The 57,671-nt window shown below is 62.0% G+C and carries 49 protein-coding genes and 1 pseudogene (2 of these 50 running past the window's edge); 17 read left to right on the top strand and 33 right to left on the bottom strand.

Features of this window, described 5'->3' with window-relative positions; genetic code table 11:
* A protein-coding gene (locus AC0Z8Z_RS12805; protein WP_485619357.1) for a PI-PLC domain-containing protein crosses the window boundary here: on the top strand, positions 1-627 show its 3' portion. 312 nt of this gene lie to the left of the window's left edge; only the last 627 of its 939 coding nucleotides appear in the window; the start codon falls outside the window, past its left edge; its stop codon occupies positions 625-627.
* Here AC0Z8Z_RS12805 and AC0Z8Z_RS12810 read toward each other — a convergent pair.
* The 3 genes from AC0Z8Z_RS12810 to AC0Z8Z_RS12820 all read right to left on the bottom strand — a co-directional run bounded on the left by AC0Z8Z_RS12810 (position 614) and on the right by AC0Z8Z_RS12820 (position 3,161).
* Positions 614-931, bottom strand: a complete 318-nt coding sequence (locus AC0Z8Z_RS12810; protein WP_122538480.1) for a class I SAM-dependent methyltransferase — start codon at positions 929-931, stop codon at positions 614-616. The two genes, AC0Z8Z_RS12805 and AC0Z8Z_RS12810, sit on opposite strands and share 14 nt — an antisense overlap.
* A gap of 284 nt (positions 932-1,215) precedes the next feature.
* Entirely contained in the window at positions 1,216-1,653 is a 438-nt protein-coding gene (locus AC0Z8Z_RS12815) for a DoxX family protein (protein WP_485619358.1), read from the bottom strand.
* A 104-nt stretch (positions 1,654-1,757) separates the two neighbouring features.
* On the bottom strand, positions 1,758-3,161 hold the full coding sequence (locus AC0Z8Z_RS12820) for an MltF family protein (protein WP_122538476.1): 1,404 nt from the start codon (positions 3,159-3,161) through the stop codon (positions 1,758-1,760).
* Between the two features lie 197 nt (positions 3,162-3,358).
* On the opposite strand from AC0Z8Z_RS12820, the gene AC0Z8Z_RS12825 reads away from it, so the two are divergent.
* Complete coding sequence (locus tag AC0Z8Z_RS12825) at positions 3,359-4,183, top strand: TatD family hydrolase (protein ID WP_485619359.1); 825 nt, start codon at positions 3,359-3,361, stop codon at positions 4,181-4,183.
* Between the two features lie 201 nt (positions 4,184-4,384).
* Positions 4,385-4,606 (top strand): hypothetical protein, encoded by a 222-nt coding sequence (locus AC0Z8Z_RS12830; protein WP_205483049.1) that lies wholly within the window; start codon positions 4,385-4,387, stop codon positions 4,604-4,606.
* A 65-nt stretch (positions 4,607-4,671) separates the two neighbouring features.
* Here AC0Z8Z_RS12830 and AC0Z8Z_RS12835 read toward each other — a convergent pair whose 3' ends face one another.
* The 6 genes from AC0Z8Z_RS12835 to AC0Z8Z_RS12860 form a co-directional block, all read right to left on the bottom strand.
* Positions 4,672-5,466 carry an acyl-CoA thioesterase gene (locus tag AC0Z8Z_RS12835; protein ID WP_485619360.1) on the bottom strand — a complete coding sequence of 265 codons (795 nt, stop codon included), beginning with the start codon at positions 5,464-5,466 and terminating at the stop codon, positions 4,672-4,674.
* A gap of 135 nt (positions 5,467-5,601) precedes the next feature.
* Positions 5,602-6,372: a CHAD domain-containing protein gene (locus AC0Z8Z_RS12840; protein WP_485619455.1), complete on the bottom strand. Its 771-nt coding sequence runs from the start codon at positions 6,370-6,372 to the stop codon at positions 5,602-5,604.
* Between the two features lie 45 nt (positions 6,373-6,417).
* Entirely contained in the window at positions 6,418-8,418 is a 2,001-nt protein-coding gene (locus AC0Z8Z_RS12845) for a transglutaminase TgpA family protein (RefSeq protein ID WP_485619361.1), read from the bottom strand.
* A 13-nt stretch (positions 8,419-8,431) separates the two neighbouring features.
* The gene (locus AC0Z8Z_RS12850; RefSeq protein ID WP_485619362.1) at positions 8,432-9,415 is read right to left on the bottom strand and encodes a DUF58 domain-containing protein; all 984 of its coding nucleotides are present in this window, start codon (positions 9,413-9,415) and stop codon (positions 8,432-8,434) included.
* Positions 9,385-10,302: an AAA family ATPase gene (locus AC0Z8Z_RS12855; protein WP_485619363.1), complete on the bottom strand. Its 918-nt coding sequence runs from the start codon at positions 10,300-10,302 to the stop codon at positions 9,385-9,387. The genes AC0Z8Z_RS12850 and AC0Z8Z_RS12855 overlap by 31 nt, the downstream gene beginning before the upstream one ends.
* A 263-nt stretch (positions 10,303-10,565) precedes the next feature.
* A complete protein-coding gene (locus AC0Z8Z_RS12860; protein ID WP_062381160.1) occupies positions 10,566-10,844 on the bottom strand; it encodes a hypothetical protein in 279 nt (92 codons plus the stop codon).
* 160 nt (positions 10,845-11,004) lie between these two features.
* On the opposite strand from AC0Z8Z_RS12860, the gene AC0Z8Z_RS12865 reads away from it, so the two are divergent.
* A complete protein-coding gene (locus AC0Z8Z_RS12865; protein WP_205483045.1) occupies positions 11,005-12,066 on the top strand; it encodes a patatin-like phospholipase family protein in 1,062 nt (353 codons plus the stop codon).
* Positions 12,067-12,304: 238 nt separating this feature from the next.
* Here AC0Z8Z_RS12865 and AC0Z8Z_RS12870 read toward each other — a convergent pair whose 3' ends face one another.
* From AC0Z8Z_RS12870 to AC0Z8Z_RS12900, 7 genes are all read right to left on the bottom strand, one after another.
* Positions 12,305-12,994 carry a response regulator gene (locus tag AC0Z8Z_RS12870; RefSeq protein WP_485619364.1) on the bottom strand — a complete coding sequence of 230 codons (690 nt, stop codon included), beginning with the start codon at positions 12,992-12,994 and terminating at the stop codon, positions 12,305-12,307.
* A gap of 63 nt (positions 12,995-13,057) precedes the next feature.
* Entirely contained in the window at positions 13,058-15,715 is a 2,658-nt protein-coding gene (locus tag AC0Z8Z_RS12875; protein ID WP_485619365.1) for a DUF4118 domain-containing protein, read from the bottom strand.
* 55 nt (positions 15,716-15,770) lie between these two features.
* On the bottom strand, positions 15,771-16,337 hold the full coding sequence (gene kdpC / locus AC0Z8Z_RS12880) for a potassium-transporting ATPase subunit KdpC (RefSeq protein ID WP_485619366.1): 567 nt from the start codon (positions 16,335-16,337) through the stop codon (positions 15,771-15,773).
* A 65-nt stretch (positions 16,338-16,402) separates the two neighbouring features.
* On the bottom strand, positions 16,403-18,499 hold the full coding sequence (gene kdpB, locus AC0Z8Z_RS12885; RefSeq protein WP_485619367.1) for a potassium-transporting ATPase subunit KdpB: 2,097 nt from the start codon (positions 18,497-18,499) through the stop codon (positions 16,403-16,405).
* Positions 18,500-18,509: 10 nt separating this feature from the next.
* A complete protein-coding gene (gene kdpA, locus AC0Z8Z_RS12890; protein WP_485619368.1) occupies positions 18,510-20,204 on the bottom strand; it encodes a potassium-transporting ATPase subunit KdpA in 1,695 nt (564 codons plus the stop codon).
* 5 nt (positions 20,205-20,209) lie between these two features.
* A complete protein-coding gene (gene kdpF, locus AC0Z8Z_RS12895) occupies positions 20,210-20,305 on the bottom strand; it encodes a K(+)-transporting ATPase subunit F (protein WP_037009437.1) in 96 nt (31 codons plus the stop codon).
* 924 nt (positions 20,306-21,229) lie between these two features.
* Positions 21,230-21,358: a hypothetical protein gene (locus AC0Z8Z_RS12900; protein WP_485619369.1), complete on the bottom strand. Its 129-nt coding sequence runs from the start codon at positions 21,356-21,358 to the stop codon at positions 21,230-21,232.
* A gap of 152 nt (positions 21,359-21,510) precedes the next feature.
* Between AC0Z8Z_RS12900 and AC0Z8Z_RS12905 the strand changes: the two genes are divergently transcribed.
* Together AC0Z8Z_RS12905 and AC0Z8Z_RS12910 are read left to right on the top strand one after the other, a co-directional pair.
* Positions 21,511-22,263: a response regulator gene (locus tag AC0Z8Z_RS12905; protein ID WP_122538444.1), complete on the top strand. Its 753-nt coding sequence runs from the start codon at positions 21,511-21,513 to the stop codon at positions 22,261-22,263.
* Complete coding sequence (locus AC0Z8Z_RS12910; protein ID WP_485619370.1) at positions 22,260-23,339, top strand: sensor histidine kinase; 1,080 nt, start codon at positions 22,260-22,262, stop codon at positions 23,337-23,339. Before AC0Z8Z_RS12905 ends, AC0Z8Z_RS12910 begins: the two co-directional genes overlap by 4 nt.
* 100 nt (positions 23,340-23,439) lie before the next feature.
* On the opposite strand, the gene AC0Z8Z_RS12915 is transcribed toward AC0Z8Z_RS12910, so the two are convergent.
* From AC0Z8Z_RS12915 to AC0Z8Z_RS12955, 9 genes are all read right to left on the bottom strand, one after another.
* Positions 23,440-24,492 (bottom strand): AI-2E family transporter, encoded by a 1,053-nt coding sequence (locus tag AC0Z8Z_RS12915; protein WP_485619371.1) that lies wholly within the window; start codon positions 24,490-24,492, stop codon positions 23,440-23,442.
* Between the two features lie 164 nt (positions 24,493-24,656).
* Positions 24,657-25,577 (bottom strand): cation diffusion facilitator family transporter, encoded by a 921-nt coding sequence (locus tag AC0Z8Z_RS12920; RefSeq protein ID WP_485619372.1) that lies wholly within the window; start codon positions 25,575-25,577, stop codon positions 24,657-24,659.
* A gap of 162 nt (positions 25,578-25,739) precedes the next feature.
* Positions 25,740-26,582 (bottom strand): DUF4892 domain-containing protein, encoded by an 843-nt coding sequence (locus AC0Z8Z_RS12925; protein WP_172612550.1) that lies wholly within the window; start codon positions 26,580-26,582, stop codon positions 25,740-25,742.
* Positions 26,583-26,768: 186 nt separating this feature from the next.
* On the bottom strand, positions 26,769-27,623 hold the full coding sequence (locus tag AC0Z8Z_RS12930; protein ID WP_485619373.1) for an alpha/beta hydrolase: 855 nt from the start codon (positions 27,621-27,623) through the stop codon (positions 26,769-26,771).
* Positions 27,620-28,459, bottom strand: a complete 840-nt coding sequence (locus tag AC0Z8Z_RS12935; protein WP_172612552.1) for an alpha/beta fold hydrolase — start codon at positions 28,457-28,459, stop codon at positions 27,620-27,622. Before AC0Z8Z_RS12935 ends, AC0Z8Z_RS12930 begins: the two co-directional genes overlap by 4 nt.
* A gap of 587 nt (positions 28,460-29,046) precedes the next feature.
* On the bottom strand, positions 29,047-30,228 hold the full coding sequence (locus tag AC0Z8Z_RS12940) for a hybrid sensor histidine kinase/response regulator (protein WP_485619374.1): 1,182 nt from the start codon (positions 30,226-30,228) through the stop codon (positions 29,047-29,049).
* The gene (locus AC0Z8Z_RS12945) at positions 30,222-30,839 is read right to left on the bottom strand and encodes a chemotaxis protein CheB (protein WP_485619375.1); all 618 of its coding nucleotides are present in this window, start codon (positions 30,837-30,839) and stop codon (positions 30,222-30,224) included. The genes AC0Z8Z_RS12940 and AC0Z8Z_RS12945 overlap by 7 nt, the downstream gene beginning before the upstream one ends.
* Positions 30,836-31,657, bottom strand: coding sequence for a CheR family methyltransferase (locus AC0Z8Z_RS12950; RefSeq protein ID WP_172612554.1), 822 nt, complete (start codon positions 31,655-31,657; stop codon positions 30,836-30,838). Before AC0Z8Z_RS12950 ends, AC0Z8Z_RS12945 begins: the two co-directional genes overlap by 4 nt.
* A 48-nt stretch (positions 31,658-31,705) precedes the next feature.
* Positions 31,706-35,215 (bottom strand): response regulator, encoded by a 3,510-nt coding sequence (locus tag AC0Z8Z_RS12955; protein WP_485619376.1) that lies wholly within the window; start codon positions 35,213-35,215, stop codon positions 31,706-31,708.
* A 268-nt stretch (positions 35,216-35,483) separates the two neighbouring features.
* On the opposite strand from AC0Z8Z_RS12955, the gene AC0Z8Z_RS12960 reads away from it, so the two are divergent.
* Both AC0Z8Z_RS12960 and AC0Z8Z_RS12965 read left to right on the top strand, forming a co-directional pair.
* Positions 35,484-35,846, top strand: a complete 363-nt coding sequence (locus AC0Z8Z_RS12960) for a response regulator (protein ID WP_172612556.1) — start codon at positions 35,484-35,486, stop codon at positions 35,844-35,846.
* 88 nt (positions 35,847-35,934) lie between these two features.
* Positions 35,935-37,149 carry a glycosyltransferase family 4 protein gene (locus AC0Z8Z_RS12965; RefSeq protein WP_485619456.1) on the top strand — a complete coding sequence of 405 codons (1,215 nt, stop codon included), beginning with the start codon at positions 35,935-35,937 and terminating at the stop codon, positions 37,147-37,149.
* A 10-nt stretch (positions 37,150-37,159) separates the two neighbouring features.
* On the opposite strand, the gene cobF is transcribed toward AC0Z8Z_RS12965, so the two are convergent.
* Positions 37,160-37,921 carry a precorrin-6A synthase (deacetylating) gene (gene cobF, locus AC0Z8Z_RS12970; RefSeq protein WP_485619377.1) on the bottom strand — a complete coding sequence of 254 codons (762 nt, stop codon included), beginning with the start codon at positions 37,919-37,921 and terminating at the stop codon, positions 37,160-37,162.
* 250 nt (positions 37,922-38,171) lie between these two features.
* Between cobF and AC0Z8Z_RS12975 the strand changes: the two genes are divergently transcribed.
* The 8 genes from AC0Z8Z_RS12975 (at position 38,172) to AC0Z8Z_RS13010 (ending at position 47,706) form a co-directional block, all read left to right on the top strand.
* Entirely contained in the window at positions 38,172-39,077 is a 906-nt protein-coding gene (locus tag AC0Z8Z_RS12975; RefSeq protein WP_485619378.1) for an AraC family transcriptional regulator, read from the top strand.
* 242 nt (positions 39,078-39,319) lie between these two features.
* Positions 39,320-40,642: an ABC transporter substrate-binding protein gene (locus tag AC0Z8Z_RS12980; protein WP_122534651.1), complete on the top strand. Its 1,323-nt coding sequence runs from the start codon at positions 39,320-39,322 to the stop codon at positions 40,640-40,642.
* Between the two features lie 80 nt (positions 40,643-40,722).
* Positions 40,723-41,655 carry a carbohydrate ABC transporter permease gene (locus tag AC0Z8Z_RS12985; RefSeq protein WP_485619379.1) on the top strand — a complete coding sequence of 311 codons (933 nt, stop codon included), beginning with the start codon at positions 40,723-40,725 and terminating at the stop codon, positions 41,653-41,655.
* Positions 41,656-41,665: 10 nt separating this feature from the next.
* Positions 41,666-42,499, top strand: coding sequence for a carbohydrate ABC transporter permease (locus AC0Z8Z_RS12990; RefSeq protein ID WP_065991391.1), 834 nt, complete (start codon positions 41,666-41,668; stop codon positions 42,497-42,499).
* A gap of 93 nt (positions 42,500-42,592) precedes the next feature.
* Positions 42,593-43,696: an ABC transporter ATP-binding protein gene (locus tag AC0Z8Z_RS12995; protein ID WP_485619380.1), complete on the top strand. Its 1,104-nt coding sequence runs from the start codon at positions 42,593-42,595 to the stop codon at positions 43,694-43,696.
* Between the two features lie 34 nt (positions 43,697-43,730).
* Positions 43,731-45,248 (top strand): mannitol dehydrogenase family protein, encoded by a 1,518-nt coding sequence (locus tag AC0Z8Z_RS13000; RefSeq protein ID WP_485619381.1) that lies wholly within the window; start codon positions 43,731-43,733, stop codon positions 45,246-45,248.
* Positions 45,249-45,256: 8 nt separating this feature from the next.
* Positions 45,257-46,738 carry a xylulokinase gene (gene xylB / locus AC0Z8Z_RS13005; RefSeq protein WP_485619382.1) on the top strand — a complete coding sequence of 494 codons (1,482 nt, stop codon included), beginning with the start codon at positions 45,257-45,259 and terminating at the stop codon, positions 46,736-46,738.
* Positions 46,739-46,770: 32 nt separating this feature from the next.
* Positions 46,771-47,706: a carbohydrate kinase family protein gene (locus AC0Z8Z_RS13010; RefSeq protein ID WP_485619383.1), complete on the top strand. Its 936-nt coding sequence runs from the start codon at positions 46,771-46,773 to the stop codon at positions 47,704-47,706.
* Positions 47,707-48,670: 964 nt separating this feature from the next.
* Here AC0Z8Z_RS13010 and AC0Z8Z_RS13015 read toward each other — a convergent pair.
* Positions 48,671-49,282, bottom strand: a complete 612-nt coding sequence (locus tag AC0Z8Z_RS13015) for a hypothetical protein (protein WP_485619384.1) — start codon at positions 49,280-49,282, stop codon at positions 48,671-48,673.
* A gap of 210 nt (positions 49,283-49,492) precedes the next feature.
* The gene (locus AC0Z8Z_RS13020; protein WP_485619385.1) at positions 49,493-50,521 is read right to left on the bottom strand and encodes an alpha/beta fold hydrolase; all 1,029 of its coding nucleotides are present in this window, start codon (positions 50,519-50,521) and stop codon (positions 49,493-49,495) included.
* 308 nt (positions 50,522-50,829) lie between these two features.
* On the opposite strand from AC0Z8Z_RS13020, the gene AC0Z8Z_RS13025 reads away from it, so the two are divergent.
* Positions 50,830-52,566 carry a dipeptidase gene (locus AC0Z8Z_RS13025; RefSeq protein ID WP_485619386.1) on the top strand — a complete coding sequence of 579 codons (1,737 nt, stop codon included), beginning with the start codon at positions 50,830-50,832 and terminating at the stop codon, positions 52,564-52,566.
* A gap of 69 nt (positions 52,567-52,635) precedes the next feature.
* Here the strand turns inward: AC0Z8Z_RS13025 and AC0Z8Z_RS13030 are convergent, their stop codons facing one another.
* The 5 genes and pseudogenes from AC0Z8Z_RS13030 to gorA form a co-directional block, all read right to left on the bottom strand.
* Positions 52,636-52,941 (bottom strand): DUF1883 domain-containing protein, encoded by a 306-nt coding sequence (locus AC0Z8Z_RS13030; protein ID WP_485619387.1) that lies wholly within the window; start codon positions 52,939-52,941, stop codon positions 52,636-52,638.
* 203 nt (positions 52,942-53,144) lie between these two features.
* Positions 53,145-54,707, bottom strand: coding sequence for an alkyl hydroperoxide reductase subunit F (gene ahpF, locus AC0Z8Z_RS13035; RefSeq protein ID WP_122534641.1), 1,563 nt, complete (start codon positions 54,705-54,707; stop codon positions 53,145-53,147).
* A gap of 158 nt (positions 54,708-54,865) precedes the next feature.
* Positions 54,866-55,429 carry an alkyl hydroperoxide reductase subunit C gene (gene ahpC, locus AC0Z8Z_RS13040; protein WP_122534640.1) on the bottom strand — a complete coding sequence of 188 codons (564 nt, stop codon included), beginning with the start codon at positions 55,427-55,429 and terminating at the stop codon, positions 54,866-54,868.
* A 131-nt stretch (positions 55,430-55,560) separates the two neighbouring features.
* Positions 55,561-57,243 (bottom strand): annotated as a pseudogene (locus tag AC0Z8Z_RS13045) (hybrid sensor histidine kinase/response regulator); the annotation flags it as partial.
* Between the two features lie 168 nt (positions 57,244-57,411).
* Positions 57,412-57,671 carry the final stretch of a glutathione-disulfide reductase gene (gene gorA, locus AC0Z8Z_RS13050; protein WP_485619388.1) on the bottom strand. 1,096 nt of this gene lie beyond the right edge of the window, so 260 of the gene's 1,356 nt are visible here — the last part of the coding sequence; its start codon lies off the right edge, out of view; the stop codon is at positions 57,412-57,414.

The raw sequence follows: 57,671 nt of genomic DNA on the forward strand, positions 1-57,671 counted from the left end.
ATTCTGGCGTGCGTCCATGCATTCTTTGAAGAACTGGAGCAGAACGGCTCGCCCGCCCGGGAAATAGTCATTCTCGACTTCCACCGATTCAAGAATTTCAGCGAAATCGTCCACCGGGAGTTTCAGAACCTGCTGACAACCACCCTCGGCCCGAGGGCGGTCCCTCGGCGCCTGAGCAGGCTGACCCTGGAAGACATCTGGCGTGATCATCCAGGCAAGAACGTCGTAATCGCCTACAACCACAGCTCGGGCGACGAGTTGCTGTGGCACGGCGTCAAGCAGCGCTGGCCGGGAGAGAACCTGTTCAACACCAACACTTTGAAAGCTTTCGTGAACGAAGTGGCGGTGGAAAACAAACCCGAGTTCAGCCTGACTGCCATTCAATGCGCCAAGTATTCACTGCCGCTGCACGCGCCCAGTGACTTGAGCCTGAAGATCGATCAGTGGTTCGCATCGACGGATGAAAACAGCTTTATCCAGAACTTTTACATCATCAACACCGACTGGACCCTGCGCAGCACGCTGGTCTCCCAGTGCTGTCACGCCAATGGTGTGCGCGCCCGCTTCAACCTGCGCAACCCCGATCAGCCGCTGCAACCCAAGCGGCGAGCCGTCAGCAGCGCGTGATCAAACCCTGTCGGGCGACGCGGATCAGGTGGTGAATCACCGCCTCCGCGCGCTCGGCAGCGGGCGCCTGAATCACCGCCAGGTCGAACTGATCGTTGCTGAAGCGCTCAAGGGCGTCGTCGGTTTCGATGAACTGAATGAGAAAGGCGTGTGGGCCGCCCTGGCGACGCGGCCAGCCGTCGAGATAACGCAGCAGCGTCGGCTGATGGGCACCGCCCAGAAGAATTTGTGGATTACGACGATTGAACTGGCTGGCGATGGGGGCCAGACGTACGAGGGGACGCGGGTGGGAATGACTGCTCATAGTGTCGTTTTCTCTGCCTCATTGATCCGCTGGGCAGCGGTGAGAGGCAACACCGAACCAGCGCTTTAGCGGAATTTCGATGACGAATGACCGTCACCCGGCGCCCCGCAAGTAGCTGTTTAAATCGGCGCATGAACGGCATCCTAGAGAAGCGGCGTGGGCATTGTCAATCGGCGGCTCCTGTCGATCGCCTATTGAACCGAACGCAAAAAAAACCCGGCATCCTGAGAGGCCGGGTTTCTTGTGTGCTACGAATCTGGATGCGCCGCATGTGACGGGGAGAATCAGCCGCGGGCGATCAACCGGTCCAGGGACAGGCGACCCGCACCCTCGAACAGCACCGCCACCGCGCCGGCAATCAGCGCCAGGCCGAACTCATAACCGTTGTTGGCCATGAACAGACCGTTGTGGATGTGCACCGAGAGAATCGCCACCACGAGCATCACGATTACCACCAACGCAGCAGCCCGTGCCAGCAAGCCAAGGAACAGGGCCAGGCCGCCGAAGAATTCTGCGCTGCCGGACATCAACGCCATCAGGTAGCCAGGGTTCAGGCCCAGGCTCGCCATGTACTGGCCAGTGCCTTCCAGGCCATAGCCGCCGAACATACCGAACAGTTTCTGGCTGCCATGGGCCATAAGGATGATGCCGATGAGAATCCGCAAGCCGGTGATGCCGAAACCGGCGTGGGTGTTGAAAATCGATTTGAGCTGAGCATTCATGGCGGCTAATTCCGTTTTAGTGGGGAGAATGGCGCCATGATAATCGGTTCTACAAATATGAAAATCGCAAAATACCCGCCATACATATCGAATGGATAGATATATCAGCGGGTCGCAGGACGCTCCAATGAACTGCGCGCCTGATCAAATGCCAGGTAGTACTTGTTGACGCTGTTGACGTAACTCACGACATTTTTGCCGCCCTGCTCCATGGCAACCCGCTCGACCTGGAAAAACCACTGATTCGGGTTGAGTCCCTGTCGCTTCGCTTCCATCCGCATGGCCTGCACCCGCTCGGGGCCTAGGTTGTAGGCGGCCAGGGTAAAGGCCATTCGCTCGCGTTCATTGATTTTCGGGCTGGCGAAAAACTTGCGCCGTAGCAGCGCCATGTACTTGCTCGCCGCCTGCACGTTGCCGTCGAGGTCGTGAATGTTGTCGACGCCGACGCGCTGGGCAGCCGACGGGGTGATCTGCAGCAGACCGGTGGCGCCGCTGCCACCCTTGGCGACCGGGTTAAGCGCCGACTCCTTGAAGGCCACGGCGGCGAGGTCGAGCCAGTCCATCTTTTGTTTGTCGGCATGCAGTTGCAGCGTAGGGCGCAGTTTTTCCAAGCGTTGACGGTCTTCGCGGGCCAACGGATTGTGGATCTGATAGCGGTCCTTGTAGGCGGTCTGGAAGGCCGCGTCCTGATTGCGCGGCGGTTCGTAGGTTTGCAGGAAACGGTCAACAGCGCCGCGCAGCATGATCGCGTCCTTGCGCACGAACCAGTTCATCTCCCCCGGGTCGCTCAGGGCGGCGGTGCGGTCGATGCGCAGTTTCGGCATCACTTTGGCCCAGCGCTCGGCAATGGGTTGCTCGACCACGGTCAAGTGGTAAACCCCGGCCTGAACCATTTCCAGCACGTCCTCCACGGCCAGGCTCGGATCAACCCATTCGATCTTCACCGGCGGCAGCTTGCGCAGGGCCAGTTTCTGATTCAGCTGCAGGATGGCTTGATCAGCGGCGCTGCCACTGGTCAGCATCAGCGTGCGGCCGGAGAGCTGTTCGGGATGCCTGAGGCCCCGCTCACCCTTGACACCGACCACCACCAGCGGCACTTGGGCGACCACCGGTTCAGAGGCGTCGACATAGCGCGCAGCACTGGCATCGAGCATTTCGCCTGGCGCGACCATGTCACCTTCGCCCCGCTGCAGCGCGGCCAGCAGTTGGTCCTTGGCTTTGGGAATGAGTTTGAGGGAGATCTTCTGACCGTCGCGGGCGTGGCTGTTGAGGTAGGTTTCGAACGCCTGCAAGCGACGGCACTCGACGCCAATAGGCTCACCCTGAACTTCAGCGGAGCTATTGCGGCTCTGATTGACCAGCACCCGCAGGACTTTGCCGCTGCGAATCGCCGGCAGGTCGCGCACCTGATTCTTTTTGATCACCACGGGCGGGCCGGCAGGGCGCGGCGACGCATGGCTGGGCACGGCCATGACACACATCAGGGAAAACAGGGACGCGCGGATCATTGACGCTCCGATGAAAGGCCGAAAAAAACGGGCTTGAAGTCTGTGCCCCGCAGCTGACCGGCTCGCCGTAAGGATCGCGGCATGCGTCAACAAAAGCGGGGTCACAGGATTGGGTATTCCAAGCAGTTGAGCCTGCTTGTTTTTTATCGCTTCAATCGCTCTGGTATTCTTCTCGGCCTCTGGCCTGAGGTAGCACCATGCAACTAATAGACATTGGCGTCAACTTGACCAACCCCAGCTTCGCCGGCCGCGAACGCGAGGTGGTGGAACGCGCGTACGCCGCCGGCGTCGGCCAGTTGATCCTCACCGGCACCGACGTCGAAGGCAGCGAACAGGCCCTGGCCTTATCCCGCAGGCTCGACGAAAGCGCAGAGCGGTTGTTCAGCACCGCCGGCATTCATCCCCATTCGGCAAGTGCCTGGACCGGCGAAACCGAACGCCAGCTCAGGGCGCTGTTGCGTGAAAAAACCGTTTGCGCCGTGGGTGAATGCGGGCTGGATTTCAATCGCGACTTCTCCCCTCGCCCGCAGCAGGAAAAGGTCCTTGAAGCGCACCTGGCGCTGGCCGTCGAGCTGCAGCTGCCAGTGTTTCTGCATGAGCGCGACGCCGACGAGCGCCTGCTCGCGATTTTGCGGGATTTTCGTGATCAGCTCCCGGCGGCGGTGGTTCACTGCTTCACCGGCGAGAAACGCGCGCTGTTCAACTATCTGGACCTTGATCTGCACATCGGCATCACCGGGTGGATCTGCGACGAACGCCGGGGCACGCACCTGCACCCGCTGGTCCGCGAGATTCCCCGCGGCCGGCTGATGCTGGAGAGCGACGCGCCCTACCTGCTGCCCCGCACCTTGCGCCCCAAACCGAAAAACGGCCGCAACGAGCCGGCCTACCTGCCCGAGGTCTTGCGCGAAGTGGCGCTGCACCGAGGTGAAAGCCACGACGACGTTGCGGCCCACACCACGGATTGCGCTCGGGGGTTCTTTTCGTTGCCGGTGGTTGCGGCCCTCGTTCAAACATCCTGAACGTGCGACCTGGCAAGAACGCCCTGACATCGTGGGAGCGAGCTCGCTCGCGAATGCGTCGGCTCATCCGTCAAAACTTCAGACGCTGAAATGCTGCCTATCGAGCTGATAGCAATCCTCGATTCGCCGAAGTGAACCTCCAGGCCTATTCTCACCTCTATCGAAAACACTTCTTGTTTACGTTTCACCGAGGTAAGCATCATGCCCAAGTTCATCACGGATCTTCACATCGGCGAATTCTTTCACTCAACCCGCACAGAAGGCCTGCCATCCAGTGCGGTGCTGTCGTCACTGGCGTTCCCGCTGTCCATCGTCTCCGGCCTGTTGCTGCTGGACGGCGCGTTCAACGGCAGCCTGACCTCCGCCGCCATCGGCGTGCTGGGTCTCGTCGCTGCCCAAGCCATAAAAGCCCGAGGCCAATAAGGCCTCAGGCTTTTAGCGCTCTCTGTATGCGTCGCGTGGACCTGCGTGAGCGCCCTCGCTTCCGATCAGCCAAAGACCGTTACCGTCTGACGACTGATCGCCACCAACTCACCATTCGGCGTCCACAGCGCTGCGGCGGTATGACCGTAGCCGTCGCGTGCATGCTCGATCACCGCTCGGTACTGCGTCCAGTCATGGGTCGTCATCGCGGGCAACGGCTGCACAAACTCGATCGTCCAGGTTAAAGAACTCCCCGGCGCCGGCTTGCTCAGATGCGGCAGCACGGCCGGTGGCCAGGTGTCGACCAGCGCCAGCAGATGCGCTTCGGTCAACGGCTCCTCTTCCACGTCACGCAAGCGCGCGTAGCCGCCGATCGCCCCCGATGGCGTGTTGGAAAACGGCAGGCCGCCCAGCGCCCAACGCAGGTCAATGAAGCGCAGGTATTCCGGCATCACACCCGAGACAAACGGAAGCGGCTGAATCTCGTCCACCGGCTTGAACACGGGCGCAGGCTCGGCCTGCACTGAAATCACCGACTCACGGGGCGCGCCGAAGCTGCCCTGAATCAGGGTCATGACCTCGCCGTTCTGCATCGCCCGGCCCAGGACCTGACTGACGGCCTTGCCTTCGCGCAGGATCTCCACTTCAAAGGAAATCGGCGAGTCGATGGCCGGCGGTGCTACAAAACAGATCGCCAACGAGCGAACCGGCCGCTCCGTTGACACCTTCGCGCGCATCGCTTCATACATCAACGCCGCCATCAGCCCGCCGAAGCAGGCGCGGCCCTGGGCCCACGAGGCAGGGATGCTGACGGATTCGGGATGGGTGCGGACAGCGTCGAGCAGCTCGGAAAATTTCATGCGCATTCCAGGGTGGCGGCGGGATGTGCGAATGGTAGCGAGTGAGCCGCCGCAGGACAGGGTTTATAACCGCCAATCCTGCGGACCAGACTGTTTAAAACCGCCGGGCTCGACAACCCTGCGGGCCAGCCGGCCTCAGCGCGGAGAATGTTTACCAAAGCAGGCCTTGTACAAGCGCTCCAGTACTTTGTCGGACTTTTGTTCGGCACGATGAATGCCCAATTCCCAACCTGCTACGCAAGGCGCGAGATCCGCCTGATGCCGGGCCTGTTCCAGCCATTGCAGATGATCATGCCAATCGCCCAGGGCGCCCTGGGCCGCTTTGAGACGGCGTTGCATGTCTTTCGGCTGATGGCTCAGTTCCGGGTAGGCCTCGCCGGCGTAACGCACGCGCTTGATCAGCAGGCGCAGACGATGACGGTCGTGGGCAGGGTCGCCCATGGCTTCGCGCAGTTGCTTCCACTGTTTGTCCAGACGTTTTTCAATGCGCCGCTCCAGCGTGTCGAGCAAGCCATGGCGCTCCTGGGTGCGCAGCAGCGCCGGCAATTGATCGAGCACGCCAAACAGCCGATTCAGTTCTGCAGAACCGGCCACTTCCGGGCACGCAGTGTTCAGGTACTGATCGCGTTTGGCCGCCGCCTCGGGCAGACCCTGCTCATCAAGGAATGCGGCCAGCACCTGCATGTCACGCAAAGGCGTGGTCAGCGCACCGACCTCCTTCGCCGCCGCTTCCACCTGATCCAGCCCCGGCAGACCCCGCAGCGGGCGCAAAACGCTGCGCAGGCGGCGGACGTTGGTGCGCAGGTCGTGCAGCGCTTCGCTGTCGGTGGAGACTTCCAGCCGCGCGTGGCAGGCAAGCAGTTTGATGTTGAGACCGATAATCTCGGCGACCAGGTGATCGACCATCGCTGACATGAAGCACTCCTTGGTTGAAGATGAATGTCTGATGATTTACGGCCGCTTGCCCTTCACAGCGGACAAACGCCACGGCAGGCTGCGGCGCAGGGATTTCAGGCGCTGGCGCAGAGCGCCGACGGAGCCGTCTGCCCCGGCATAGCGCCGAGCCTCGAACTCGTGGGCGAAATCCCTGATCGCCCCGGCGTGCACCGGAAGCTGCTCGGCAGCTCGTTGCGCGAACGCCTGAGCGCCTTCACCCGGCTGACGTTTAAGACCCTGCCGGGCCAGCAGACGTTCGAAATGGTTGAACAGGCGCAGCTGCGAATCACCTTCGCGCCGCCACGGCTTGAACAGCCACAGCGCCAGCAGGCCGAGAATTATCGCTGCGCCGCCAGCAAACACCGGCGCCTGAAACCCTGAAAACCAGCGGCCGAGCACTTGCAGTTGCTGCTGCCCCTGATAGCCCAGCACCCACCGTTGCCAACCGTAATTGAGGGTGTCCCAGCTCATGCGGATCGAATTGACCCAGGCCAGATGCCGATAGCGCAGCGGGGACATTGGCGAATCGCCAAGGAAGTCCTCGTCAGCGGCGAGCGCCTGTTCAAGCCCTTGCTCGACCCGCGCGGGTGCCACCGCGGCGGTCGGGTCGACACTGCGCCAACCCACGTTCGGTTGCCAGTATTCGACCCAGGCGTGGGCATCGAACTGGCGCACGGTCAGGTAATTGCCATCCGGATTCAGCTCGCCGCCCTGATAACCGGCAACCACCCGCGCCGGCACGCCTGCCGCCCGCAGCGCAAAGGTCATGGCCCCGGCGTAATGGGCGCAGAAACCGGCACGGCTGCCGAACAGAAAATCATCGATGCTATTGGCCCCCAGCGCGGGAGGTTTGAGGGTGTAACGAAACGGCTGCGAGGTGAAATATGACAGCAGCGCGTCCACCACGGCGTCGGTGCCCGGATGGCGCCGATGCAGGTCCGCTGCCCATTCGCGCACCTGGGGATTGCCTTTGGCCGGCAGTTGCAGGGCCTGCAACCGGGCGCCGTCGCTGAGCACGGTTTCCCGCACGGCTTCAGGCCAGGACTCGACGTTATAAAGCATCGATTGTTCGAGCGGTCGCCGACGTTGCCAGCGGAAATCGCTCATCTGGCGCACGCCAGCCAGATCGATCTGGCCCACGTCGAGGGTCATCAGCCACGGCTTGCCGGTCGGCTCCAGCACCACGCTGTAGCTGACCTGCTCGCCTTCCCGACGCCACACCGGCGCGTCAGGCACTTGCGCCCGCGAGGATTGCGACCAGCGTCTGCCGTCGAACTGCTCCAGGGTCAGCGCGCGCCAGTACAGCTGATTGCGCGGCGGCAGCGGGCCCTCAAAACTCGCGCGAAACACCAGCTCCGCAGATTTGCTCAGCTCGGCGATGTCCCCCGGCGCCATGCTGTCGGAAAGCCCGGTCAGCGCCTTGTTGCTCGGTTGTGGCAACGACCACAGCGGCTCAAGACGCGGAAAGAACAGAAAGAGCAGAAGCATCAGCGGCACGGCCTGCAACAGCAGTTTGGCCGACAGTCGCAACGTGGCCCCCGGCTTGCTGGAGATGCCGGACTGTTGCAGGCCGATCAGCGCGGCCAGCAGCGTGGTGATGGGCAGCAGAGTGAACAGCCCCCAGAGCAGCGAGTCTTCGAACAGATAGCCGACCGCGATGCAGAAGAAGCCGAGAAAGATCAGCACCAGGGCGTCGCGCCGGTTCTGCATTTCCAGCATCTTCAGAATGAAGGCGGCGATCAGCAGCGCCGCCCCTGCATCCAGGCCGATAAAACTGCCCCGCGCCAGATAAATGCCCCCGGCGGTGCCGACCAGCAGTCCCGACTTGATCCAGGTGCCGGGCATCCTCACGCGCATGCGGAAGATCTGGATGCGCCATAACGAGCAGACCAGCCACAGCACGATCAACGCCACCGGCACGTGCAAGGCAAACGGCGCGATCACCAGCGCCTGGGCGATCAGCAGCCAGTTGAGGCTGACCCGGGGGATCGGTTTGGCGAGGCTTGTGGAGGTCATCGCGCCGCGCCTTTCATGCCCGCACCCCGTACAGCGCCAACTGGCGCAAGCAGGCTTCGCGGTGCGCATCGCCACTGTCCACCGCCGAAAGGAAACCGGGCAGCTTCAGGGCGAACGGCTGCTGGCGCTGGGACAATTCCAGCACCCAGTAGCACAGGCGCGACAGCCGCTCTTCGATATCCCCACCCAGGGCCATGAAGTCCAGACACAAGTCGTGACCGCTGAGGTCGCTGAACTCCTTGACCATCAGCCCCTGTCCCCGCGACCAGGCCTTCCAGTGCATGCGCCGCATCGAGTCGCCCGGTTGCCACAGGCGCAGGCCCTGATAATCATCGACGCCCGGCCCCGTCGTCGCGTGGCCGTCGTCCTCGGCATGGGGTTGCACGCCTTGCAGCAGCGGCATCGTGCCGGCCAGCGGTTGCGGGTAGATCAGCACGGTCTGTTCCAGGTCAAGCCAGCTCCAGGCACGAAAGATCCCCAGCGGAAACACGCTTTCCACGCGCAAGCGCGGCGCCCGCATCCAGCCGCGTTTGAGCGCCGGCAAGGTCAGGCTGACGTCGACCAGCCGCTCGGCCTCGACGTCGGTCTGCTCCAGTTGTTCGCTGTCCCAGCCCAGGGCAATCGCCTGATGGCCATGGCCGGTGCTTTCCAGACGCAGGCGCAGTTGCACCGGTTCGCCGACGAACACCGAACGCGCATGACCGCCGCTGAGGATCAGCCCGCTGATGTTGCGGTAGGTATGCAGAATGGCCAGCACGCCCACCGACAGCATGAGAAAGGTCAGGCCGTAGGCGAGGCTGTTCTGGTAGTTGATCGAGACCAGCAGCAGCAAAAACAGAATAAGCGCGTAGGTGCCGCCGACCCGGGTCGGCAGGATGAAGATTCGGCGGTGATCCAGTTCGACCCGCGACGCCGGGGGAATGCGGCGTCCCACCCAGCGCTGCCAGACCGGTTTGAAGCGTTCGATCACAGCACCGGCACCTCGCGCAGTAGCCACTGGACCAGCGCCCCGCCGCCATGCCCGGTCGGGTCAGTGCGCTCGCGCAGGCGGTGGCCGATGACGGCGGGCAGAATCGCCTGCACGTCTTCGGGAATCACATAATCGCGACCGGCAAGCATTGCCCAGGCCCGCGCGGCCGAGAGGATCGCCAGGCTCGCACGGGGTGAAAGGCCGTAGGCGAACTGCGGCTGGCTGCGGGTGGCATCGACCAGCCGCAGCACGTAATCGACCAGAGCGTCGCTGGCCCGTACCTGACGCGCCTGCTGCTGGAGGGACGCGAGCTCGGCGTGGTCCAGCAACGGCTCGAGGCGCGGCAGCAGGTCGCGGCGGGATTCACCCAGCAGCAGAGCTTTTTCCGCCGAACGCGCGGGGTAGCCAAGGGACAGGCGCATGAGGAAGCGGTCCAGTTGAGATTCTGGCAAAGCGAAGGTGCCGCCCTGGCTGAACGGGTTCTGGGTGGCGATGACGAAAAACGGGTCGGGCAGCAAACGAGTCGCGCCCTCGATGGTGACCTGGCCCTCTTCCATGGCTTCCAGCAGTGCGCTTTGGCTCTTGGGGGTGGCGCGGTTGATTTCGTCGGCCAGCACCAGCTCGGCGAAGATCGGCCCGGGGTGAAAAGTGAATTGCCCGGTGTCGCGATCAAACACCGACGTGCCGAGGATGTCGCCCGGCAGCAGATCGGAGGTGAATTGAATGCGCTGAAAGCTCAGGCCCAAGACCCGCGCGAGGGTGTGGCTGAGGGTGGTTTTGCCCATGCCGGGCAAGTCTTCGATCAACAGATGCCCGCCGCCCAGCAGGCAGGTGAGCGCCAGGCGCACCTGTGGCTCCTTGCCCAGCACCACTTCATTGATTGCGTTGAGACACGCATCCAGTTTTCTGCCCATCGGAAGGCCTCCCCAGGCGACTGCTCATGGCTAATAGGACTGCAGACGATGCCAGACGTGCAGCCACTGTAAGGTCAGCGTAGGCCTTTTCGCCAGAGCGGGATGGAGGGATTCATCAGGGTGGAGCTAAACAGGACGGTAGGAGTGAGCTTGCTCGCGATCGGCGTTATCCCGGTCAGCTGGATGGCGACTGACAGCATGCTTCGCGAGCAAGCTCACTCCTACAGGGAGACCGCTTGATGGCTGCGGACTTTGGAACGATTTCAGCGACCGGCGCGTGATTCGCGGATGTAGAAACGGGCTTTCTCGGCTTTCTCGGAGCAACCCTCGAACGCCTCGAACTGCTGCTGAGTCTTGGCGCCGGTCAGCAGCGACAGGGCCTTGGAATAGCTGACCGTACCGGCGAAACCTTCGGCCTTGGCCAGATCAAGCTCGTGCCAGGCCGCGTCAAGGTTGGTGGCGCAGCTGTCGCGATAGGCCGTTTTGCCGGCGCAGCCGGTGAGAACCAGCGCCAACAGGGGCAGGCAGATCCAGGCTTTCATGGGTGTTACCTCAACTAAGGAAATCAATGATGCGGCTTTGACGGTGCGGCGATGCAAAAGTGCCACACAGGGGGGATGCACGATACCTGTTTCGGGCCGTTGGCGTTACGCTGGTGTGTGACGAATCGGCTGACTGAACGCTGACAATGGGAAACCGCACATGAATAAACGCATCGCGCTGGTCCTCGGCTCCGGGGGCGCACGAGGTTATGCGCACATCGGCGTCATCGAAGAGCTCGAACATCGCGGCTACGACATTGCGTGCATTGCCGGCTGTTCCATGGGCGCAGTGATCGGCGGGATCTACGCGGCGGGCAAGCTGCCCGAGTACAAGGCGTGGATCGAAAGCCTGGATTACCTGGACGTGCTGCGGCTGGTGGACGTGAGCTTTCGGCTGGGGGCGATTCGCGGCGAAAAGGTGTTCGGCAAGATTCGCGACATCGTCGGCGAGATCAACATCGAGGACTTGCCGATCCCCTACACCGCCGTGGCCACGGACCTGACCAACCAGCAGGAGATCTGGTTTCAGGAAGGCAATCTGCATTCGGCGATGCGCGCCTCGGCGGCGATCCCGAGCCTGTTCACCCCGGTGGTTCAGGGCAATCGCACGCTGGTCGATGGCGGCCTGCTGAACCCGTTGCCGATCGTGCCGGTGGTGTCGAGCCATTGCGACCTGATCGTCGCGGTCAACCTCAACTCCACCACCCAGAAGCATTACACCTTGCCGGTGATCGAGCGTCCGCCGGCGGTGAAGAAGCGTTTCGACGGGCTGATGAATTCCATCGGCTCGCACCTGCCGTTCCGCCGCAAGCTGGACCTGGCCGGCGAGGACGGTGTGCGTCTGGCGCAGGAAAGCCTGAAACCCAGCGGCGCCGTGCTGCCGGGCAATCCGTGGTTGATGGCCGACATCGAATCCGCCGACCCCCAGGGTCAGCAACCTTCCGCTGCGCCCACCCAGGCCGGGGCGCCGAGATCGGCCAGCGGCTCAATCATCATCGACAACGTCGGCCCGGCTTCACTGCTGGACCTGATCAACCAGAGCTTCGAGGTGATGCAGACCTCCCTGGCGCAGTACAAGATCGCCGGCTACCCGCCGGATATCCTGATCAACGTGCCGAAGCGGGTGTGCCGGTTTTTCGAGTTCTATAAAGCCCCAGAGCTGATCGCGCTCGGGCGGCAGATCGCCAGGGAAACGCTGGATCGGTATGAGCAGGAGCACTAAAGGGGTGACATCCGACGCCTTCCCGGCTAAAGCCAGTCCTACAAGTCGGCGTTCCAGCCAGACCCACTGGATGCATGCGATCGATTAGTGGGACCGGCTTCAGCCGGGAAGAGGCCCGTATGATCACCATCAATCACGCGGTGTGACATCCGACGCCTTCCCGGCTAAAGCCGGTCCCACTGTCGAGGTCAACGCCAGTCCCGCAGGTATACGCGGCCGTCCTTGGGAGCACCATCCATCACCCATTCATCAACCGGTACCCGACTCCCGCCTCGGTGACGATGTACTGCGGCGCGGCGGGGTCGTCGCCGAGTTTCTGGCGCAGGTGCCCTACCACGATGCGCAGGTAATGGGTGTCCTCGACGTGGGTCGGGCCCCAGATGTCCTTGAGCAGTTGCTGCTGGGTGATGACCCGTCCGGGATGCCGCGCCAGTTGCGCCAGCACTGCGTATTCCTTGCGGGTCAGGGCGACTTCGGCATCGCCCAGCGACACCCGGCGGTAGGCCAGATCGATGTTCAGCGGGCCAATGACCACTGCCGATTCCACCTGACCGCTCTCCGGCGCCTGGCGCAACAGCGAACGAATCCGCGCCAGAAACTCCTGAATACCGAACGGCTTGGTCACGTAATCGTTGGCGCCGGCGTCCAGCGCGCGGACTTTCTCACCCTCGCTGGCACGCACCGAGAGCACCAGCACCGGCACCGCCGACCACTCGCGAAACTGGCTGAGCACGTCCTGTCCGTCCATGTCCGGCAGGCCCAGGTCGAGCACCAGCAAGTCGGGTTTATTCAATGCGGCCTGGGTCAGGCCGTCGTTGCCGGTGCCGGCTTCCAGCACCTTGTAGCCTTGTGACGCGAGGCTGATGCGCAGGAATTTACGAATCTGCGGCTCGTCATCGATCACCAGAATGGTCGCCGTCTGGCTCATGGGTGTCCTGTCATAAAAGAAAAGGTCGGTTACAAACGCCCGTCAGCGTAGCGCAAAGCCGGTTCAGACCGCCTGGTCCATTTCCGCTTCGGGCTGCGCCTGCAGCGGCAGGTGCAGACTGATGCAGGTGCCGCGACCGTCGATGCCATCGCCCACGCTGATCCGCCCGCCATGGGCGCCGACCATGCCCTGACAGATCGCCAGACCCAGCCCCGTGCCCTGCCCGCCTCGGTCACCCCGCGCGGCGGTGTAGAACATGTCGAAAATCTTCGCCCGCTCACCCTCGGGTATTCCCGGCCCCTCATCGCTGACGGCGAAGACAATCTCCTCGTTCTGCGCAGTGACCGCCATCTGCAGACGGCCATGGACCGGCGAGAAGCGCGCGGCGTTTTCGATCACGTTGATCAGCGCCTGCTCGATCAGCGCGGCGTGGACATACAGCAATGGCAATTGCGCCGGCAAATCGGTCATGACTTGCAGCGGCGCGAGGACCGCGCGGAGGCGATTGAGTGCGCTGCCGACGATGTCACCCGGCGAGACCCAGTCCCGCGCCAGCTTCAGCGCGCCGTGGCCGAGGCGCGTCATGTCCAGCAGGTTCTGAATGTAGCGATCCAGACGCTCGGCCTCGTCGCGGGTGCCTTCGAGCAACTCGCGACGGTCTTCCAGCGGAATCGCCTCGCCCAGCGCCAGCAGGCTGTCGATGCTGCCGCGCATGGCCGTCAGCGGCGTGCGCAAATCGTGGGACACCGAGGCCAGCAAGGCGCTGCGCAGTTGTTCGGTCTCGCCATGCAAGCGCGCAGCTTCCAGGTCTTCGGCAAGACGGGCCCGCGCCAGGGCCTGACCCAATGGCTGACTCAGCGCCGTGAGCAGACGTCGCCGCTGAGGGGTGAAAGTCTGGCCCTGTTTCGCACGAATCCCCACCAACGCCAGCGGCGCATCGTCCACCCACAACGGCAGCCACCACCAACTCCCCGACGGCAGTGTGCCGGTGCCCCTGCCCGCCGGTTGCCCGTGCTGCCAGGCCCAGTCCGCCGCCGCGCGCTCGAATTCGGAAAACTCCAGCGGCCCACCCACCTCCACCTTCCAGCCCTGCTCGCGGTCGTTGTCCAGCACGCACAGCTGCAATTCGCTCCAGCCGGCCAAGTGATGATCGGCTGCACTGAGCACCGCCTGGCGATCGGTGGCGGCGGTCAGGCGGCGGGACAGATCGAGCAGTTCGCTGGTCTCCTCCTGGGTGTCGCGCAGTGCTTGCAACTGGCGACGCTGGCGGGCGGCGAGATTGCCGGTCAGTGCCGCCATCAGCAGAAAGAACAACAGCGTCAGCACGTCTTCTTCGCGCTGGATGCTCAAAGAAAAATTCGGCGGAATGAACAAAAAGTCATAGGCCAGGAATGACAGCACTGAGCAGACCATCGCCGGGCCGACGCTGCTGCGCACGGCCACCAGCAAAACGGCGGCGAGAAAGACCAGGGAAATGTTCGGCAGCGCCAACCAGCTGGACACCGCCCAGGCCAGCGCGCTGGCGCCAAGGGTGGCAAACAGCGCCAGGGCGTAATCGAACCAGACCAGATTGCGCGGCGAGGTGGATTGCGCCTGATCGGGGCGCGACTCGCTGTCGAGGACGTTGATTTCCAGGCCATGGGCATTGCGCAGCAAACGCGACGCCAGGCCGCCGCCCAACACCCGCCGTCGCAGGGATGGCCGCGACTGCCCCACCAGCACCAGACTCGCGCGGCGCTCGGTGGCGTGCTGAATCAGCGTCTTCGCCACTTCCGGCGCGCGCAATACTACCACCTCCCCGCCGAGGCGTTCGGCGAGCTGCTGGGCATTCTGCAAACGACTGCGCGCCAGTTCATCCAAAAAGCGCCCGTTGTCGACATGCACCAGACTCCACGGCAGATGCCGACGCTGGGCGACGCGGCTGGCGTGGCGCACCAGACGTTCGGCCTGGGCGTCGCCGTCGATGCCGACCAGCAGACGACCCCGCACCGCCGGCGCCGCCTGGCCCAACTGCCGATAACCCAGGGCCAGATCGTTGTCCACCTGGGCGGCGGCGGTCTGCATCGCCATTTCCCGCAGCGCGGTAAGGTTGGTCTGGGTGAAGAACGCATCAATGGCCGCGCGCGCCTGCTCAGGTACGTAGACCTTGCCGTCGCGCAGGCGCTCCAGCAGCTCCCGGGGCGGCAGGTCAATCAGCACCAGTTCGTAGGCTTCCTGCAACACCCAGTCCGGCAGGGTCTCGCGCACTTGTACGCCAGTGATGCCGCGCACCTGATCGTTGAGGCTTTCCAGGTGCTGGACGTTGACCGTGGTGTAGACGTCGATCCCCGCCGAGAGCAGTTCCTGAATATCCTGCCAGCGTTTGGCGTGACGGCTGCCGGGCGCGTTGGAATGGGCCAGTTCGTCGACCAGCACCAGTTTGGGTTTCGCCGCAAGAATACCGTCGAGGTCCATTTCTTCGAGCATGACCCCGCGGTATTCGGAACGAACCATGGGTTGCTGCGGCAAACCACCCAGCAGCGCCTCGGTTTCCGCGCGGCCGTGGGTTTCGACGACCCCGGCCAGCAGCGAAACGCCTTGGCGCATCTGGGTGTGCGCGGCCTGGAGCATGGCGTAGGTCTTGCCCACGCCCGGCGCGGCACCGAGAAACACCTTCAGCCGCCCGCGATCGTCCCGAGGAAGATTGACCAGCAAAGCGTCGGCGCGGGTGGTTGAATTCACGAAAAGTTGTCCTGGTGCAGGGTGATGTGTGTGCGTGTGGCGTCGCCCGTTGGCGTCAGTTCACGGCTTTGCCAGACGGTAACCGATCCAGACTCAGATTCAAGTCCAGTACGTTCACCACCGGCGGGCCGATCAGCGAGGTCTGGGTGTTGTCCGCCACCAGTTTCTGCACCGATTCGCGCGGCAGGTTACGCGCCGCTGCGATGCGGGACACCTGATATTCCGCCGCAGCCGGCGACAGATGCGGATCAAGACCGCTGGCGGACGTGGTCAGCAGGTTCAGCGGCACGGGACCCTGGCTGTCGACTTTTTCCTTGGCGGCATCCTCGGTCACTCGCGTTGCCAACGCCGGATTGCTCGGCGCCAGGTTACTCGCGCCGCTGGCGACGGTGGCATAGGCGCCGGCAGACGGACGCGGATGAAACCATTCTTCGCCGGTGAAATTCTGGGCGATCAGCTCCGAACCGATCACCTTTTCATGGTCGTCGTAGACCAGGCTGCCATTGGCCTGATCCGGGAACGCCACCTGGGCGACGCCGGTCACCACCAGCGGGTAAGCCACGCCGGTGATCAGGGTCATCAGAACGATCAGGCTCAGGGCCGGACGCAATACGCTGGACATCATTCATTCCTCATTTCGAAGTGAGCGCCGCGCGGGATCAGTCACCACGCGGCACGATCAGCGGGTTAAACCAGGTGCAAGGCGGTCAACAGCAGGTCGATGGCCTTGATCCCCACGAACGGCACGACAATCCCGCCCAGTCCGTACACCAGCAGGTTGCGGCGCAGCAAATGCGCAGCGCTGGCGGCCTGCACCCGCACGCCGCGCAATGCCAGCGGGATCAGCACGACGATGATCAGCGCGTTGAAGACGATGGCCGACAGGATCGCGCTCTGCGGGCTGGCCAGGTGCATGACGTTGAGCACGCCCAATTGCGGGTAGATCGACGCAAACAGTGCCGGCAGGATGGCGAAGTATTTGGCCACGTCGTTGGCGATGGAAAAGGTCGTCAGGGCGCCGCGGGTCACCAGCAATTCCTTGCCGATCTGCACCACGTCCAGCAGCTTGGTCGGGTCGCTGTCGAGATCGACCATGTTCGCCGCTTCCCGTGCCGCCTGGGTGCCATCGTTCATCGCCATGCCGACGTCGGCCTGGGCCAGCGCCGGCGCGTCATTGGCCCCGTCGCCGCACATCGCCACCAATCGCCCGTCGTTCTGTTCCTGACGGATGCGCTCCAGTTTCTTCTCGGGAGTGGCTTCGGCCAGCACGTCATCAACGCCTGCTTCTGCCGCGATTGCTGCCGCCGTCAGCGGGTTGTCGCCGGTGACCATGACGGTGCGAATGCCCAGTTTGCGCAGCTCTTCGAAGCGCTCGCGAATGCCCGGCTTGACCACGTCCTTGAGGTGAATCGCCCCCAGCAGTTTGCCGTCGCCGCAGACCAGCAGCGGCGTGCCGCCGGTCTTGGCGATCTTGTCGATCTCCCGCGCCAGTACCGGTGGCAGGTCGCTGCGGTCGCGGCTGAGAAATTTCAGCAGCGAGTCCACGGCGCCCTTGCGGTACACACGGCCCTCGAAATCGACGCCAGACAGACGGGTTTCCGCCGTGAACGGCACCGCCGTCAACTGGCTCGGTGCAGGCTCGGTCATCGGGTGCAGACCGCGCAGGTATTCGACGATGGACTTGCCTTCAGCCGTGTCATCCGCGAGCGAAGCCAGCAGCGTGCCTTCGCTCAGCTCTTTCGGCGTCACGCCCGGCGCGGCATACACCGCCGCACAGCGACGGTTGCCGAAGGTGATGGTGCCGGTCTTGTCCAGCAGCAGCACATGCACGTCACCCGCTGCCTCCACGGCACGGCCGGATTTGGCGATCACGTTGAGGCGCACCAGGCGGTCCATACCGGCAATACCGATGGCCGAGAGCAAACCGCCGATGGTGGTCGGAATCAGGGTCACCAGCAGCGCCACGAGGAACACCAGCGGCAGGTTACCGCCGGCAAAATGCGCGAACGGCTGCAGGGTCACGACCACCAGCAGGAAGATCAACGTCAGGCCGATGAGCAGAATATCGAGGGCCACCTCGTTGGGGGTTTTCTGGCGCTTGGCCCCTTCGACCAGCGCGATCATGCGGTCCAGGGTCGATTCGCCGGGGTTGGCGCTGATGCGCACCAGCAGCCAGTCGGACACCAGTCGCGTGTTGCCGGTGACAGCCGAACGGTCGCCGCCGGACTCGCGAATCACCGGCGCAGACTCCCCGGTAATTGCCGCTTCGTTGACCGCCGCGATGCCTTCGATCACCTCGCCGTCGCCGGGGATCATTTCACCGGCTTCGACGCGCACCACATCACCCTTGCGCAGGGTCGCAGCATTGACCATTTCGTGGCTGCCGTTGGCGCTCTGCTTCCGCGCCTTCAGGCCTTCGCTGCCCGCTTTCAGGCTGTCGGCGCGGGCCTTGCCGCGACCCTCGGCCAAGGCTTCGGCGAAGTTGGCGAACAACACGGTGAACCACAGCCAGACCGCGATCTGCACGGCGACGGAGGTTGGCACGGCCGGATCGGGGATCAGGCACAGCACGGTGGTCGGGATCGCGGTCAGTTCGACCACCAGCATCACCGGCGCACGGTACAGCTGACGCGGGTCAAGCTTGACGAACGCCTGAACCAGCGCCGGTCGCCACAGGGCAGCAAGACCGGTTTTGGCCGCTACGGGCTGCGCGTCATGGCGTGCTGTCTCGCTGGCCGGGCTTTTACTGTTCGCGCTCTTTGTTACGGGGGCTTGCATGTTCATGGTGTGGTCCTCAGAAGCCCAGGCTCAAGTGTTCGGCGATCGGTCCCAGTGCCAGGGTCGGCAGGAACGTCAGGCCGCCCACGAGCAGGATGGTCACGGTCAGCAGGGTGACGAACAGCGGGCCGTGGGTCGGGAAGCTGTTCTGGCCCAGCGGCGAGCTCTTCTTCGCCGCCAGACTGCCGGCCAGCGCCAGCACCGGCAGGATGTAGCCAAAGCGGCCGATGAACATCGACAGGCCCAACATCAGGTTATGGAACGTGGTGTTGGCGCTGAAGCCGCCGAAGGCCGAACCGTTGTTGGCGGTCGCCGAGGTATAGGCATAAAGCAACTGACTGAAACCGTGGGCGCCGGGGTTGCTCACCGCCCCCGCCGGGCCGGGCAACGAGGCCGCCAGCGCACCGAACACCAGCACGCCGACCGGCATCACGATCAAGGTCGCCACCAGCAACTTGACCTCACGGGCCTGCAGCTTCTTGCCGAGGTATTCCGGGGTGCGGCCGATCATCAGCCCGGCGAGAAACACCGCGATCAATACGTTCAGCAACATGCCGTAGAGGCCTGCGCCGACGCCGCCGAAGATCACTTCGCCGACCATCATGTTGGCCAGGGCGATCATCCCGGTGAGCGGGTTGAGGCTGTCATGCATGCCGTTGACCGAACCGTTGGACGCCGCCGTGGTGGTCGCCGCCCAGAGCACAGTGGCGGTGGTGCCGAAGCGCGTTTCCTTGCCTTCCATCGGCGCGGTCTGCTCGACCGACGCGATGTTCAGCGCAGGGTTCGGCTGGTACTCGGCCCACATCGCGGTAGCGCCGCCAATCAGGAACAGCGCCAGCATGCAGGCGATGATCGCGCGGCTCTGGCGCATGTCCTTGACGTAATGGCCGAAGGTGAACACCAGCGCCACCGGGATCAGGATGATCGACACCAGCTCGAACAGGTTGCTCCAGATGGTCGGGTTCTCGAACGGATGCGCCGAGTTGACGCCGAAGAAGCCACCGCCGTTGGTGCCCAGTTGCTTGATCGCAATCTGGCTGGCGGCCGGGCCCAGCGGGAGGGTCTGGTCGGTGCCTTGCAGGGTGACGGCGTCCATGTAATGGGCGAAGGTTTGCGGCACGCCCTGCCAGACCAGCAGCAGCGCCAGTACCAGGCACAGCGGCAGCAGACCGTAAAAGGTCGCGCGGGTCATGTCCGCCCAGAAGTTGCCCAGGTGCTGCGTCGAGCGACGGCTGATGCCTCGGCAGAACGCGACCAGCACGGCGATGCCGGTGGCGGCGCTGACGAAGTTCTGCACGGTCAGGCCGGCCATCTGGCTCAGGTAGCTCAGGGACGATTCGCCGCTGTAGCTCTGCCAGTTGGTGTTGGTGACGAAGCTCATGGTGGTGTTGAACGCCAGCGACCATTCCATGCCCGGCAGACCCTGTGGGTTAAGCGGCAGCGAGCCTTGCAGGAGCAGGATGGCGAACAGCACGACGAACCCGGCCAGGTTGAACGCCAGCAGGGCGACTGTGTAGGTTTTCCAGTTTTGTTCGATCGTGGGGTCGACGCCGGCCAGGCGATAGCAGATGCGCTCGACCGGGCCCATGACCGGGGTCAGAAAGGTGCGCTTGCCTTCCATGACGTTGTAGTAGAACCGTCCCAGCAGCGGCGCGGGCAGTAGCACCAGGGCGAAAAACGCCAGTATCAGCAGGTAGTCGTAACCGTGCATGGCCGTTACTCCTCGACCCGGCCGGCGCGCAGGAGCGCAACCAGCAAGTAAACGAATAACCCTGCTGCGAGCAGCAGTGACACCCCATCCAGAACGCTCATGAAAAACTCTCCGTCATACGGCGACTGCCGTGTGGGGCAATTGTCTGCAGTGGGGGTGTAAAGGAACGAGAGCGACGGGGGTCGGGGGGCATAAAGAAAGCGTAAAGAGTGAAGAAAACAGAGCGTTTAGAAGCTTTACACCGTGGGCATATCCGGTATTTGTGTGTGGAGTTGTTATGGTTCCGCCCTTACGGCGGGTCACTTTTTCCAAGAGCCGAAAAAGTAACCAAAAAGGCCCTGCTCCTGGTTTGGCCCGACTTCGTCGGGTTCCCTCACTCCGACGACGCTCCGTGGGCCCGCGCCGAACGGACATCCATGTCCTGACGGCGCTCTCGCCGCATCCATGCGGCTCGACCCACTGCGCGTCGTCTACGTTCGGCCTGCACCCAAGTCGCGTTTCCGGTGTTTGAACTACCGCGTAGAAGATCAAAAGCAAATCAGAGGCAGATCAAGGGCGGGTCAAGCGCCAGGGACTTGTGGGAGTGAGCTTGCTCACGAAGGGGTCGGTACATCCACCGGATATCTGGTGTTTGAGATAAAGCATTCGCGAGCAAGCTCGCTCCCACAGATGGGGTGTCCAATCAGCAAAACTGTCGCCGCCTGGGCTGGCCTCTTCCCGGCTAAAGCCGGTCCTACAGGGGGTACGTGGTGCTTTTGTAGGACCGGCTTCAGCCGGGAAGCCGTTGCTCTGCTTTTGTTCTGCTTTTGATCTGCTTTTGATCTCCATGCACAAAAAGCCCAGTCACCGCCAATCGCGACTTGGGTGCAGGCTGAACGCAGGTCTCGCGCAGTGGGCCGAGCCGCATGGATGCGGCGAGAGCGCCGTCAGGGCATGGATGCCCGTTCGGCGCGGGCCCACGGAGCGGGACCGGAGTGAAGGAACCCTGACGAAGGAAGGGCCCAACCGAGAGCAAGCACCCTTGGTTACTTGGGGATGGTGCGACTTTCGACTTTTCCAAGTAACTCGCCGAAGGCGAAACAGTCTGCCTTTAGGCAGACGCCCTTGATCTTGATCTTGATCTTGATCTTGATCTTGATCTTGATACGGAGCACGGCAGGTCAGCCGTGTACCGACCTTGATACATTCAAGACAACCCACCGACACCTCCCCACCCCACCCTTCCGCCCCGCTCGCCAGCGAAGTAGCATGGCAGCGTCGACTCCTATCCGCGGCCCAATCGGCGGCACCACACGGCGGCAGTACCATGCAGACAACACCCGACAGCCCCACCGCCACCGCACCGAGCGCAGAGCGCCGCTGGACCACCCGCGCCCTCATCGTCGATGACGACATCCCCATCCGCGAACTGCTCTGCGACTACCTCGCCCGCTTCAACATCCACAGTACCGGCGTCACCGACGGCAACGCCATGCGTCTGGCCCTCACCGAAGACACCTACGACGTCGTCGTCCTCGACCTCATGCTCCCCGGCGAAGACGGCCTCTCCCTCTGCCGCTGGCTGCGCAGCACCTCCGACATCCCCATCCTCATGCTCACCGCCCGCTGCGAACCCACCGACCGCATTATCGGCCTGGAACTGGGCGCCGACGACTACATGGCCAAACCCTTCGAGCCCCGCGAACTCGTCGCGCGGATCCAGACCATCCTGCGCCGCGTCCGCGATGACCGCACCGAAGAACGCACCACCCTGCGCTTCGACAACTGGCGCCTGAACAGCGTCCTGCGCCAACTCACCGCGCCGGACGGCCTCGTCGTGCCCTTGTCCAACGCCGAATTCCGCCTGCTGCGGGTCTTCCTCGAACGGCCGCGTCGCGTGCTCAACCGCGAACAATTGCTCGACGCCGCCCGCGGTCGCTCCATCGAAGCGTTTGATCGCAGCATCGACCTGCTGGTCTCGCGCCTGCGCCAGAAGCTGGGCGACGACCCGAAATCCCCGCAACTGATCAAAACCGTGCGCGGCGAAGGCTATATGTTCGACGCCCGGGAGATTGGTTGATCCGCTCGGCCGACACCCTGTTTGCCCGGCTGTTTGGCGGGGCGCTGCTGGCGATCGTCCTCGCGCACCTGCTGGCGTTCGTCTGGTTTCACTACTACGGCCCGAGAATGCCGCCCCCGCCCGGCTGCGATCGGCCGACGGCCAGCCAGATGCAAGCGCCGTCCGACCGCGATCCTGCCGCCGAGGCAGACCAGAACGACAGGCGCCGGCCGCCTTGCCGCCCGCCAATGCTCGGCATCCCGCTGGTGCCCCTGCTGTTCCAGTTGATCAGTCTGGTGCTTGCTGCCTGGTTCGGCGCCAAGGCCCTGAGCCGGCCGATACGCCGATTGAGCGAGGCGGCCGAACGTCTCAGCGAGAACCTCGACAGCCCGCCCCTGGCCGCCAATGGCCCTCGCGAGGCACGTCAGGCGGCCCAGGCGTTCAACCTGATGCAGGAGCGCATTCGCGAACAGGTGCAACAGCGCGGACGCATGCTCGCTGCCGTGTCCCATGACCTGCGCACGCCCCTTGCGCGCCTGAAACTGCGGGTCGAGCAGATCGACGAGCCGCGACTGCACGGGCAGATGAGCCAGGATCTCAACGACATGATCGGCATGCTCGACGCGACCCTGACCTACCTCAACGAACAGCGCACCAGCGAAGCACTGCAGTATTTCGACGTGCAGGCGCTGATCGAATCCCTGGCGGAAAACGCCCAGGACAATGGCGATGACATTCAGGCGAGCGGCACTTGCCGGCCGCTGAAATCCCAGCCCATGGCCCTGCGCTCGTGCCTGAACAACCTCATCGACAACGCCCTGCGGTACGCCGGGCATGCGCGCGTGGAGATCGAAGACGCCAGCGATCGCCTGCGCGTCAGCGTCGTCGATCACGGCCCTGGCATTCCCGAAGACCTGCGTGAAGTGGTGTTCGAGCCCTTCTATCGCGTCGAAAGCTCGCGCAATCGCAACTCGGGCGGCGTCGGCATCGGCATGACCATCGCCCGGGAAGCCGCACGCCGAATGGGCGGCGACCTGCGCCTCGCACAAACCCCCGGCGGCGGCCTGACCGCGGTGCTGGATCTGCCGCGAACCTGACCCCCGCCGTGACCAAAACCTGTCATGACTGGGCCGGGGCAAACCCGCGCGCAAAATTGACCGAGTGCCCCGGACGACGGCGTTTTTTTATTGAATTTAATTACTTGACCGGCTGCCGCGCGCGGCTGTCTCCAACCCAGTCCAGCAATAAACTGTAAGCCACTGCCAGCAACGTCGGGCCGATGAACAGGCCGATAAAGCCGAATGCCAGCAACCCGCCAAACACACCGAGCAGCACAATCACCAACGGCAGGTTACCGCCGCGACTGATCAGGTACGGCTTCAGTACGTTGTCGACGCCACTGACAATGAACGTCCCCCACAGGCCGAGAAAAATCGCCATGCCGTAATCGCCTCTCCAGGCCAGCCACGCCGTGGCCGGTATCCAGATCAGCGGCGGGCCCATAGGCACGAGGCTCAGCAGGAAAGTGCCGATCCCCAGCACCAGCGCTCCCGGCACGCCGGCAATCAGGAAACCGATCAAGGCCAGCACCGCCTGTGCCGCTGCCGTGCCGATAACGCCGTTGACCACCCGCTGCACCGTGCCCGCCACGAGATCGAGGTAGTACTGGGCGCGATCGCCAATCAGTCGTTCCAGCAAACTGAGCACAAACGCCGCCACCCGCGGCCCGTCGCGGTAGAAAAAGAACACGAAGATGATGCTCAGGGTCAGCTCGAGAATGCCACCGCCAATCTGCGCACTGCGCGCCAGCAGCCAGTTGCCGACCTGGCCCAGGTAAGGTCGGACGCTGACCAGTAACGCAGCGCCTTGTTGATCGATGGTGTTCCAGTAGCCCACCAGCCGCTCGCCCACCAGCGGAACGCCCGCCAGCCAGGTGGGTGGATCGGGCAGGCCGTCCACTTGCACGTCCTTGAGGAACGCGGTTGCGTCACGCACGTGGTCCGCCAGATTGAAGCCCAGCCAGACCAGCGGCGCGAGCACCAGCACCATCCAGCCCAGGGTCAGAATGGCGGCCGCGAGGGACTCCCGCCCCTTGAGCGCGCGGGTCAGCAGACGCATCAGCGGCCAACTGGCGAATGCCAGCACCGCCCCCCAGAACAGCGCCGACCAGAACGGCACCATCACCCATAGGCAGGCGCCGAGCAGCGCGAGCAGGAGAATCTGCACCAACAGGCGATCGTTATTGAACATCGGTCATTCCGCAACAAAAGGGGTTGAATCCGACAAGCATACCGTCGAACCGAGCAACCCGCCTTGCGCGGATACCTGGGCCCGACTTCAGGACGGGAACAGAGCCCATTTCTATGGGTGCTGATGACTTGACCGGTGATGTCAGCGGGCGAATTGACCTTCTCTCATTCAGCCCATTCTTTGTTAACGGTAAAGGCTATTGTCAGCCAACGATCAGGGCCGGTACCGCCAACCTCTTCGCCAATTTCATCCCGGATCAGATCCCACGCCTCCAGGGATCGTGGCGGCAAGCCCGGCGGAACGATGAAGTAAATCTCGATCTGTCTCCCGCGCCCCACACGGGCCACATAGGCACGGTAGGAAAGGAAGCCATGTCGCTGGACAGCATCGCTTGCAACGTCGTCGACTCTTTTCTTCATTTCTGGCGGGGTCACCAGCAGAACATCGGCGAGAGCGTCACGAATCGTCGGCAGCGGCAAGGGCAAAACGATGAGGCAAACAAGCGCCAGGACCGCTGGATCTATATAAGGCGATAACCATTCCAGCGCTGTGCCCTTGATCATCCAGCCAGTCAGGAACGCGAGTAACAGAGCGCCGGTCATTGCGGCAGATATCGTCCAGGCCTTTACGTCCAGGGCAATGAAGCTTGAATTGAGTCGTTTGTTGGCGCGTCGGCCATAGATGATCATTCCAACCGCGCTGACAAGGGCCACTAGCGCAAAAATGAGCGCGAGATCGAAGTCCAGGTGTCGCCCGCCCGCCATCAGGCTTCCCACGGCCATGATCAGGCCATAGCCAGCGGTACCCACCAATAGTGTCCCGGACAACCCGAGCACAATGGGCTCAAGGTGCCAGAACCCCATTGTGAAATTCCTGGTCAGGCGGGCTCGACCGAAATCGTTGTGAGAGACGGCAATCAGCTTGGCAACGAGCAGAGCAAAGCTCGTCATGACTGCGTCGATCAGGGTGTATACACCGTCAAAAATAATCGACGCAGATCCGGTCAGCAGACCGAAAACCACCCCAAAAACAGCCAGAGCAAACGTCACAAAAATGGAAAGGCGAAGCACGCTTGGCTCTGTCATCTGACTCACGGGTACGATTAGCGGAGGCCATTGTAAACACACCGTGAAGTCAGACAAAACCTGGATAGCACCCCAGTGGCCCCTGCGCGAAACGAGATCGACGTCAACGATTGCACCGACCGAGACGTTTCGCCAGGCGGCCTGACAAGCGCTCTGCGGCCCTCAGCGAATGAGTTCGAGGGTCAGGCCGGGGTTTTTCCGATCGCCCGCTTCCAGCCGGGCAGCGCGCACGCCTTTGGCGACCAGCGCCTGACGCCACGCCTCGCGCTGATCCCCGGACAGGGTAACGCGCAAGGTGCTGTCCAGATTCAGGCCACGTGACAGCAACGTGATCCAGGGCTCCTGCGGTGCTGCGGTCAGCATCGGCAGCTCCAGCTCGCCAGTGCTTTTCAGCTCGCGCAACAGGGTGGCGGAGGTCGGCAACAAATCCCCCAGCGGGGTGCTCGACTGAAATTGCTCGACGTGAAGGAACGCCCGACGGTTGCCCCGGGTGATGCCGTACAACGCCACGAGCGTGTTGTCCGCCGGGGCGGCGAGGCGCAGCAGCAGATAGGACTGACCGTTGTCGGCGCCATACAGCTTGGCGTTGCCGAACACCTCGTTGGCCCACAGGCTGCTTTCGCCGCAATCGCGGGCCTGGCACCAGAACAGCAACTGCGCACCCTGCTGCTGCAAGGCTTCACGGGCGGCGGTGAAGGCCTCGTCGGCGCTGTGCTCGACCGGCAACTGGTAAGTGATCCCGGTGACGTTGCCGCGCCCGGACACCTGCCCGTCGAAGCGCAACTGACCGCTGATCTTGCGAATCGAGCCGAGCGGGTAGATGCGTTCCAGCTCGACGGAGGGCCGGTAATCGACGATTTCGGCGTCTTCCAGTCGCGGCAGATTGGGCAGATCCTGGCTACCGGGAACGTCGGCTGCATGGGCGACAGTACTGATGCCGGTGAGCAGCAACGTGAGCGCGAGCGTGCGGGTGAAGGCGTGGCTGAACGTTAGAGATGCGCTCATGGCAGGGCAATCGGCGAGGCGGGGATTGATCCGGCGGATAAACCCCCAGGCAACGTAATCGGCAGGCAAAACAAAGCCGCGACAACGCGCGGCAGACATGAAAATAAAACGGTGAGGCGTGGGCAGTGGTCCATCGTGCAGTCTCCTGTTTCAACTGCCCCAGCCTCGGCAGTTGCAGGTCGCAAGTCAAGGAACGGCGAAGAAGCGATTGAAACAGTCTGCAACAGAGCGCGCACCCGCCTCATCGTTCAGGTGCAGATGGTGCCCGCCCGGCAAGGCCGTCACCGTAAAAGGAACGCTGGCGAGCAGCTCCCGGTTCTGCGCGAGCATGCCCTCCTCGGCCACGATCAACTGCGCCGGACAGCGCACCGCCGTGACGAAAGCCAGCGCGTGCGCGCGGGTCAGACGAATTGCCGAGGGCAAGGTCAGTCGGCTGTCGCTGCGCCAGGTGTAACCACCCGGCACCGGCATCAAGCCACGCTGGGCCAGGAGTTCCGCCGCCTCGCGACTGACCGCCACCATGCCTTTCATCCGCGCCTCCACCGCCCGGTCCATGTCCGCATACACCGGCTTGCGCTTGCTTTGCAGGGTCAATTGCGCCTGCAGCGCCGCGCCCATGCGCTCGACGACAGACTCCGGCTCGGCCACTGGCGGAACCAAACCGTCGATCAAGGCCAGACGATTGACTCGCTGGGGGACCGCGGCCGCAACGATCACCGAAATGATCGCCCCCAGGGAATGCCCCAGCAGGGAAAACCGTTCCCAGCCCATCTGGCCCGCTACCTGCAAAACATCGTGGGCGTAGTCCGGCAAACCATAAGCTGATCCCGGCGGGCGATGGTCGGAGTGGCCATGCCCGGCCATGTCCAGCGCCAGGATCCGCAGCCCTTCAAGCTTGGGCGCCAGCCGCGCGAAGCTGTTGGCGTTGTCCAGCCAGCCATGCAGGGCGATCACCGGAATGCCATCCTGGGGCCCGAACAGATGAGCCGCCAGCTCAATATGGGGCAGACTCAGACGGATTTCTTCCACCGAGCAGGTCATGCGCCGGCTCGGTGCAGCGCGGCGTTAGCGTCAGCGGTGGCGGCGTCGGCTCTGGCCGTCCAGCGTGAAAACAGCGTTTTGAGCAGGCGGGCGGTGTCCTCGGGATGTTCGAGCGGGAACATATGCCCGCCGGGCACGCAAAGATACACGCCCTCGCGCATGCGCTTGACCGACAACGCATGGTGGCGCCGCACCACATCGCTGCTTTCGCCGCGCACCATGGCCAACGGCACCCGCAACTGACGGGCAAGGCCCGGACTGGTGTGGGGCACGCTGCGATAGATGCTGATTTCGGTGGCGGGATCGAAACGCAAGCGCAACCCGTCGCCCTCGGCTTGCAGCCCATGAAGCAGATACGCCTCGAAACACTCGGGATGGAAACGCCGGAACAGCGACTTGCCGGCAAAGTACTCCCGGGCCGCCTCGACACTGCTGAACACTTCACGACGCCCCAACGTGCGGCCTGCGGGCGTGATGCGATCGATGAAGCCGAAGCGCTTGGCGGCACGAATCATCCATTGATCGAACCGCGTCAGCACCGGTGAATCCAGCATGACAACGCCCCGGTACAACTCCGGATGACGCAGCGCCGCGTGGTAATGCAGCACGCCGCCCAGCGAATGGCCCACGCCCCACACCGGTTCAGGCTGCTCGCGCAAGTGGTGGATCAACTCATCCACCAGCTGCGGCCAGTTGTCCGTTACCGGAAATTGCGGGTTATGAGCATGCTGCTCAAGATGCCGAACCTCGAACTCAGGCCCAAGCGCGGCAAACAACTTGCCGTACGTACCCGACGGAAAGCCGTTGGCGTGAGCGAAAAACAGAAGTTGGGCCATGCCGACGCATCCAGGGCAACCAGAACAAGCCGCGATTGTGCGCACCGCCGGACTGGGCGGCAATGACCGGAACTGCCATCGATGAGGCCACTCCGGTCATGGGGGGGGTATATCTGCTTGAGCGGAAGCGATCGGGTGTCACACCGCGAAAGTTCTGGTGCTATCAGGGGCCTCTTCCCGGCTAAAGCCGGTCCCACCAAGAGCAGCGCATGCATCCAATGGGATCGCCTCCGACTGTAGGACCGGTTTCAGCCGGGAAGCCTTTGATCTGCTTTTGATCTTCATACGCAAAAGGCTCAAACACCGCCAATCGCGACTTGGGTGCAGGCTGAACGCAGGTCTCGCGCAGTGGGCCGAGCCGTATGGATGCGGCGAGAGCGCCGTCAGGACATGGATGTCCGTTCGGCGCGGGCCCACGGAGCGGGACCGGAGTGAGGGGATTCCGACGAAGGAGGAACCAAGCCAGGAGCAGGCACTTTTGCTTACTTTTGGATGGTGCGACTTTCGACTTTTCAAAAGTAAGTCGCCGAAGGCGAAACAGTCTGCCCCCAGGCAGACGCTTGTGATCTTGATCTTGGAGATCTCGATCAGAGCGGCAGCGATACCCGAAACATCGACCCCGCCCCTTCCTCGCTCTCGACAATGATCCGCCCGCCATGAGCACTGACGATCTGATCGGAAATGAACAACCCAAGGCCAAGGCCGGCCACCGCATGACTGGCAGCAACACGCTCGAACTGCTGAAAAATGCGCTTCTGATTTTCCGGACTGATCCCGATCCCGTGATCGCGCACCTCGATCCGCGCCTCGCCTGCCTCGCTGTACACCCGCAACTCGATCGGCTTGCGCGCGCCGTAGCGCAACGCATTGGTGAGCAGATTCGCCACCACCTGCTCGATGCGAAACTCGTCCCACACGCCAATCACCGGCGCCGTGGCGTGCAACGTCACCACACTGCTGGCTGCAGCGATCTGCGCCGAATAGCTTTCCACCAGATTAACCACCAGCTCCGACAAATCGAAGGGGCTGGTACGAATCGACAGCTTGCCCGTTCGAATCCGCGACACGTCAAGCATGTCCTCGATCAGGCGGATCAGGCTCTGGATTTGCCGCTCATCGCGGTCGACCATGGCCCGGAGTTTCTCCATGGTGAACGCCGACGCATTGTCCTTCGCCAGATGCAGCTTGCGCAGCTGTGTTTCCAGAATCAGCCCATTGAGCGGCGTGCGCACTTCATGGGAAACGATCGACATGAAGTCATCGCGCATGCGGACCGCACGCTCCAGCTCGCTCTGCGTCGATTTCAGCTCGCGCATCAGCGCTTCCTGCTCTGCGCGGCTGCGTTCCAGCTCTTCGAGCTGCTGCTTGAGGGCCTTGCGCTGGCGGTACAAATCAACGAAGACGTTGACCTTGCTCTTTACCGCATGAATATCGAGGGGCTTGTGCAGGAAATCGACTGCACCGCTTTCATAACCCTTGAACGCGTAATTCAGCTCGCGCCCGGCAGCACTGACAAACACGATGGGAATGTTCTTGGTCTTCTCGGTGCTGCGCATCAGCTCGGCAAGTTCGAAGCCGTTCATCCCTGGCATCTGCACGTCGAGAATCGCCATCGCAAACTCGTGTTCAAGCAGCAACGACAGGGCCTCGTCCGCAGACAACGCCTTGAACACCTGACGGTCCTCACGCTTGATCAGCGCTTCGAGGGCGAGCAGGTTCTCCGGCAGATCATCCACGATCAGCAGTTTGGCTTTGATATCACTCAGCATGCAATTCGTTCCAGCTCGACAAGCAAGGACCCGATGTCGGGCAAAGGCAATAGAAAATCCGGCGTATGAAGAGCAAGCGCCGCTTCCGGCATGGTCCGCGCGAGCGACCGGGCCGGGTCTTGGACCACGGTCAGACCACCGTACTCCTTGATTCGTGCAATGCCACGCGCGCCGTCGCTGTTGGCACCGGTCAACAACACACCGGCCAGCCGATCACCATAGGCGTCTGCAGCCGATTCGAACAGGATGTCGATGCTCGGGCGCGAATGATGCACCCGTTCCTCCTGGCTTAGGGACAGGCTCAGATCGTTCTCGATGGAGAGGTGATAACTGGGCCCGGCAAAATACAGCGTACCGGGCTTGATGGTCTCTTTGTCGTCCGCTTCCTTGACCGGTATCGCCAGGTTCGCCGCAAACACCTCGGCCAGATGGCTGCGACGCTGATCCGGCACGTGCAGCACCGCGAGGATAGGCAGCCGATATCCCCTGGGCAATGTGCGAAAAATCTTCAGCAGCGCTTCGACACCACCGGCCGACGCGCCCACCACAATGGCGTCCACCGCCGGCAGCGCGGGCGGCTCCGGAGTGGTGTCAGGGAACGACGTTCTCATGATTTGCGGTAGATCCGCTCGAGTTTGACCAAGGGGTCGAAGTGGCCCTTGTACCCGGAGAAGTCCAGGGTTTCCTTGCTGCCCAGCACGAGAAACCCGCGATGGCACAGGGACTCGTGAAACAGCCCGAAGGCGCGGTCCTGCAGCTTCTTGTTGAAATAGATCAGCACGTTGCGGCAGGAGATCAACTGGGTTTCGGAGAACACGCTGTCGGTCGCCAGGCTGTGATCGGCGAAGGTGACATTCTCTCGCAGGGTCTTGTCGAAAATCGCGTAATCGTAGGCAGCGGTGTAGTACTCCGAAAACAGCCGCTTGCCGCCGGCTTTGAGGTAGTTCTCGTTGTAGCCGCGCATGTTTTCCATGGAGAAGATGCCTTGCTTGGCTTTTTCCAGGGAATTGGGATTGATGTCAGTGGCGTAGATGATCGTGCGTTCGAGCAGGCCCTCCTCCCGCAGCAGGATAGCCATTGAATAGACCTCCTCCCCGGTGCTGCAGCCGGCAATCCAGATCTTCAACGACGGATAGGTCTTCAGCAACGGCACGACTTCCTCGCGGATCGCCAGGAAGTGCGTCGGGTCGCGGAACATCTCGCTGACCGGAATCGTGAGGAACTGCAAAAGCTGCATAAAGGCAGAGGGGTCATGCAGCACCCGCTCCTGCAACGCGGAAATGGTCTTCAGTTCAAACTGGCGCAATGCATGGGCAACCCGACGCTTCACCGAGGCGCCTGAGTAATCGCGAAAATCGTAGCTGTACTTCAAGTAGATCGCTTCGATCAGCAAGCGCAACTCGATATCGGCGTCTCTCTCAAGGTGCATCAGCAAAACTCTGTCGGGCAGCGGGCGTGGTCAATTGATCCGATTCACTCAGATACGTTCCATCTTCGGCAGCCACACACGAATCAGCGAGAACAGCCGGTCCAGGTCAATCGGCTTGGCCAGGTAGTCGTTGGAACCGGCCTGCAGGCAGCGGTCCTGATCGTCCTTCATCGCTTTGGCCGTCACGGCAATGATCGGCAGCTTGCGCCAGCGCGGATTCTTGCGGATCTCGATGGTGGCTTCGTAGCCATCCATCTCCGGCATCATCACGTCCATCAGCACCAGATCGATGTCATCGACGGTGTTGAGCTTCTCGATCGCTTCCAGGCCGTTGCGCCCCACCTCGACGATGGCGCCTTTGTGCTCCAGCGCACTGGTCAGGGCGAAGATGTTGCGCACGTCGTCGTCGACCACCAGGATCTTGCGTCCTTCGAACACCCGGTCGCGACTGCGCGCGGTCTTGAGCATCTTCTGGCGCTCGTTCGACAGCTGCGACTCGACCTTGTGCAGGAACAGCGTCACCTCGTCGAGCAGGCGCTCCGGCGAGCGTGCGCCCTTGATGATGATGGTGCGCGAGTACTTCAGCAGCTCGGCTTCTTCGTCCCGGGTCAGGTTTCGGCCGGTGTAGACGATGACCGGCGGAAACGCGCAGATGTCATCGATGGACATGCGCTTGAGCAGTTCGTTGCCGAGCATGTCGGGCAGCTTCAGGTCGATGATCATGCAGTCGTAGGCGTTGTCGCGCAGCAGCTCGAGGGCATCCTGGGCGAAACCGACGGCGGTGATTTCGATGTCGTCATCGCCGATCAGCCGCGCGATGCTGTCGCGCTGCAAGGCGTCGTCCTCCACCAGCAGGATGCGTTTGACCTTCTGCGTGAGCTTGGCTTCCAGCCGGGCGAAGACGTCCTTGAGCTCTTCGCGGGTCGTGGGCTTGACCGCGTAGCCGATGGCGCCCATTTGCAGCGCAGCTTCCTGACGGTCCTCGACGGAAATGACGTGCACCGGAATGTGCCGGGTGCTCGGCAGTTCTTTCAAGCGTTGCAGCACCGTCAGACCGGAATGGTCCGGCAGGCGCATGTCTAGCAGGATCGCGTCCGGGATGAACGATGCGGCCAGATCGAAGCCTTCGTCGGCGGCATGGGCCACCAGACAGTTGTAGCCGAGCTCGTGGGCCAGGTCGTAGAGGATGTGGGCAAATCGCACTTCGTCTTCGATGACCAGAATGCAGCGTTTGGTGAACGGCGCTTTTTCGCGGTCGTCGGCAAAGCGCGGAATCGGCTCGGCAGGCGGCGAAACCCTCACCGCAACAGGTGCGGGCGGCGTGACGCGGGCGGGAGCTGCCGGGGGCTGCACGGCAACTACTGGCGCCTCGGCATACTGCGAAGGCTCTTGTTCAACGTACTCTTCCGGCAGGACGAGGGTGAAAATACTGCCCTGTCCCGGCGCACTGGTGACGCTGATCGAACCGCCGAGCAGACGCGCCAGATCCCGGGAAATCGACAGGCCCAGGCCGGTGCCGCCATAACGGCGATTAGTAGTGCCATCGGCCTGACGGAACGCTTCGAAAATGCTTTCCTGCTGCTCCTCGGCGATGCCGATGCCGGAGTCGCGAACCGTGAACGCCACGCCCTCGCCGGGCTGGCGGGAAACGGTCAGGCTGACAGTACCGCTTTCGGTGAACTTGACGGCGTTGGACAGCAGGTTCTTGAGGATCTGCTCCAGGCGCTGGCGATCGGTGTACAGCGAAACCGGCGTGCCCGACTGGATCTCCACCGAGAATTCCAGCTTCTTTTCGGTCGCCAGAGGCTGGAAGGTCATGCGCAAGCCTTCGACCAGACGGCTGACGCTACTGTTTTCCGGACGCACGTCCAGCTTGCCGGCCTCGACTTTGGAAATATCCAGAATGTCGTTAATCAGGTTGAGCAAATCGTTGCCGGCCGAGTAGATCGACTCGGCGAACTTGACTTGCTCTTCGGAAAGGTTGTCCTGGGGGTTTTCCGCCAGCAGCTTGGCCAGAATCAGCGAGCTGTTCAGCGGCGTGCGCAGCTCGTGGGACATATTGGCGAGGAATTCGGATTTGTATTTGCTGGAGCGCTGCAACTCGTCGGCGCGGGCTTCCAGCTCAATCTGGGCAATGTGCAATTCTTCGTTATTGCGGTCAAGTGCATCACGTTGGTCGGCCAGCGCCTTGCCCTGCTCGGCCAGTTGCTCGTTGGTCTGCTCCAGCTCCGCCTGCTGGGTTTCCAGGTGGGCCTGGGATTCCTTGAGGATCCGCGACTGCTCTTCCAGCTCTTCGTTGGCCGTGCGCAGTTCTTCCTGCTGCACCTGAAGCTCTTCGTTGAGCTGCTGCGTTTCGGCGAGCACTTCCTGCAAGCGTTGACGGTAGCGCGCGGCTTCGATGGAGGTGCCGACGTTCTCGGCCACCAGCTCGAGAAACTCCAGGTCACGGGGGGTCAGTTCGCGAAGGAAGCCCAGTTCGATCACACCGTTGACGTGATCATCGTTGCTGGTGGGCACCACCACGACGCTGCGCGGTGAGCCTTCGCCCAGGCCGGAGGTGACTTTGAAGTAGTCCTGGGGCACGTTGTTCAGGGTGATGATCTGATCCTGCTCGGCCGCTTTGCCAACCACGCCCTCACCGCTGTAGATCGACTGCTCGTGCTGCTCCTGCTCGCGGGAGAAACCGTAGGAAGCCACGCGCACCAGACCGCCGTGCTCCTGACGCACGTACACCGCCGCGACCACCGCGCCCAGGTATTGGGCGAAGAAATGCAGCACGTTGCGGCCCAGTAGATTGAGGGTGAGCTGGCCGATGACCTGCTCGGCCAGTTCGCTCTGGCCATTGCGCAGCCAGGCGACGTGGGACAAGCGCTCGGCGTCCAGCTGTTGCGCCTTGAGGTTGGCGGCGTAGGTATCGGACAGCGTGGTCATGTCCCGACGCCCGACCCAGGCCAGAATCCCGCTGACCAACAGAATGAACGCGATATACAGCGAGACCGACAACACAGTGGTGTGGGTCACGTCGGTGTTGCGTGTCAGACGCAGCTGATGCTCGACGTTGGCCGCTTGCTCATATTGCTCACGCATCTCGTCAGCCAGGCGCTTGCCGCGACGATTCTGGATCGGCGTCTGGTAATCGCCGCCGGTGCGCCGCAGGGTGATCATCTCTTGGGCGAACTCGTTCCAGGAGGATTGCAGCGCGGCCAGTCGTTTGAAGCGATCGACCTGCTCCGGGTTGTCGGCGACCAGTTCTTCAAGGCCCTGGAGTTCGGTGCTGATGGCCGGTTTGGCGACTTCGTAGGGGTCGAGGAAACGCTCATCGCCGGTCAGCAGGAAGCCGCGCATCCCGGTCTCCATGTCCACCGAGAGCTTGAGCGAGCGATTCAGGTTGTTGATCACCCGGTCGGTGTGTTCGACCCACTGGATGGCCGACAACAGGTAGGAAATCAAAATGACGAAGAAAGCCGCACTCAGCACGCCGACAGCCAAAGGTAAACTGACGTTGCGGCTTAACAGTTTGCGGAAACGTTGCTCATCGACTGCAGAGTTGGTGATCATCGCGAGGGCTCAGGCGGATTCGTCTAAACGACGGAGTTTGCCGCAAATCTCGACAAAAACTCCAGCTTCCGACGTACAAGGTTGAATTTTCTCACATTACAGAGAGACTAATTCGGCCGGAACTGTACATTTGAGTGCAGCTTGATAGCTACTACACTCGTTTGAATCGTGTTGTTGCGGCGCGGAAGTTGGCACAATTGCGCCCCCAGCGAAACGCTGTACACCCAATGCCGTGCGATGCGCTCCCTGCCCAATTAAGGAACCTGCCATGTCCGATTCACCCCGCACGATTCTGGTGGTCGAAGATGACAACATCGTCCGGATGTTGATTGTCGACGTCCTCGAGGAGCTTGAGTACACCGTGCTGGAAGCGGCCGACGCCGCCGAGGCGCTTGCGGTTCTGAACAACGCTGACCAGACCATTGACCTGATGATGACCGACCTGGGCCTGCCCGACATGAACGGTAAAGATCTCGCGAATCGGGCGCGTGAAATTCGCCCCGACATCCCGGTGCTGTTCGCCAGTGGCTACGCGGATTCCGTCGATGTGCCAGAAGGCATGCACAACATCGGCAAGCCGTTTTCCATTGATCAGCTGCGTGACAAGGTAAAGGGCATTCTTGGCAACTGAACAACCGGCGCAGCCCACCCCGATCCATGTGCTGATCATTGGCTACGTCTGGCCCGAGCCGCGATCGTCTGCGGCCAGTGGCCACGTCATGCAACTGATCGACTGTTTTCTCGAACAGGGCTGGCAGATCACCTTCGCCAGCGCGGCCACCGAAGGCGAGCACAAGGCCGATCTTGCGGGGCTGGGGATAACCGAAGTCACCATTACCCTCAATCACAGCAGTTTTGATGCCTTTATCAGTGAGCTGCAGCCTGACGTGGTGTTGTTCGACCAGTTCCTGATGGAAGAGCAATTCGGCTGGCGGGCAGAGAAGCATTGCCCGAACGCGATCCGCCTGCTTGAGACTTCCGACCTGCAGAGCCTGCGCCACGCCCGTCATCAGGCGGTCAAGGAACGGCTCGACGGCAAGCCCGATGCTGATCTGACCGGTTATTTTCAGACGCCGCGGGATCAACTGTTCACGCGGATGGCGTCCACTGACCTGGCCCAGCGCGAGGTCGCCGCGATCCACCGCAGTGACCTGAGTCTGATGGTGTCCGACGTCGAAATCGAATTGCTGACCCAGGCATTTTCAGTGCCCGCTGCTCAGCTCCATTGGGCACCGTTGCTTGTGCGAGAGAACCACACAACGCCCGCCAGCCCGCGTGGATTCGAAGAACGTGCGCACTTCATCACCATCGGCAACTTTCGCCACGCACCGAACTGGGATGCGGTGCTGTGGCTGAAAAACACCGTCTGGCCGCTGATCCGCGCGCAATTGCCGGCAGCTCAGCTTCGTGTGTATGGCGCGTATACGCCGCCCAAGGCTGCAGCACTGCATAATGCTGCCCAGGGGTTCTACATCATGAACTGGGCTGAAGACGCGTTGGAGGTGATGGGTGCGGCGCGGGTTTCCCTGGCGCCGCTGCGATTCGGCGCGGGGATCAAGGGCAAGATCATCGACGCCATGGTCTGCGGCACACCTACCGTGACGACGCCCATCGGTGCCGAAGCCATGCACGGCGAGCTGTCCTTTCCCGGCGCGGTGGCCTGTGATGCGCAAGGGCTCGCCGACGCCGCCGTCAGCCTCTACACCGATCAGGCACGCTGGGAACGGGCGCAACGGGACGGCTGGCACCTGCTGCCGGCGCGTTACAGCCATGATCGCCATTGCGCCGCGCTGATCGAACGCATCCTTGCGCTGCGGGAGACGCTACCGGCCCATCGCACGGCCAACTTCACGGGCACCATGCTTCGCCATCATCAGCACAAGAGCACGCAGTACATGTCGCAGTGGATCGAAGCCAAGAACAAGAACACCTGAAGCGTTTTGTCTAAGGGACGGCGCGGCGTAGCAGATAGGTGTCCATGATCCACCCCTTCTGCGCCCGCGCTGTTTCACGCGCCTGACGTATCTGCGCGCTCACTTCGCGCAGCGGGCCTGAAATGAGGATTTCGTCAGGGGTGCCGAGATAAGCCCCCCAATAGATGTGCAGCCCTTCGTCGATAAACCGCTCGAAGGTGCAGTGGGCGTCGAGCATCACCACGCTGTTGCTGATCTGCGCACCCTGCTCCGCCGCAAGCTCCCGCCCGGTGGTGATGTGGATCGGCTCACCAATCCGATTCAGGCCGATGCGATGCCCGGCGGCCAGTGCCTGCACGCTGGTGATGCCGGGGATGACTTCGTAGCCAAATGCCTCCCGGCCGCGGGCCAGCACCTGGTCGAGAATCCGCATCGTGCTGTCGTACAGCGCCGGATCACCCCACACCAGAAACGCACCGGTCTGGCCGGCTTTTACTTCATCGGCGATCAATTGCTCGAATAGCACGGCGCGCTGCTCGTGCCAATGCTCGATCCCGCTGCGATAGGACGGCGAATCGTCCTTGCGCCGGGGATCGCTCACCTGCACCAGACGATAGTCATGCCCCTCGATATAGCGCTCGCAAATGTCCCGGCGCAACGCCAGCAGGTCATCATTGGCGTAGCCCTTGTCGAGGATGAAAAACACCTGGGTGCTGTTCAGCGCCTTGATCGCCTGAACGGTGATGTGCTCGGGATTGCCTGCGCCGATGCCGATCACGAGGATTTTTTTCATGGGTGGCGGTTCTCTGGAGGCGTTCGCGGAAGGTGCATCAGCGTATCGGGTTGTTGAGGGGTGTGGTTAGTCCACTGCGCAGCTGCGCGTCATGGCGCAGCATTGATGGCGCTCAAACCGGCCTCTTCCCGGCTGAAGCCGGTCCTACTGAAGCCACGCGTCCATCTGCATCGGTTTAAAGCCTCTCTCTGTATTCCGCCCATCAAATAGTGCACATTATTCCCACGCCACTCTCCAGGCCGACCCCCGCATGACCAGAACAACAAGAGTCACCGACCCTTCCTACGAGTTGATGGACGACCACAATGGGCTGTCGATCATCTACCGCGAGCACGGTTTTCCCTGCCCGCTGGTGCGCTGGCATTTCCACAAGGAATACGAGTTGCACCTGATTGTTGCCAGTTCCGGCAAGGTCTTCGTCGGCGATTACATCGGCAATTTCTACCCTGAGACACTGTTTCTCACCGGCCCCAATCTTCCGCACAACTGGATCAGTCAGATCGAAGAAGACGAGGTCATTCCCAAGCGCGACATGCTGGTGAATTTCACCGAAGAGCTGCTCGAAAACGGCAATCAGGTGTTCGCCGAACTCAAGGCCCTCGCGCCGTTGCTCGAGCGTGCGCAATACGGCATCGAATTTCGCTGCAAGCGCACCGTCCGCCAGGCCACCAAATTGATGCAAAAGATTGCCGACACCACTGGCATGACGCGCCTGGGCCATTTCTTCATCCTGTTGGAATTGCTGGCCGCCAGTGACGATTTCCAGCTGTTGTCCGGTACCACTGCGTCGCAACTGTCGGATGATCACGCCGTGGAGCGCACCAACAAGGCGGTGGAATACATCTTTACCCACTACGCCCGCGAACTGCCGCTGGAAGAAGTGGCGGACTACCTGGGCATGAAGCCGACCTACTTTTCCCGCGTGTTCAAGCAAGCCACCGGGCGCAGCTTTGTGGAATTCGTCAACCGCTTGCGCATCAGCAAGTCCTGCGAACTGCTCGCCGATGGCGACCGGCCGGTGACTGACGTCTGTTTCGAGTCGGGTTTCAATAACATCTCCAATTTCAACCGACGCTTCCAGAAGCTCAAGGGCATGACCCCCTCGCACTACCGTCGTCTCGCCGTACAGCGCTTGACTGAGCAAAACCTGTACTGATTCGCTGCCCCTTCGCGCCCGTCAACTACGCTGGAACTGCCCCGCACCATGTGCTGGCGCAGTTGTACGGCATGGCCGTCGGAATTCCCGGTGCAAAAAAGTATCAGTTCAAGTGCGCCGCAGGATTTGTCAACCCGCGCCCACAAGGCTGTAATCAACGCACATTCTTCCTGGCCTCCGGAAGAAACAAAAACAATAACCAAGCTTCTGACGTCCGTCTGGGCGCAGAAGAGGAGTGATAAATGAAGACCTCTGCAAATGTTCTCCTTGCCGGTACCTGTCTGACCCTCCTGTCCCTGTGCACCACCGCCACCGCCGGTGAAGTCACTATCGCCACCGTCAACAACAGCGACATGATCCGCATGCAGCGGCTGTCCAAGACCTTTGAAGAACAGCACAAGGACATCAAGCTCAAGTGGGTCGTGCTGGAAGAGAACGTGCTGCGTCAGCGCCTGACCACCGACATCGCCACCAAGGGCGGCCAGTTCGACGTGTTGACCATCGGCATGTACGAAGCCTCACTCTGGGGCGCCAAGGGCTGGCTCAAGGAAATGAACGATCTGCCTGCGTCCTACGCGCTGGACGACGTGTTTCCTTCAGTACGTGATGGCTTGTCGGTCGACGGCAAACTCTTCGCCCTGCCGTTCTATGCAGAAAGCTCGATCACCTACTACCGCAAAGACCTGTTCAAGGCAGCCGGCCTGACCATGCCGGAGCGTCCGACCTGGACGCAGATTTCCGAATTTGCCGACAAGCTCACCGACAAGTCCAAGGAACAGTACGGCATCTGCCTGCGCGGCAAGGCCGGCTGGGGCGAGAACATGGCGTTGATTACCACCATCGCCAACTCGTTTGGCGCCCGCTGGTTCGACGAACAATGGAAACCGCAATTCGACCAGCCTGAGTGGAAGAACGCGCTGACCTTCTACACCAATGTCATGAAAAAAGACGGCCCGCCCGGCGCCTCCAGCAACGGCTTCAACGAAAACCTCGCCCTGTTCAACAGCGGCAAATGCGCGATCTGGGTCGACGCCAGCGTCGCCGGCTCGTTCGTCACCGACAAGTCCCAAAGCAAAGTGGCCGACAGCGTAGGCTTCACCTATGCGCCGCACGAAGTGACCGACAAGGGCTCGGCTTGGCTGTACTCGTGGGCACTGGCGATCCCGACCAGCGCGAAGAACGACAAGGACGCGCGCGCCTTCACCGAATGGGCCACGTCCAAAGAGTACGCCGCGCTGGTCGCCGAGAAAGACGGCGTCTCCAACGTGCCGCCAGGCACCCGTGCATCGACCTACACCGATGCGTATAAACAAGCCGCGCCGTTTGCCAACATCACCCTGGAATCCCTCAAGGCCGTGACGCCGAAAGCGCCTACCTTGAAGCCGGTGCCGTACGTGGGCATCCAGCTGGTGACCATCCCCGAGTTCCAGTCGATCGGCACCTCGGTCGGCCAGCAGTTCTCCGCGGCACTCGTGGGTACCTCCAGCGTGGATCAGGCGTTGACCAACGCGCAAAGCGTGGCCGAGCGTGAAATGAAGCGCGCGGGTTACCCGAAAAAGGGCTGACACCCGCTGCTTGAGGCGGCAGGCGCCGATTGCCTGCCGCACACGTTCACGCTCACGCGTTTGCCCGGTTCGGAGTCAACATGAACACCTCAACCCTCACCCCGCGCGCCACAGCGGCCGACGATCAATCAGCCGCCAAAGGCCGCGTCACCAAGCCCGGCTGGTTTCTGGTCAGCCCCTCGGTGCTGTTGCTGCTGGTCTGGATGATTGTGCCGCTGGGCATGACCATTTACTTCTCGCTGATCCGCTACAACCTCCTGAACCCCGGCGAAAACGAGTTTGTCGGGCTGGAGAATTTCGAATTCTTCGTGACCGACGCAGGCTTTTTGCCCGGCGCGATGAACACCCTGTTGCTGGTCGGCAGCGTGCTGGCCATCAGCGTCATCCTCGGCGTATTGATCTCGGCGCTGCTGGAAGCCAGTGAGTTTCTCGGCCGCGGCATCGTGCGCGTGCTGCTGATCTCGCCGTTTTTCATCATGCCGACGGTCAGCGCGCTGATCTGGAAGAACCTGATTTTCCACCCGGTGTCCGGCATCCTCGCCTGGGTCTGGAAGCTGTTCGGCGCGCAGCCGGTGGACTGGCTGGCCAATTACCCGATGCTGTCGATCATCATCATTGTGTCTTGGCAGTGGCTGCCCTTCGCGATCCTGATTCTGATGACCGCCATGCAGTCCCTGGATCAGGAGCAGAAGGAAGCGGCGCGTCTGGATGGCGCCGGCCCGATCGCGATCTTCTGGCACCTGACCCTGCCCCACCTGGCGCGCCCGATCGCCGTGGTGGTGATGATCGAGACGATCTTCCTGCTTTCGGTGTTCGCTGAAATTTTCACCACCACCAACGGCGGCCCGGGATTCGCTTCCACCAACCTGGCGTACCTGATCTACAACCAGGCACTGCTGCAATTCGACGTGGGCATGGCATCGGCAGGCGGTTTGATTGCCGTCGTGATCGCCAATATTGCCGCGATTATCCTGGTACGGATGATCGGCAAAAACCTCACCGACAAGTCTTGAGGGCAAGGTCATGATGACGCTCAAACAATCCCGTCGCCTGCAAAGTGCCCTGCTCGGCACCTTGTCGTGGCTGATCGCAGCGCTGATTTTCTTCCCGATCTTCTGGATGGTCCTGACCAGCTTCAAGACCGAGATCGATGCGTTCGCCACGCCGCCGCAGTTCATTTTCACGCCGACCCTGGAAAACTACCTGCACATCCAGGAGCGCAGTGACTACTTCCACTTCGCCTGGAACTCGATCCTGATCTCCTTCAGCGCGACGATCCTGTGCCTGCTGATCGCGGTGCCGGCGGCCTACTCCATGGCGTTTTTCGAAACCAAACGGACCAAGGGCACGCTGCTGTGGATGCTCTCGACCAAGATGCTGCCCCCGGTGGGCGTGCTGATGCCGATCTACCTGCTGGCCAAGACCTTCGGCCTGCTGGATTCGCGCATTGCGCTGATCGTGATCTACACGCTGATCAACCTGCCGATCGTGGTCTGGATGATTTACACCTACTTCAAGGACATCCCCGGAGAGATTCTCGAGGCCTCGCGGCTGGACGGTGCCACCACGCGCCAGGAAATCTTTCGCGTGCTGATCCCGATCTGCAAGGGCGGGCTGGCATCGACGGCGCTGCTGTCGCTGATCCTGTGCTGGAACGAAGCGTTCTGGTCGCTGAACCTGACCTCCTCGAACGCCGCGCCGCTGACTGCGCTGATCGCCTCGTATTCGAGCCCTGAAGGTTTGTTCTGGGCCAAGTTGTCGGCGGTGTCGACCCTGGCCTGCGCGCCGATCCTGATCTTCGGCTGGATCAGCCAGAAACAACTGGTCCGCGGGCTGTCGTTTGGTGCCGTGAAATAACGCAGAGCGTCAAGGACGGCGTCCACGCAGAGCGTGGGGACGATCCCGCCGTTGATGATTTCGACATTTTGAAGAATAAAACCGGAGCCCATCATGGCTAACCTGACAATCAGAAATCTGCAAAAAGGCTTCGACGGCCACCAGATCATCAAAGGCATCGACCTGGACGTGAAAGACCGAGAGTTTGTGGTCTTCGTCGGTCCGTCGGGCTGTGGCAAATCCACCCTGCTGCGCCTGATCGCAGGCCTGGAAGACGTCACCAGCGGCAGCATCGAACTCGATGGCCGCGAGATCACTCAAGTGACCCCGGCCAAGCGCGACCTGGCGATGGTGTTTCAGACCTACGCCCTGTACCCGCACATGACCGTCGGCAAAAACCTGTCCTTCGCCCTGGACCTGGCCGGCACGCCAAAGGCCGAGGTCAAGAAAAAGGTCGACGAAGCCGCGCGCATCCTCGAGCTGGGCCCGCTGCTGGAACGCAAACCCAAACAGCTGTCCGGCGGTCAGCGCCAGCGCGTCGCGATCGGCCGCGCCATCGTGCGCAACCCGAAAATCTTCCTGTTCGACGAACCCCTGTCCAACCTCGACGCCGCCCTGCGGGTGCAGACCCGACTGGAACTGTCGCGCCTGCACAAAGAGCTGCAAGCCACGATGATCTACGTCACCCACGATCAGGTCGAAGCCATGACCCTGGCCGACAAGGTGGTCGTGCTCAACGGCGGTCGCGTCGAACAGGTGGGCTCGCCGCTGGAGCTGTACCATCATCCGGCCAACCTGTTCGTCGCGGGCTTTCTCGGCACGCCGAAAATGGGCTTCCTCAAGGGCACCATCAGTCGCGTCGAAACGTCGGCCTGTGAAGTTACTCTGGACGCGGGAACAAAAGTGCTGCTGCCCTTCACCAACGCGCAACAGAGCGTGGGCGATGCAGTGACCCTGGGCATTCGTCCCGAGCACCTGGAGCTGGCCAACGACGGCGATTGCCAGTTGACCGTCATCGCCGACGTCAGCGAACGCCTGGGCAGCGACACCTATTGCCACGTACGCACCACGTCCGGCGAGCCGCTGACCATGCGGATTCGCGGCGACCTGGCCAGCCAGTACGGCGAAACCCTGAAACTCCATCTGAACAGCGCGCACTGCCACCTGTTCGACGCTCAGGGCCAGGTCATCCGCCGCGCGATGCAGGCCGCTGCCTGAGTCACCGCCCTCCACAGCATTCGGGAACACCCTCATGAAACTGAACAAGCAGAACCTCTCCAACCTGGGCGCCGGCATCGCCATCCCTGCCTACTCCCTCGATGAGCGTCGCCAAGGCATCGCGCACATTGGCGTCGGCGGTTTCCACCGCGCCCACCAGTCGTTTTACACCGACGCGCTGATGTCCCTCGGGGCGAATGAACGCAGTGGCGAAGGCCTGGACTGGGCCATTTGCGGGGTCAGCCTGCGCGAGGAAGACCGCGGCAATTTTGAAGCTTTGAAGGGCCAGGACTTCCTCTACACCCTGTTCGAACTGGGCGACACCCCGGACACCGAAACCCGCGTGATCGGCGCCATGAGCCAAATGCTCATGTCCACCGACAGCGACCTGACGCTGATCGACAAACTGGCCAGCCCGGATATCCGCATCGTCTCGCTGACCATCACCGAAGGCGGTTACTGCATCGACGACAGCACCGGCGAATTCATGAGCCACCTGCCACAGATCCAGTACGACCTCGAACACCCCGCCACACCAAAGACCGTGTTCGGTTATCTGTGCGCGGCGCTGACCCGACGCCGTGCGGAAGGCACGCCGGCGTTCACCCTGATGTCCTGCGATAACCTGCCGCACAACGGCGCGGTGACACGCAAGGCCCTGCTGGCGTTCGCCAAACTGCGCGACCCGGAACTGCACGACTGGATCGCTGCAAACGTCAGCTTCCCCAACGCCATGGTCGACCGCATCACACCGATGACCAGCACCGCCCACCGCCTGCAGCTGCACGATCAGAAAGGCATCGACGACGCCTGGCCGGTGGTCTGTGAACCCTTCGTGCAGTGGGTCCTGGAAGACAAATTCGTCAACGGTCGTCCGGCCTGGGAAAAGGTCGGCGTGCAGTTCACCGACGACGTGACCCCGTACGAAGAAATGAAGATCAAGCTGCTCAACGGCAGCCACCTGGCGCTGACCTATCTCGGCGCGCTGAAGGGCTATCGTTTCGTCCACGAAACCATGAACGACCCGCTGTTCGTCGATTACATCCGCACCTACATGGACCTGGACGTCACCCCGCAACTGGCGCCGGTGCCGGGCATCGACCTGGCCGACTACAAACAGACCCTGATCGACCGCTTTTCCAATCAGGCCATCGCCGATCAGTTGGAGCGGGTGTGCTCCGACGGCTCGTCGAAATTTCCGAAATTCACCGTGCCGACCATCAACCGTCTGATCCTCGACGGCGGCAACATGGACCGCGCCTCGCTGGTGGTAGCGGCCTGGGCGCTGTACCTGCAGGGCAACCGCACGGGCGACTTCACCGGCGAGAACGGCGTGGCGTACACCGTGGTCGACCCACGCGCGGACTTCTGCAAGGCGCTGGTGGCCGATGACGTGCTGGTCACTCAGCGGCTGCTTGAAGTCGAAGAAATCTTCGGTGCGGCGATTCCCCAGTCCCCTGAGTTCGTGGCATCGTTCGAGCACAACCTGAACAGCCTGAAGCAGCTGGGCGTCAGCAAAACCCTGGAAAACCTGTTGGCGAAAACCGTCTGAGGTGGAACATGTTTCTCGGCATCGATTGCGGCACCCAAGGCACCAAGGCGATTGTTCTGGATGCCGTCAGCGGCAAGGTCCTGGGCGAAGGCTCGGGGGCCCATCACATGATCAGCGGCGCCAACGGGCGCCGCGAGCAGGATGTGCAGGAATGGCTCGATGCGTTCGAGCAGGCGACGGCGGCGGCCTTGAAGCAGGCCGGGGTGTCCGGCGCAGACATCCAGGCGATCGGGGTTTCCGGGCAGCAACATGGCCTGGTGATGCTCGATGAATCAGGCCAGGTGCTGCGCCCCGCCAAGCTATGGTGCGATACCGAATCCTCGCCCGAAAATGATCGCCTGCTGGCGTATCTGGGCGGTGAAGCCGGGTCGCTGGAGCGTCTGGGTATCGCCATCGCGCCGGGCTACACGGTTTCCAAGCTGCTGTGGAGCAAAGAGCAGTTTCCCGAGCTGTTTGCCCGCATCGACAAGATTCTGCTGCCCCATGACTACCTCAATTACTGGCTGACCGGCCGCAGCTGCAGCGAGTTCGGCGACGCGTCGGGCACCGGCTATTTCAACGTGCGCACCCGCCAGTGGGATCTCGACATTCTTCAGCACATCGACCCCACCGGCCGGCTGGTCAAGGCGCTGCCGGAGCTGATCGAGGCGCATCAGCCGGTGGGCACAATTCTTCCTGCCATCGCCGAGCGGCTGGGCCTCAACCCGAAGGCCATCGTCTCCAGCGGCGGTGGCGACAACATGATGGGCGCGATCGGCACCGGCAATATCGCGCCGGGCTCGATCACCATGAGCCTGGGTTCGTCGGGCACGGTCTACGCATTCGCCGACGCCGGCAATGTCAGCACGCAGCCGTCGGTGGCGACCTTCTGTTCCTCGTCGGGCGGCTGGCTGCCGTTGATCTGCACCATGAACCTGACCAACGCCACCAGTGCCATCCGCGAGCTCTTCGCGCTGGACATCGGCGCCTTCAACGCAGCGGTCGCGTCGTCACCGATAGGCGCCCAGGGCGTGCTTGTGCTGCCATTCCTCAACGGTGAGCGTGTGCCCGCCCTGCCCCACGCCACCGGCAGCATCCTCGGGCTGGACAGCACTAATCTGACCCAGGCCAACCTGTGCCGCGCGGTGGTCGAGGGCACTACCTTCGGGCTGCGTTACGGTCTGGACCTGTTGCGTGACAGCGGCATTAAAAGCGATAACATCCGCCTGATCGGTGGCGGCGCCAAAAGCGCAGTCTGGCGGCAGATCGTGGCCGACATCATGGACACGCCGGTCATCTGCACCACCGGCACCGAAGCGGCCGCCCTGGGCGCGGCGATCCAGGCGGCGTGGTGTCATTCCCGTGCCGAGGGTGCCGGTGAGTCGCTGCAGTCCCTGACCGAGCGTTGCGTCAGCCTCGATCCGGCCAGCGAAACCCGGCCGGTTCCCGAACACGTTGCGGCGTATCACGCGGTGTATCAGCACTATCGCACTCAATTACAGGGCCTCTGACGGACAGCCCCGTCGGCCTTTATGGAGCAACTATGTATCTGGTCTGTGGCGAAGCACTGTTTGATTTTTTCTGTCAGCCCGACAGCGGACAAAGCAACAAAGTGGGTTATCAAGCCATCGCCGGCGGTTCGCCATTCAACGTCGCGGTGGGGCTGCGCAGGCTAGGCGTCGATGCCGGGTTCTTCGCCGGGATTTCCAGCGATTACCTGGGCAAGCGTCTGATGACGGTATTGGCGGAAGAAGGCGTGCGCGAGGACTTTCTGGTGCATGTGGACGCGCCGACCACCCTGTCGATGGTCGCCGTGGGCGCGGACGGCTCGCCTCAGTACATCTTTCGCGGTGAAGGCTGCGCGGACCGGATGCTGAGCGTCGAGCATCTGCCGACGCTGGACGAGAGCGTGCGTGGCTTGCACGTGGGTTCGTTCTCGCTGGTGGTGCAGCCGGTGGCCGACGCGCTGCTGACGCTGGTGCGGCGCGAAAGCGGCAAGCGGCTGATTACTTTCGATCCCAACGTACGGCTGAATCCGGCGCCGAGCATCGAGCTGTGGCGCAGTCAGGTGGCGAAGTTTGCTGAGCATGCGCACATCATCAAGGTCAGTGATGAGGATCTGGAGCTGTTGTATCCGCAGAAGGATGCGGCGGCGGTGGCCGAGGGTTGGCTGAAGGACAATTGCCAGTGGGTGATCATGACCCGCGGTCGTCAGGGCGCCACCGTGTTTACGCGGGCGCTGGGCACTTGGTCGGTGGCGGCGCGCAAGGTGGAGACGGTTGATACGGTGGGGGCCGGGGATACGTTTCAGGCGGCGTTGATTGCGTTTCTGACGGAGCGGGGTCTGGATGTGCCCTCTGCTTTGGCGGGGGTAGATCGCGAGACGCTGACGAAGATGCTGGAGTTTGCGGTGGCGGCGGCAGCGGTGACCTGTACGCGTGAGGGGCCGGATTTGCCCTATCGGGCGGAGGTGGTCTAGGCGTCTGGCCCTTTTCAGATCAAGATCAAGATCAAGATCAACAGCGTCTGCCTGGGGGCAGACTGTTTCGCCTTCGGCGAGTTACTTGGAAAAGCACCCCAAGTAACCAAGGGTGCTTGCTCCTGGCTAGGTTCCTCCTTCGTCGGAATACCCTCACTCCGACGACGCTCCGTGGGCCCGCGCCGAACGGACATCCATGTCCTGACGGCGCTCTCGCCGCATCCATGCGGCTCGGCCCACTCCGCGTCGTCTGCGTTCGGCCTGCACCCAAGTCGCGTTTTGCGGTGTTTGAGCCATTTGCGTATGAAGATCAAAAGCGCTTTAAAGCAGATCAAAGGCTTCCCGGCTGAAGCCGGTCCTACAGTCGGAGCTGGTCCCACTGATTGCACGCGCTGCTGTTAGTGGGACCGGCTTTAGCCGGGAAGAGGCCAGCTCAGGCGCCGACATTTTTTGCTGACCGCCCACCCCTCCTTGTGGGAGCGAGCTTGCTCGCGAATGCTTTATCCAGAACACCAGATATCAGATGCATGTACCGGCCCCTTCGTGAGCAAGCTCACTCCCACAAGTCCTTAGCGCCTGCCCACCCTCGATCTGCCTTTGATCTGCTCTTGATTTGCTTTTGATCTTCCTACGCAAAATGTTCAAACACCGCCAATCGCGACTTGGGTGCAGGCTGAAAGGAGGTCTCGCGGAGTGGGTCGAGCCGCAGGGATGCGGCGAGAGCGCCGTCAGGGCATGGATGCCCGTTCGGCGCGGGCCCACGGAGCGAGACCGAAGTGAGGGTACTCCGACGAAGGAGGAGCCAAACCAGGAGCAGGCACCCTTGGTTACTTGGGGTGCTTTTCCAAGTAACTCGCCGAAGGCGAAATGTCTGCCGCCAGGCAGACGCTCTTGATCTGAAAACCGCCGAAGGCGAAACGTCTGCCCTTAGGCAGACGCTCTTGATCTTACGAACCCCCTGCCGTCAGGCCATTTCCGCCTTTGCCATGGCGATCCTGGTCTTCACCTCCTGCTCAGCCACCTGCTGATCCTTCTTCTGCTTCTGCAGCTCAGTCACCTGCTTGTCCACCGCCGCCTGCTCCTGCGGCGTCATGGCGTCGTATTCCTCCTTGCTGACCCCCGTCAATCGCTGCCGCACCTTCTCCGCGTCGGTCTGGTTCATGTACGACAAAAACTGATCCTTCGCCGAACCCACGCCGTCAGACCCCGCCACGCCATCACTGGCCGCCAGTTCATCGGACACGGTCTTGCTGACGCTGTCAGACGAGGCAACCTGCTTGTCAGCGCTGGACACAAACGCCGCAGCCGCTGCCGCCTTGTCATCATCCGTCACCGACGACGCGGTGGTGGCCGCCGCTTTCAGATTCACCATCATCTTGGCAAACGACTCGTCATAGCCCTGCTTGCCGTCATTACTGCTTTGCGTCGCGCCTTCGCCATTGCTCGCAATCGCCGCCACGGGTGTGGCAGCGCCGGCCATGGCGCTGGTGTAGGCATCCGTGTCCGCCGTGGCGAAATGGGTGTGGCTCACCGCCTTCGACACGAACTGCTGGATGGCACTGTTGCCGATTAACATCTTTCACCTCCTGTTCAGGTTGTCCGATGTACCCCGACAGCAGCAAAACCGATGCCATACAGCGTTACCCAGCTGAAACGTACGCCAGCAGCGGCTTGCAGACCACGCGTCACGCCGTGACGGGCCGCGTAATCGACAATGCTTGCCGTCTGCGGCAGATTCTCGCCGCCGGGTTGCCATACTGGCCAGGCCGCCACCGATAACGCCGACCTATTTAAGAAACGCCTTCACCGCCTCGTTCACCTTGTCCGCTTCACATGCCGGCGCCATGTGCCCGCAATCGCTGTTGAGCACCAGCAACTGAGCGCGCTTTTGAGCGGCCAGCGCCTTGGAAGGTGCCGGGTCTACCATGCGGTCCCGTTCTGAAGTGATGACTAACAGTTGCGCCTTGATCTTCTTGGCCAGCGTGGCCATGTCGCCCTGGCGCACCAGATCGAAGGACGTCATCGCCTGCAATTGCCGGTACCAGTCGACCGTACTGAACGGCTGGCCACCTGTCGAGGCAGGGACATTGCCGCCAGGCGCAGGCTTGTTCCCCAGCGGCTTGGCTGCGGCACGCTCCGGCGTCCACAGATAACCGTTATGTACCGCCGTGAGCTGCTTGAACACCGTGCCCGGCGCATAGTTGCCATCGTTCCAGCCAGGCGCGCGTTCGATGGCGGCCAGTTCTGCATTCCAGGCCTGCAAATCGCGTTCGGTTGGGTGAGGCGTGCCGACGATGGTCACCACTTTGCTGGCAAAGTCCGGGTACATAACCGCCCATTGCAGGGCCTGCATGCCGCCCATGGAAATGCCGACGATGGCGTGGGCGTGGTCGATGCCCAGGTACAGGGCGAGCAAGCGATGCTGCGCCTTGACCATGTCGCGGATGCCGAACTGCGGAAACTTCAGGCGCGGCGCAAACGGGCTGTTGGACGGCGAGCAGGACACGCCGTTGCCGATGGCGTCCATCGCCACCACGTACCAGCGATTGGTGTCGACCAACTTGCCGGGGCCGATCATGTCGGCCTGGTCGGACGTCCGTCCGGCCAGCCAGGTGGTCACCAGCACGACGTTATTGCGATCTTCTGCCAGGGTGCCGTAGGTGCGATAACCCAGGTCACAGCGCGAGATCTTGCCGCCGGTCATGTTCACCGAGCCAATGTTTACGCGCTGCTGCTCTGCCCCCTGGCAAATGCCCACACTCATTAGAACCAGCAACGCACACAGCGTCCGGTCAGCGTATTGACGCAGTTTCATGGATTTCCTTAGAGGTAAGACCTTAATGGTTTGCGGCTACGGAAAACCATGTACATCAACACCATGCCGTCGCGCTGCGCCATCAGCGTAGCCGGTAATGTCAGACGGGTGAGGCCAATTCGCACCTATTTTTTCAGGCCATTCAACAGCCTGAGTGATTTATGGTTGTGCGCCGCTTTTACCCGTCAAGGCGACAGATATCCGACTGAGGGCTCCCCCTGCTCCACCGGCGATGGTAGCGTGCGGTGGTTTCTGATCGAACGATCAGACATTTCTCTCAACATGCCTGCCAAGGAATGCCCCACCCAATGGACTTTTCGCTCAAGCAAATCGCCGCCGCACTGATGCTGGCCGGCGTATCCTCTTTCGCACCCGCCGCTTTCGCCAATCTCACCGCGCAACAGAGCGGCACGATTGTCGGCAGTTTCAAGGAAAACGCCGTTACGGATTTCCGCCAGTTCCTCAAGACCGTCAGCACCACCGACGTGGCCAAGGCTGCGGGCATCGAACCGGCGATCAACGCTTTCCTCGCCAACAAGAAGCTTTCAGCCGATCAGCAGAACGATATCCATCGCCTGCTGGGCATTTACGCGCGGGTGAAATACGGCAGCGCCGCCACCGAAACCCTGCGCGAGCTGGTGGCCATACCCACGTTCCAGACCGCGGGCGTCGCGCAACACGACAACCCGGCGTTCATCAAGATTGCCGAGAAAATCAAAACCCTCGCTCAGTTGTTCAACCTGACCTTCCGCAACATCGACAACCGCGTGTATGAAGTCTCCCTTGAGGGCTCAAGCCCTGAGGTGGTGGGGATTCACGCCCACGCCGACGTCGTGCCGGTCACCCCGGAAAACTGGGTGCTGGCCGACGGCACTCGCCTCGATCCGTTCAAAGTGACCCTGATCGGCGACCGCATGTACGGGCGCGGCACCGAGGATGACAAGAACGGCATCGTCGTCGCGCTGTACGCCATGAAGGTGATCAAGGAAGAAAAGCTGCCCCTGGCGCGCAATTTCAAGCTGCTGATCGACACCACTGAAGAAACCTCCGGTGACGCCATTCCCTATTACTTCGAGCGCAACCCGACGCCGGCCTACAACCTGGCGCTCGACGGCAGCTACCCGGTGGTCATCGCGGAGAAAGGCTACGGCACGGTCATGGCCAGCTTTCCCCGTCGCACCGCCGAAGGCACTGGCGCGGAAATCACCTCGATGACCGGCGGCATGGCGACCAACCAGATCCCGTCGAAATCAGTCGTGACGCTGGTCAGCGATCACCCCGCTGAACTGGCAGCCGAGTTGCAGAAAGCCGGCGCCGATTACGCCCAGCGCAACGGCGGTAACTTCAAGGTCGACGCAGAAGTCGTCGGCAAGGACGTCAAGCTGACGGTCACCGGCGTCTCGGCCCACTCCTCCGAGCCTGAATCAGGGGTTAACCCGGTGGCGCGGATGCTCGATTTCATCAACGGCCTGGACGGCAAAGTCGCGCTCAAGCACAACGCGATCACCGATGCCGCGCACTACGCCGCTGACAACTGGGGCCTGGATTACCTGGGCGCCAAACTGGGCGTTGGCTTCAGCGATGAGTTCATGGGCCCGCTGACGGCCTCGCTGACCTACGTGGCGATGGACGACAAAGCCTTCAAGCTGGCGGTCAACCTGCGCGTGCCAAGGGGCAAAACACCGGAAGCGCTGAAGGCGGAAATCGCTCAGAAGCTGACGGCCTGGACCCGGCAGAGCCACATCACGCCGGGCTTTGATTACTCGATCGCCGAGCCGATGTACCGCAATCCCGAGGGCGAGTGGGTCAAGGCGCTATTGGCCGTCGCCACCGAGAACCTGGGCATGGAGCACAAGTTCGGCACGTCCGCCGGCGCCACGTCAGTGCACGAGCTGCCCAACGGGGTGCAGTTCGGTCTGGCCAAACCCGACGTCAAATACACCGGTCACACCGACGCCGAGTTCAAGACCACCGAGCAGTTCCTGCTGGACCTGCAGATCGTTACCGAAATGATGGGCCGCATCGGTCAGCTGCCGAAACTCTGACCACACGTCCCGGGTCCGCTGCAATGGCGGGCCCGGTTCACGCCGGTGAATGCGCAATCATCAGAGACTTCAGTGCTGAAGCGTCGAACCTGACCGACGCACGATCCTGATCGAGTGTTTGAGGTTGGGCTTGCGCGTCACGCTGATCGCCCGCTGGGTGACCGTGTCCAGAGTGATGTTCCAGAAGCCGGTGCTGGGCACGACGATCTTCGCCGGAAAACGGTCGAAGGCGCCGCCGTGATAGGTGTGCCGACCGCCGTTCTTGAAGCTGCGGAAGTTGGCGTCACTCATGAGGCGGATGTTGCAGGCGTTCGAGGACTCGATCACCACGATGTCGCCTTCATTCAGGTGTTCGCGTTGATGGATGAATTTCACGGGGTTTCCACGGCAGTGAATAAAAACGGGCGCGAGAATAGCACGGAGGCCCGCCCCTACAAGGCAGATATCTCATGAACGCATAAGTGCCAGACCCAAAAAAACCTCATGATCGCTCATGAGGTTTTTTTGTTTCTGGCCATGGGTTCAAGGGTATGGCGGATGACGCCTTCCCGGCTGAAGCCGGTCCCACTAATAAACCATTACGCCGGGGCGCTGGTGCGGATCAGGTGGTCGAAGGCGCTGAGCGACGCTTTGGCGCCCTCGCCGACCGCGATCACGATCTGCTTGTACGGCACGGTGGTCACGTCACCGGCAGCGAAGATGCCCGGGATCGACGTCTCACCGCGTTGATCAATGATGATCTCACCCCGTGGCGACAGCTCGACGGTGCCCTTGAGCCATTCGGTGTTCGGCAACAGGCCGATCTGCACGAAGATGCCTTCCAGCTCTACGGTGATTTCTTCACCGGTAAGGCGGTTCTTGTAGCGCAGGCCGTTGACCTTCTGGCCGTCACCGGTCACTTCGCTGGTCAACGCGCTGGTCAAGACCGTCACGTTGGGCAGGCTGTGCAGCTTGCGTTGAAGGACCGCATCGGCGCGCAGGTTGGCGTCGAATTCCAGCAGGGTCACGTGGGATACGATACCGGCCAGGTCGATCGCCGCTTCCACACCGGAGTTGCCGCCGCCGATCACCGCAACGCGCTTGCCTTTGAACAGCGGACCGTCACAGTGCGGGCAGTACGCCACGCCCTTGTTGCGGTATTGCTGTTCGCCCGGGACGTTCATTTCACGCCAGCGTGCACCGGTCGCCAGGATTACGGTCTTGCCTTTGAGCACGCCGCCGCTGGCAAACTTGACCTGATGCAGCTCGCCGTTCTTGCCAGGAATCAATTGCTCGCCGCGCTGCAAGTTGATCACGTCGACTTCGTACTGCTTGACGTGCTCTTCGAGCGCAACCACCAGCTTTGGCCCTTCGGTGTGCTGCATCGAAATGAAGTTCTCGATCGCCATGGTGTCGAGCACCTGACCACCAAAACGCTCGGCCGCCACTGCGGTGCGGATACCTTTACGGGCAGCGTAGATCGCTGCGGCTGAACCGGCCGGGCCACCGCCGACGACAAGCACGTCGAACGCTTCTTTGCCATTGAGCTTCTCGGCCTGACGATCACCGGCGCTGGTGTCAATCTTCGCCAGAATCTCTTCCAGGTTCATGCGGCCCTGGCCGAACAACTCGCCGTTCAGGTAGATGCTAGGTACGGACATGATCTGGCGGTCGGTGACTTCCTGCTGAAACAGGCTGCCTTCGATGGCGACGTGCTGCACGTTCGGGTTGAGCACGGCCAGCAGATTCAAGGCCTGGACCACGTCCGGGCAGTTCTGGCAGGTCAGCGAGAAGTAGGTTTCAAACTTGAACTCACCGGTCAGGCTGCGGGCCTGCTCGATAGTTTCCTCGGAGGATTTGGACGGGTAGCCGCCAACTTGCAGCAGCGCCAATACCAGCGAGGTGAATTCGTGACCCATTGGCAAGCCGGCAAAGCGCAGCTTGATGTCCTGGCCCGGGCTGTTCAGGGCGAAGGACGGCGTGCGTGCATCGCTGCCATTGGTGTCCAGGGTGATCTTGTCGGAGCTGCTGACGATGTCATTGAGCAGGGCCAGCATTTCCTGAGATTTTGCGCCGTCATCAAGGGACGCAATGATCTCGATCGGGCGAGTGATCCGCTCCAGGTAAGATTTCAACTGAGCTTTAAGATTGGCGTCCAACATGGTTCGGCTTCCTTCTTCACTTTCAGGGTCCGGATCCTGTTCAGAATCCAGCGAGTTCTACAAAAAAAACGCCCGAGCGATAACCGCCCGGGCGTTTTTTGGGGGCGATGCGGTTTACGTGCCTACGGGCTCATCGCCCCCGATCCGGTCATGACGACTTAGATCTTGCCAACCAGGTCCAGGGACGGAGCCAGAGTGGCCTCGCCTTCTTTCCACTTGGCTGGGCAGACTTCGCCCGGGTGTGCAGCAACGTACTGAGCGGCCTTGATTTTGCGCAGCAGCTCGGAAGCGTCACGGCCAACACCACCGTCGTTCAGTTCGACGATTTTGATTTCGCCTTCCGGGTTGATCACGAAAGTGCCACGGTCAGCCAGACCTGCTTCTTCGATCAGTACGTCGAAGTTGCGGGAGATGGTCAGCGTCGGGTCGCCGATCATGGTGTACTGGATTTTGCCAATGGCTGGCGAAGTGTTGTGCCAGGCAGCGTGGGCAAAGTGGGTGTCGGTGGAAACGCTGTAGATCTCGACGCCCAGCTGTTGGAAGGCAGCGTAGTTGTCGGCCAGGTCTTCCAGCTCGGTCGGGCAAACGAAGGTGAAGTCAGCCGGGTAGAAGAACACCACAGACCATTTGCCTTTCAGGTCGGCGTCCGACACTTCTACGAAGTTGCCGTTCTTGTAAGCAGTTGCTTTGAACGGTTTGACTTGGCTGTTGATGATAGGCATCGGTGAATCTCCTGAGGGTTGTGAAAATAGGTGCTACAAATTCGATGGGGAGGATACTACGCAAAATCGTCGGCAAGAACTCATTGGCAAAGCTCATGCTTACGATTGGTTTTGACTATAAACGCAGATTATTAATAGAAGACGTTGTGGGCGCAGTCAGGGGTCTCGATCAGCCGACTCACACGCCGGGCAAGTTCGTCGATGCTGAACGGCTTGGTGAGTAATTCCATGCCATCGTCGAGAAAGTCGCCGCGCACTTGCGCCTCGCGCGCATAACCGGTCATGAACAACACCTTCAGACCGGGGCGATGCTGGCGGGCGACTTCTGCCAACTGGCGGCCATTCAAACCCGGTAGCCCAACGTCCGTCACCAGCAAATCGATGGGCTCGGCGCCCTGCAGGACCAGCAGCGCTTCATGGCTGTCGCAGGCCACCTGGACGCGATAGCCCAGATCCTTCAACACATCCACCACCAGCATGCGCACATCGGGCTCGTCTTCGACCACAAGGACCCGCTCGCCCTGACTGGCGCGCAGCGGCTCGATGCTGCGATCGACGGCAGGCGCCTGCTCCGCCGCATCGTGATGACAGGGCAGCAGCAAATCGATCCGCGTGCCGCGCCCCTCTTCGCTGGTAATGCTGACGCGCCCCCCGGTCTGATTGATGAAGCCATACACCATCGACAGACCCAGGCCGGTCCCCTGCCCGATCGGTTTGGTGGTGAAAAACGGATCGAACGCTCGCGCAATCACTTCGCTGGACATGCCCAGCCCGGTGTCCTGCACCCGAAGGCGAACGTAGTCGCCCGGCGCCAGGGCGTCCTGCAACAACGGGATGTGGGTGAGTTCGGTCTGGATCAGCAGCCGGCCGCCATCGGGCATCGCGTCGCGGGCATTGATGACCAGGTTGAGCAAAGCGTTTTCGAGCTGATGCTCATCGGTGTTGGTCAGGCACGACGTCGCGTGCAGATCGACTTCCAGTTCGATGCTTTCACCGATGGTGCGGCGCACCAGTTCTTCCATGGACATCACCATGTGGTTGACATCGACGGGGCACTGATTGAGCGACTGCCGACGGGCGAACGCGAGCAGGCGGTGGGTGAGCGACGCGGCGCGGTTGGCGGAACTCATCGCGGCCTCGATGTAGCGATCGATTTCCGACACTCGCCCTGCCGCCACACGACGTTGAATCAGATCCAGCGCGCCGAGCACCCCGGTCAGCATGTTGTTGAAGTCGTGTGCAATGCCACCGGTCAACTGGCCGATGGCATCCATCTTCTGCGCATGGCGCAGCGCTTCTTCGGCCTGGGCGCGCTCACTGATTTCGACCTGCAGGCGCTGGTTGCTTTCGGCCAGTTCGCGGGTACGCGCGGCGACGCGTTGCTCGAGGCTCTCGTTCAGCTCGCGCAGCGCGTCCTCGGCACTGACCTGCGCCGTGATGTCCGTGCTCGTGCTCAGCCAATGGATGATGCTGCCGCGATCATCGCGGATCGGCAACGCACGGGAGAGGAACCAGCGGTACTGGCCGTCCTTGCCACGCAGGGGGAAGGTGTCTTCCCACAACGAGCCGGTCGCGAAGCAGCGCTTCAGACGCGACTCGACGCGCTGGCCATGGTCAGGGTGATGCAGTGATCGCCAGCCCAGCGCCATCATCGCCTCGTGAGAGGTACCTGTGTAGCTGTACCAGCGTTCGTTGTACCAATGAATGCGCCCGGCGGGATCGGCGATCCAGGCCAACTGACTCATGTTGTCGGCGAGGCTGCGAAACTGCCGCTCACTTTCTTCGAGCGCTTCGGTTCTGGAAAGCGCCTGGTCGTCAGGTCCTGCTGGATTCAATGGCATGGCTGCCGAAAAACTCGTGCTGGTCAAAGAGTGGGTCCGTCCCTAAAAACAATGGCTCGTCCAGCTCCCTCCATGGAGGCCGGACCGTTCACGTGTGCGTTGTGCTGTGTGCGATGTTCAATGACGCTTGCTGCGAAAGGCTTAGCGCGTCGGCGTGCGCATGGTGACGAATTCTTCCGCCGCCGTAGGATGCACGCCAATGGTGTCGTCGAAAATCTGTTTGGTGGCGCCGGCCTTGAGTGCGATCGCCAGGCTCTGGATGATCTCGCCGGCGTCCGGGCCTACCATGTGGCAACCCAGCACGCGATCGGTTTTGGCGTCGACCACCAGCTTCATCAGGGTGCGCTCCTGGTTGTCGGTCAACGACAGCTTCATTGGCCGGAACTTGCTTTCGAATACCT

Source organism: Pseudomonas sp. 1L-C-7-B-C1, assembly GCF_057291635.1.

Excerpts from the sequence above, each read along its gene's own strand:
- AC0Z8Z_RS12930 (WP_485619373.1), bottom strand. The coding sequence starts at position 27,623 with ATGACCTGCTCGGTGGAAGAAATCCGTCTGAGTCTGCCCCATATTGAG.
- AC0Z8Z_RS12955 (WP_485619376.1), bottom strand. The coding sequence starts at position 35,215 with ATGATCACCAACTCTGCAGTCGATGAGCAACGTTTCCGCAAACTGTTA.
- AC0Z8Z_RS13000 (WP_485619381.1), top strand. The coding sequence starts at position 43,731 with ATGAAACTGAACAAGCAGAACCTCTCCAACCTGGGCGCCGGCATCGCC.
- AC0Z8Z_RS12995 (WP_485619380.1), top strand. The coding sequence starts at position 42,593 with ATGGCTAACCTGACAATCAGAAATCTGCAAAAAGGCTTCGACGGCCAC.
- AC0Z8Z_RS13025 (WP_485619386.1), top strand. The coding sequence starts at position 50,830 with ATGGACTTTTCGCTCAAGCAAATCGCCGCCGCACTGATGCTGGCCGGC.
- kdpC (WP_485619366.1), bottom strand. The coding sequence starts at position 16,337 with ATGTCCAGCGTATTGCGTCCGGCCCTGAGCCTGATCGTTCTGATGACC.
- kdpB (WP_485619367.1), bottom strand. The coding sequence starts at position 18,499 with ATGAACATGCAAGCCCCCGTAACAAAGAGCGCGAACAGTAAAAGCCCG.
- AC0Z8Z_RS12840 (WP_485619455.1), bottom strand. The coding sequence starts at position 6,372 with ATGGTCGATCACCTGGTCGCCGAGATTATCGGTCTCAACATCAAACTG.
- AC0Z8Z_RS12810 (WP_122538480.1), bottom strand. The coding sequence starts at position 931 with ATGAGCAGTCATTCCCACCCGCGTCCCCTCGTACGTCTGGCCCCCATC.
- AC0Z8Z_RS12830 (WP_205483049.1), top strand. The coding sequence starts at position 4,385 with ATGCCCAAGTTCATCACGGATCTTCACATCGGCGAATTCTTTCACTCA.
- AC0Z8Z_RS13020 (WP_485619385.1), bottom strand. The coding sequence starts at position 50,521 with ATGAAACTGCGTCAATACGCTGACCGGACGCTGTGTGCGTTGCTGGTT.
- AC0Z8Z_RS12965 (WP_485619456.1), top strand. The coding sequence starts at position 35,935 with ATGCAACTGATCGACTGTTTTCTCGAACAGGGCTGGCAGATCACCTTC.
- ahpF (WP_122534641.1), bottom strand. The coding sequence starts at position 54,707 with ATGTTGGACGCCAATCTTAAAGCTCAGTTGAAATCTTACCTGGAGCGG.
- AC0Z8Z_RS12940 (WP_485619374.1), bottom strand. The coding sequence starts at position 30,228 with ATGCTGAGTGATATCAAAGCCAAACTGCTGATCGTGGATGATCTGCCG.
- AC0Z8Z_RS12905 (WP_122538444.1), top strand. The coding sequence starts at position 21,511 with ATGCAGACAACACCCGACAGCCCCACCGCCACCGCACCGAGCGCAGAG.
- AC0Z8Z_RS12820 (WP_122538476.1), bottom strand. The coding sequence starts at position 3,161 with ATGATCCGCGCGTCCCTGTTTTCCCTGATGTGTGTCATGGCCGTGCCC.
- AC0Z8Z_RS12990 (WP_065991391.1), top strand. The coding sequence starts at position 41,666 with ATGATGACGCTCAAACAATCCCGTCGCCTGCAAAGTGCCCTGCTCGGC.
- AC0Z8Z_RS12950 (WP_172612554.1), bottom strand. The coding sequence starts at position 31,657 with ATGCACCTTGAGAGAGACGCCGATATCGAGTTGCGCTTGCTGATCGAA.
- ahpC (WP_122534640.1), bottom strand. The coding sequence starts at position 55,429 with ATGCCTATCATCAACAGCCAAGTCAAACCGTTCAAAGCAACTGCTTAC.
- AC0Z8Z_RS12925 (WP_172612550.1), bottom strand. The coding sequence starts at position 26,582 with ATGAGCGCATCTCTAACGTTCAGCCACGCCTTCACCCGCACGCTCGCG.
- cobF (WP_485619377.1), bottom strand. The coding sequence starts at position 37,921 with ATGAAAAAAATCCTCGTGATCGGCATCGGCGCAGGCAATCCCGAGCAC.
- AC0Z8Z_RS12845 (WP_485619361.1), bottom strand. The coding sequence starts at position 8,418 with ATGACCTCCACAAGCCTCGCCAAACCGATCCCCCGGGTCAGCCTCAAC.
- AC0Z8Z_RS12865 (WP_205483045.1), top strand. The coding sequence starts at position 11,005 with ATGAATAAACGCATCGCGCTGGTCCTCGGCTCCGGGGGCGCACGAGGT.
- AC0Z8Z_RS12980 (WP_122534651.1), top strand. The coding sequence starts at position 39,320 with ATGAAGACCTCTGCAAATGTTCTCCTTGCCGGTACCTGTCTGACCCTC.
- AC0Z8Z_RS12935 (WP_172612552.1), bottom strand. The coding sequence starts at position 28,459 with ATGGCCCAACTTCTGTTTTTCGCTCACGCCAACGGCTTTCCGTCGGGT.
- AC0Z8Z_RS12920 (WP_485619372.1), bottom strand. The coding sequence starts at position 25,577 with ATGACAGAGCCAAGCGTGCTTCGCCTTTCCATTTTTGTGACGTTTGCT.
- AC0Z8Z_RS12915 (WP_485619371.1), bottom strand. The coding sequence starts at position 24,492 with ATGTTCAATAACGATCGCCTGTTGGTGCAGATTCTCCTGCTCGCGCTG.
- AC0Z8Z_RS12825 (WP_485619359.1), top strand. The coding sequence starts at position 3,359 with ATGCAACTAATAGACATTGGCGTCAACTTGACCAACCCCAGCTTCGCC.
- xylB (WP_485619382.1), top strand. The coding sequence starts at position 45,257 with ATGTTTCTCGGCATCGATTGCGGCACCCAAGGCACCAAGGCGATTGTT.
- AC0Z8Z_RS12945 (WP_485619375.1), bottom strand. The coding sequence starts at position 30,839 with ATGAGAACGTCGTTCCCTGACACCACTCCGGAGCCGCCCGCGCTGCCG.
- AC0Z8Z_RS13010 (WP_485619383.1), top strand. The coding sequence starts at position 46,771 with ATGTATCTGGTCTGTGGCGAAGCACTGTTTGATTTTTTCTGTCAGCCC.
- AC0Z8Z_RS13015 (WP_485619384.1), bottom strand. The coding sequence starts at position 49,282 with ATGTTAATCGGCAACAGTGCCATCCAGCAGTTCGTGTCGAAGGCGGTG.
- AC0Z8Z_RS12985 (WP_485619379.1), top strand. The coding sequence starts at position 40,723 with ATGAACACCTCAACCCTCACCCCGCGCGCCACAGCGGCCGACGATCAA.
- AC0Z8Z_RS12860 (WP_062381160.1), bottom strand. The coding sequence starts at position 10,844 with ATGAAAGCCTGGATCTGCCTGCCCCTGTTGGCGCTGGTTCTCACCGGC.
- AC0Z8Z_RS12870 (WP_485619364.1), bottom strand. The coding sequence starts at position 12,994 with ATGAGCCAGACGGCGACCATTCTGGTGATCGATGACGAGCCGCAGATT.
- AC0Z8Z_RS12975 (WP_485619378.1), top strand. The coding sequence starts at position 38,172 with ATGACCAGAACAACAAGAGTCACCGACCCTTCCTACGAGTTGATGGAC.
- kdpF (WP_037009437.1), bottom strand. The coding sequence starts at position 20,305 with ATGAGCGTTCTGGATGGGGTGTCACTGCTGCTCGCAGCAGGGTTATTC.
- AC0Z8Z_RS12855 (WP_485619363.1), bottom strand. The coding sequence starts at position 10,302 with ATGGGCAGAAAACTGGATGCGTGTCTCAACGCAATCAATGAAGTGGTG.
- AC0Z8Z_RS12835 (WP_485619360.1), bottom strand. The coding sequence starts at position 5,466 with ATGAAATTTTCCGAGCTGCTCGACGCTGTCCGCACCCATCCCGAATCC.
- kdpA (WP_485619368.1), bottom strand. The coding sequence starts at position 20,204 with ATGCACGGTTACGACTACCTGCTGATACTGGCGTTTTTCGCCCTGGTG.
- AC0Z8Z_RS12960 (WP_172612556.1), top strand. The coding sequence starts at position 35,484 with ATGTCCGATTCACCCCGCACGATTCTGGTGGTCGAAGATGACAACATC.
- AC0Z8Z_RS12815 (WP_485619358.1), bottom strand. The coding sequence starts at position 1,653 with ATGAATGCTCAGCTCAAATCGATTTTCAACACCCACGCCGGTTTCGGC.